The organism is Lignipirellula cremea (genome assembly GCF_056501455.1).
The window spans coordinates 5,229,241-5,286,911 of record NZ_CM151415.1; the positions used below are offsets into that span (position 1 = coordinate 5,229,241).

A 57,671-nucleotide genomic window follows, 5' to 3' on the forward strand; every position below is an offset into this window, starting at 1 on the left:
GGTCGAGGCGGGCCAGTCAGGCTGCGGCTCCGCATACCAGTTCGGGAAGAGCCCGAGCGCCAGGTCGGGCGAGTGCCACCATTCGTGCAGAAACCGGCGGACCGGCGCCAGGCCGAGTTCCGCGCGGAAGGCGTTGATCGGCTCGAGCGTCGGATCGACGAAGTAGCGATCCGCGATCCAAAGCTGCGCCCGCTTCCAGAAGCGAGGCACGCCGGGCGACATCCAGAGCGGCGGCGGCATCACGGGCGATCGGTAGACGCTCCGGAAGCAGCCTGGCTCCAGGTGAATCGTCGCCAGCGGAGCGCCCAGTTTTTCTCGCGCGATCCGGGCGCCGAACATGATCGACGGGGCCACCACCGCCGTCCGTCCCGGCTGGTACGCCGACTCGATCCATTCGTAGACCGATCGAACCTGACGCAGCGGCGTCGACTGGACGGCGACCTTCCACGATCGGGAGTGACTGCGCAGCGCCGGATCGTGACCCGCCTGGGCCATTTCCTCGAACGTCCCGATCTCGTGAAACGGCAGGCCGTGCGACTCGACCAGGCGGCGATGGACGGGGTTGCTGGCAAGCAGGACCTCGTGCCCCCGCCGGTGCAACTCGCAGCCGATCGCCAGGTACGGGTGCAAGTCCCCGGCAGAACCGAACGGCAGAAGCAGGAACCGCTGCGGCGCCGTCGTTTCAGAATGCGGCGAAGCGGAGGCGTTCATCGGAGCGAGCCAGGGTCGCGAAGCACGGAATTGGTCGGCAGCGGCGGAGACAGCATCGTAATCGTGCGGGGACTGCGAGCAATTCGCTACCGCCGCCGGACCCGCGCGACCGCAAAACGAGCGCCCCAGGCGCTGCCGTTAAACCAGCGTAGGTCGCAAATGCGGGATTCGGCATGCGGCACAGGTTTTGCTGTAAACGCGAGACAGCCGCCTCCCGTTCTTGCGGGGGATACCGTAGGAGCCGCGGCTGTACCCGTCGGAAAATTTATGTCCACCGCCAGCCGTCACGTCATTCGTCGTTCGGAACGTCCTAATCCGCAGGCGAAGTTTCAGGAACAGCTCAAGTCGCTTCCTCCCACGCTCGCCAGGATCTCGCCCGGAAAGCCCTATCCGCTGGGCGCTTACTGGGACGGCAAGGGAGCGAATTTCGCGCTTTATTCCGAGCACGCCGAGAAGGTCGAACTTTGCCTGTTCGACGGTCCCGAGGCGACCGAAGAAAGCGCCAGGATCCCGTTCGTCGAACAGACGGACCACGTCTGGCACGCCTACCTTCCCGGTCTGCTGCCGGGCCAGGTGTACGGCTACCGCGTGTACGGGCCGTACGATCCGGCGTCGGGAATGCGATTCAATTCGAATAAGGTGCTGCTCGACCCTTACGCCAAGGCGATCGCACGCCGACTGACGTGGGACGATTCGCTGTTCGGATACGACATCCACAGCGAAGAAGGTCCGCTTTCTTTCGACGAACGGGACAGCGCGGCCTTCGCGCCGCTCGCGCAGGTCGTCGATCCCTCGTTCAGTTGGGGAGACGATCAAGCGCCGAACGTCCCGATGCATCAGACGATCATCTACGAGATGCACGTCAAAGGCTTCACGAAGCTGATGCAGGACGTCCCCGAGGAGCTTCGCGGCACGTACGCGGGGCTCGGATCGGAGCCGGCGGTCAACTACCTGAAGAACCTCGGCATCACGGCAGTGGAGTTGATGCCGATCCACTACCACGTCAACGGCGACTTTCTGCTGAACAAGGGGCTGACGAACTACTGGGGCTACGACACACTCGGCTTCTTCGCGCCCGACCCCGGCTACTCGGCCAACCTTCGCGGTCTCGACCCGGTGCGGGAGTTCAAGATGATGGTCCGCGCGCTCCATGCGGCGGGGATCGAGGTCATCCTGGACGTGGTCTACAACCACACGGCGGAAGGGAACGAGCGAGGGCCGACGCTCTCCTTCCGGGGCATCGACAACAGCGGGTACTATCGCCTGGTGCCCGACTCGCCGCAGCACTACATGGACTTCACGGGCTGCGGCAACACGCTCGACATGACCAATCCCCGCGCGCTGCAGTTGCTGATGGACAGCCTGCGGTACTGGGTGACGGAGATGCACGTCGACGGGTTCCGCTTCGATCTGGCCAGCACGCTGGCGCGGGAACTGTTCGACGTCGATAAGCTGAGCGGCTTCTTCGACATCATCCACCAGGATCCGATCATCTCGCAGGTGAAGCTGATCGCCGAGCCTTGGGACGTCGGCCCGGGCGGTTATCAGGTCGGCAACTTTCCCGCCCAATGGTCGGAGTGGAACGGCAAGTACCGCGATTGCGTGAGGAAGTTCTGGAAGGGCGAGGGGGGGCACCTGCCGGAGTTCGCGACGCGGTTCTTCGGTTCCAGCGACATGTACCAATGGAACGGCAAGCATCCCCACGCGAGCATCAACTTCATCACCGCGCATGACGGCTTCACGCTGGCGGATCTCGTCTCGTACGAGCGGAAGCACAACGAAGCGAACGGCGAAGACAACCGCGACGGCAGCGACGACCCGACGAGCTGGAACTGCGGCGTCGAAGGCCCGACCGACGATGAGGAGATCAACGAACGCCGCCTGCGGATGCGCCGCAGCATGCTCGCGACGCTGCTGTTTTCGCAAGGCGTGCCGATGATCCTCTCCGGCGACGAGACGGGGAACACGCAGGGAGGCAACAACAATACCTACTGCCAGGACAACGAGATCAGTTGGCTGAACTGGGACCTCGGCGACGAGGATATCCGGCTCCTGCGATTCGTGCAGAAGGCGATCCAGATTCGCCGCGAGCAGCCCGTCTTCCAACGTCGGCGATTCTTCCATGAACGACCTCACGCGGGCGACCAGGCGCATGACGTCGTCTGGATCAACGTCGACGGCTCGGAGATGACGCAGGAGGCCTGGGACGCCGGCTACACGAAGTGCATCGGCGTCGCGCTCTTCGGCGACGACGTCGACGTCGACGAATGGGGCGAGCCGATTGACGGCGATACGATGCTGATCCTGGTCAACGCCGACTGGGGCGACCCGATCGAATTCATGTTGCCCGACCTGGTGGACGGCAAGCCGTGGGAGTTGCTGCTCGATTCGTCCGATCCGACGGCAGAAAAGACGGAGCACGCGCCCGGAACGCCGTATCCCATGCAGGCGTCGACGTTCGTGCTGTTCCGCCTGACCTGCGATGCCGACGTCGAAACGCTGCCCGATATCCCGCGCTGACCGGCGGCTGAATTCGGCGCTGACCGGGGGTCGCGAATCGCCGTCGCGGCGTCTCGCAGGCGACAGGAATTTGCGGCACGGATCGAAAGTCGCTGGCGTCTGCCGCAGTGCGCGGATTAATCTGTTTCCGTTCCGCGTCGCAAGGGCGTCGCGGAACGGCTCGAACAGATCTCGCTGACGGCAGTTTGCGGATGCAGCGGCTCGGATCGACGAACGGACGACTCGTACGCCTTGCTGCGCGAAGCGCAGCGGCGTTTCTGCTCTGCGTGCAACTCGCAAGCGCCGCGGGAGCGGAGCCTTCGTCGCTGGTCGAACTGCAATCCTTTTCGACCGTCGCGTCGCCGACAGTGGTCGGGCTCTCCGCGGACGGTTCGACGGCCTTCGGATCCTCGCGAGTCGATGGTCCGCCTGGCGTCAGCGTCGGCATCCGTCCGATTCGGTGGAACGCCTCCGGGGTCGGAACCGAGTTGGATGTTCGAGGCGACGACGCGGATCTGCCGAACGGAACTCCGCGTGCTGCGTCGACGGACGGAAGCGTCATCGTCGGGCTGTCGGATCGCTATGAATCAGGCGGCCATCTCGGTACGTCGCCGATGCGGTGGCTCGCCGAAGGAAGTTTCACGACGCTCGCGGAGTTCGAGCCGAATTCGCAGGGAAAGTTTCGCGCGGAGGCTCGTGACGTTTCCGCCGACGGATCGGTCCTCTGCGGCTTCGCATTCCGCTACGCGCTTTCTCCGCCTTACTCGCAAGTCGGACGCGACGCGATCCGCTGGAGCAGCGACGGCGGCGCGACGCAGCTTGCTCATCCCGGCGATCTGACAGGATCACGGGTCGCAGATGCCCTCACCGTTTCCGGCGAAGGTACGAAGATCGGCGGGTTCGCGCGGAAGTTCGTGGCGAACGTTTCGCATGGCGACCGTCCGGTCCTCTGGTCGGCGAACGGAGCGGTGACGGAGTTGCCCCTCGCCTCGGCGAGCATCGCGGCCAAGTCGGGAGAAGTCAGCGCGCTCTCGTTCGACGGTTCCCGGGCGTTCGGAACGCTCGATACGGACGACCGGGCGGATCAAGCCGCGAGCCCCGTGGCCGTCCTGTGGACTGCCGCCGGCGCTCCCATAGAAATCGGACCGCGTGCGGCGTTCAACGATTCGGCGCCCTATAGCGACGTGCTGGTCGGTTGCTCGGAAGATGGAACGCGTGCGATCGGCCATGCAAGCCTGGCGTCCCTCCGCCGCGGCTTCGTCTGGACCGCAGGGCAGGGGACCGTCGATCTCGGCACGCTCTACCCCGCGGGCCCCTGGTTCCACGGTTCCTCGACGCCCCGCGCCATCTCCGCCGACGGATCGACCGTCGTCGGAGTCTCTTCGCACGAAGGTAGCGAAGAAGCGTTCGTCTGGCGCAACGGTCAGATGCGGTCGCTGCTGGATCGGATTCAAGCCGCGGGCATCGATCTGGCCTCCGCGGGCTGGCAGTCGTTCGACGACGCGGTCGCCTGTTCCGCCGACGGCAGCATCATCGTGGGGATTGGAAAGAAGCTCGACAAACTCGTCGCGTTTCGGGTCAAGCTCAACGACGCTCCGACGGTCGCCCCGCCGACGCCGGTCGTCATCGAATGCACGGGCGGGCAAAACATCGTCGAACTCGCGGCGACGGCGAACGACGCGAACCCCGCCGATCGCCTGACGGTGACCTGGCGGGTCGACGGGACTGTTCTGAAAGAGACGTCGAACGTCGTGCCGGGGTCGACCGTGACGTTTCTGCACGACTATCCCGACGGACCGCACACCGTATCGGTCGAAGTCAGCGACAGCGTGCTGAAGACCTTGGCGAGCACGACCGTGACGGTCGTCGACACCACCGCTCCCAGCATCGTCGTGACGCCGGACGTCGTCGTTCCGACCGATCCCGGCAAAGACCATGCGACGGGCGTCGCGCTCGCGCCCCCCAGCGTCGCCGATCTCTGCGACGGAGATCCGCGTCTGACGAACGACGCGCCGCCCGTCTATCCGCTGGGTCCGACGATCGTCACCTGGAGGGCGGAAGACGACGACGGAAACGTCTCCCTCGCTACCCAGCGCGTGACGGTCCTCGATCAGGAGCAGCCGAAGATCGCGGGGTCGGGCAGCTTCACGGTTCGCTGCGATCGCGGACAGACGTTCGCCGCCGTGCTGCTTCCGCAGCCGCAGGCGACCGACAACGTTCCGCAGGGATTGAAGGTGACCTCGACGGCGCCGGCACGCTTCCCGATCGGGAGGTCGACCGCCACTTGGATCGCCACCGACGCGGCCGGCAATCAGGCGACGTGGTCGTCGCAGGTGACGGTCATCAATCGCCCGCCGGTCGCGAACGCCGGCAAGAACGTCACCATCACGACGAAGTCCGAACGGGGCGCCCGCGTGATGCTGAACGGCGGCAAGTCGTCCGACCCGGACGGTCACTCCCTGAAGTATCGCTGGTCGGCGCCGGGCGTTCGCTTCGCCGGACCGACGAAGGCGAAGACGGCGGCGACCTTTCCCGTCGGGTTAAAGGTCGTAAAACTGACGGTGACTGACGAAGCGGGCGCGAAGAAGGTCGACAGCGTTCGCGTCACGGTGAAGCTGAAGAACGCCAAGCGGCGTCCGCGCGGCGCAGCCTCGAACGCCGCGTTCGCTGACGCGGTCGGTCTCTCCGAGCGAGCTTCGTCGGAGGGAATTGGGCCCGACGCGAGCCGTGCCTCGGGTTATCTCCACGCGGCGGCGGCTTATCGTCTGGGGATCGAACTGGGCGAGCACGTCCAGTGGGACGAAGGCGAATCGCCCGATGCGGCCCTGCTTCGGTACGCGGAACGGCGCGAGCTTCAGCGCCGCCACGGCCAACTAGCCGCCCGGCGCTTTCTCGCTTCGTTCCTCGAGAGCGGCGACGAAGCGTCGCTCCTCGCCGGCCTGCACGCGCTCCGCGGCGTCGCTCACGCGTCGGACGATCTTCTCGAGCGCTGATCCTTCTGCGGCGCTGCGACACGATCCTCTCGCTACGGCTTCGTATCCAGCGGTACGCCGGCCGCTCGAAGTTGCGACGCGAAGCGCAGCACCCGGTGCCCCTGGATAATCACGACGATCGCCAGCGCGGCGAGGCACAGGTTGAACGAGATCACGTTGCCCAGGAGCCAGAGGTAGCTCAGGACGAGCCCCGCGACGACGGCTTCCTGTCGCTTCATCAGGGTTCCCACGCCGGCGAAGAGCCACAGCAGGCCGATCGCCAGAGCGAACAGCGTGAGGACCAGGGGAAAGCTGTCGAGCCGCGCCGGATCGATCTGGATCTGCCCCAGATGCATGGCGACGAGCGCCGCTCCCGCGACGCTGCCGAGCGTGCCGAACAGGATCCACAACACCCCCAGCGCCAGCGTCTGCTCGCGGAACTGTTTGAGGATCGGCAGGTACTCCCGATAGGGCGAGGCGGCGCTCTCGACCGATCCCGCGGCGGGCGGAGCGTAGGCTGCGAACGGGGAAGGGTTCTCCTGCGACACGACGACGCCTCCTAACGATCTAGGTAAGTAACGGTCGGAACGGCCCTGGAAGGAGAGTCTATTCGCCGGGCGTTCGTCGGGGGTCCGCGACGTCCCGGTCGCTCGAAGAATATCGGCGTCCGGGCGCGAAGCGGGTCCCGCGAAGCGGGCTCTTTAAGGATTTTGCGATCGGCCTCGTAACAACGTGCGGAAGTTCTCGCTGGGCGGGGTGTAAGAGAGACGCGAGACCGGCAGACTCGCGACCCTCTCTCAAAACACCCTCCTGCCGTCAGATTGAGGAGCTACCGCCATGTTGAAGAAGATGCTGTTCGCCCTGGTCCCGATGATGCTGATCGCCGTCACCGTTCGTGCGGAGGAGAACCTGCTCGCCGACATCTCGATCGGCGACGTCCAGGACGCCGCGATCGCGATCGAAGAGCCCGGTCTCGACGCGGACGTCGACGGCCTTCTCGCCAGCGCCGATTCGGCGAGCGGCGACGACGAAGCGGTCGAAGCCTGCTTCCGCAGCTTCGGATATCGCAGCTACGGGTACGGCGGCGGATACGGTTACGGCTACGGTCACGGTTACAACTGCTACCGCCCGTGCTACTCGCCCTGCTACTCCAGCTACTACGTCTGCCGCCCGGTGACGTACTACCACTACTGTGCTCCGGTCTACACGAATTACTGGGGCTGCTGGTGAGCCAGCGCCCGGCCTACTGACACGGAGGGCTGACGCCCTCCGCTCGCCGGGGACGAACGCTCTACGAAGACGACGACTGAAACTCTGGAACGCCCGCCGGTCGCAAGCCGGCGGGTTTTTTTACGCCGGGACCCGCCCTCCGACGGCGCGTCCTCGCTTCATCGCTTTACCCGTCCAACCGAACCGGAGATCGTTCCATGAAACCGCACGATACGAGAAGAGACAGATTCCTCGTGACGACGCTCGCGGCCTGCGCGGCATCGCTTTCGCTCGCTGGCGTCGCGATGGCCCAGGCGCCCGGCGCACCGCCTCAGGGAGCGCCAGCGCAGCAGATCGCGGCGCAGCAGGGCGTCGGCGAGGCTCCGCTTCAGACGACGCAGACCGTCACCGCTTCGTCCTCCATGCAGACGGTCGTCGAAGACGTCACGCCGGACGCGGGACTCGCGCTCGGCCAGATCGCGATCGGGCGAACCGCGGCGCCTCTCGCCGACGCCCGTCACGTGATCGACATGCTGATCGAACAGCGGATGTTCGGACACATGCCCGAGCCGCAGATGCCGGGCATCTTCGCCGGATTCGACGCGTTCGGGCGACCCCGCTTCGTGCAGCCGCAGATCGCGGACCTCGTCCCGGCAAGCATTCGCACCGTTCAGGAGGGGACGCCCGTCGCGGGGCCGATCTACGCCGTGACGGTCAGGAACTGCGGCGATCTACCGGCAGGCCGCTTCCGCGTATCGGTCGTCGCGGCGCTCGGTTCGGTCGAACCTTTCTCGCCTATGGCGGTCGTCGTCGTGCCGCAGCTCGCCGCGGGCGAGTCGGCGCGGGTCGACGTGCAGCTTCCGCTGTCGTCGATGGCGATGAGCGGAGCCGCCACGGTTCAGCCCTTCGACACGGTCATCGTCGCGATCGACGGCTTCGACGAGATGCCCGAGCGGAACGAGTTGAATAATCTGCTCGCCCTGCAACGATCGGCCATCGCGCCGCTGATCGCCGTGGTGACCGAGGAAATCGAATCGACGGAGACGACGATCGCCGAGGAAGCCCCCGTCGCGGCGCCCGGATCCCCTGCGCCGTCCGATTCGCCGGACGCGATTCCGCCGTCGATGAAGCCGACCGAAGCAGGACCGGGCGAGATCGAGACGCCGGCTCCTCCCGCCATCGACGACGGCGCCCTCGGAGAGCTCGACGCGCCCGCGGAGACCGACGAGATGCGTCAGCTCTTTCGCTGATCGCAGGAGATCGTTCCCTCTCGCCCCGCGACGCCGCGCTCCTCCCTCGAAGAGCGCGGCGTCGCACGTTCTGGTCAGGTCGATCAGGCGCCTGCCTCGTCAACTTCAGCGACCGAAGTTCCACTGCAGGCCGACGTCGAACACGTTGCGGTCGTACTGATTCGCCGCGATCGTCGACTGGTTCAGGTCGTAGGCGTATTCCGCCACGAACAGCACGTCGTCGCTCCAGAGGGGCTTGAGATAACGAACGCCGATCAGCAGTTCGTCGTCGCCGCGATAGGTTCCCGACGACGCATCGTAGTCGCGGCGATAGTACGTGACGTTCGTGCCGAGGAGGCCGCCTCGCGGCAGTTCGAACGAGACGCCGCCGACCAGTCGGTTTCCGCTGTACGTGAACTGCGACGAGTCGGCGATGTTCCGGTCGAAGAAGTACCCCGCCTCCCAGGTCATGCCGTCGACGAGCGACGACTGCCACCGTCGGGTCAGACCGATGGCGTAGTTATCGGAGTCCGCGTCGCCCGGCGTCGCGAAAAGGAAGCCAGGCAGAAACGTCGTGGCGGCATTGAGATAGTCGAAGTTGGCGTACCGCAGCGACAGCGTCGACGACGTCGTCTCCGAGTCCTGCACGGTCGCGGCCCAGCTCGCTCCGTACCGCTGCAGGAACGGGTCCTGGTCGGCGGAGACGTTGTCGTAATCGCCGCGAAGCGTCGTCGAGAAGGGCAGATCCCGCCAGGGCGTATGGCCCGTCTTCGTCGCGGCCAGATAACCCGCATGCTGCAGAATATCGAAGCGGGAGGACGACGGTTCGTAGTAGTGCGTGTAGATGCCGTCGTAGCCGCCGGTCAGGGTGAAATCCTCCAGCCGCATCAGGTCGTAGTTAATCTGCGCCGCGGCCAAATTCCCGAACGAGTTCGTGCGGTTCGTCGGTCCGCCGAAGACGTTCGCGGTGGGAACGACGCCCGGGAAATCGTCGTAGCGCTCCGTGATGCGAAGCGAGCCGTACAGCCGGCTGCGGCATTGGTCGCATTGACAGTCTTCGCATCCGATGCGGCTCGACTGGCGACCGATATCGATCGCCGAGTTGTCGATCGAGTTCCTCGACCGGGCGTATAGCTGCTGGATCTCCGCGTCGTTCGGCAGCGCCTGGGCGTAGGGATCGAGGAACGGCGCCGCCTCGTGCGGGCGGACGTTCAGCAGCAGGTTGCCGAGCGCGACGACCGCTTCGCGATGGTTCGGATCGATCGCCAGCAACCGGCGAAGAGCCGCTTCGCCCTGCGCGACGTCGCCCGCTCGAATCGCGACGACCGCGACGCGCTCGAGTTCGGCGGGATCTTCCGCTTGAGCGACCGACGGCGAGGACGGGTCGCGGGCCGGTCGGCGACCGGCGTCGTTATCCGCCTCGGTCGTCGGCGCGGGCGGGATCGGGGGAGCCAGTCGGACCTGCGCATTCGCGGTCTCAGGAACACTCGCGAGAGCGACCGCGATCGCCGAGACCAGCAGGCAAGACGGGGAGAGTAACGAGCGGTGCATAAAGCCGTTTCATCGCAAAGTGCGGAAGCGCCCCCCATCGTGACTATGCGCAAACTGCGCGGTCTGGGAGGATCTTTTCTGACCACGGGTTCATCGGTCCGTGAAAGAGGGTTGCGCCAGTCGCAACCACCGACTAGCAAAAGCCTTGGCGTGTACGTCCCCCCGCCAGTAGGAAGCGGCAAAGACTTTTTCATCTTTCCCAGCCTTCCTAAATTTCCGGCATGGTTGCTGCATTGAAGGCTGGGCATGAAGCCGGGATCTCCGGCGGGTCGCTGGAAAGGCGACTGGGTAAACGTTCCGCAAGTCGAGGAATCACTATGAGTCAATCGAAGTTCACGTTGCGTCTGGCAGCGGCTTCCGCGACGTTGATCGCGGCGCCGTACGCTATCGGACAAGAAGCCGTCCAAGCCGGGGCGGACGCTGCGGCGAACGCGGCCGGCCAGGTTCAGGCAGAAGCTGAAGCAGCGAGTCAACAAGCGCAGGCTGACGCTGCCGCCGCGGCTGACGTCGCCGCCGACGCCACGGTCTCGCCTCCGAACGCCGCGCCGGTCGTCGATCGGGCCGAGCGTCGCGTCGAACGTGCTGCTGAGCGCGCTTCCGATCGCGTCGAGAACGCCGCTGATGCGACTCAGGAAGTCGCGAACGCGACCCATCGCCGCGCCGAGGTTCTGCTGCGAGGCCCCGTACACGAAGCGTTCGCCCGTCCGAACGTCGGAGAGATCGTTCGCGGAGAGATCGCTCCGCAGCAGCCCCCCGCGACGGTGGAGGAAATCGCTCCTGCTGCCGAGGAAGGGATGCAGTGGATCGCGGGCTACTGGTCCTTCGACAAGTCGGTCTCCGACTTCGTCTGGGTGACCGGTACGCTCCGTCGCGCTCCGGCAGGAGCGGTCTGGGTCGCCAGCGAATGGCAGCAGACCGCCGATGGCTACGTTCGCACGCCGGGTTACTGGGAAGTCGCGGGCGAGGCCCAGGCCGCCGTCGATGCGCAGGCGAACGCTGCCGCCCAGACGGCCGCGACGATCGACGTTCCCGCCCGCAAGATCGAAACGCTGGAAGGCGTCATCGACGTGCCGGGCTACGTCGATCATCCCCTGTCGAAGCGCGGCGTTCTCTACGCTCCGATGCGGATCCTTGATGCGACCGAGCGTCGTGCCGAAGTCGTTCGCGATCGGGCTCAGAACGTCATCGAGAATCGCGCGAGCGCTGCCTCTTCCGCGATCGAGAACCGACAGGACGTGCTGAACGACCGCGTCGCGAACGTTCGTGACCGGGCGGATGCCGCAGTCGATTCGACCGTCGATCGGTCTGACGCCCGCCTGGATCGGGCGAGCGACCGGATCGAAAACGCTCGCGACCGGGTTCAGGATCGCGCCGAGAACGTCGCCGATTCGGCGAACCGCCGCGCGGATAACGTCCTCGACCGTGCCGCGAACGCTCAGGATCGTATCCAGGACCGCGCGGAGAACGTCGCCGACCGCGCTGAGATGCGTCTGGAGAACGCCGAAGATCGCGTTGCGAACGCTCGCGAAAACGTCGAAGGCGCCGCTCAGTCGACCGTCGACGCCACCTCCGATCGGGCTCAGGCATTGAAGGCTGACGGCCGCGAAGCGGTCGCCGACGTCCGGAACTCGGCCGATGCGACCGTTCGCGAAACTCGCGAAACCGTCGACAGCGCGAACGCCCAGGTCGAAGCCGCGGGCGAAGCTGCTGCCGAGGCGGAAGCGAACGTCACGGCTTCCTCGAACCAGATCGCTGCCGACGCTTCGTCTAGCGCCGTGACCATGGTCGACGGAGTTCTGACGATCCAGCCGACCGAACGCATCGCGACCGATAGCCTGATGCTGCACCTGTTCGCCGATCAGGCGACCGACGCTTTCTACTTCGGCGATTTCTACGGCGATGCGAGTCAGACGCTGAGCCTGGTGCACTGGTCGCAGACGCCGGCCTCGCCCGGGTCGTTGCTGGCCGAGCATGACGAACTTTACGGCAACCAGGACGGCAGCTTCATCGAGCGCCTGTCGGCGTGGGACAAGTACTTCGAAGCGAACGAACTCCAGCGTCCGGCCCACACGCTCGATGCGGCGAACGCTCGGCTTCAGAACGCCTCGGCGGCCAAGCTGCATCAGCTGAGCCACCTGTCCCATAGCGTCAGCGCAGAGGCGATGGGCGTGAGCGATCGGGTCTCGGGCGTCGCCGACCGGGCGATGAACGTCGACCCGGCGGTCAACGTCGACGCCAACCTCTCGGGCGACGTCTCGGCGGAAGTCTCTCCGAACGGCGCCAGCGCCGATACGCTGCAGAGCCTGAACGCCGACGTCCAGGCGGGTCGCGTCACCGGCTCGGTGCAGAGCGCCGCGGGTCTGAACGGCGCGGCTGCTCCGAACGTTCGCGTTCCGGTGAACAGCCCGCGCCTCCCGCGACCGAACGTTTCGGGTCCGAACGGGGCGCTTAACGGCGGCCTCAACGGAGCGGGCGGAATCGGCGGTCCCGGACTCGGCAACGTCGGCGGCGGCCTCGGCGGCGCGGTGGGCGGCGCGCTCGGCAAGTAACGCCGATCGGTTCTGATCCAGCGTCGAATCGGAAGAGGGGAGGGTCGCGCGGGCGGCTCTCCCCTTTCTCGTTGCGTTCGCGATGGAGCGCGTGATCGTTCGCCCCGTTCGCGGTCAGTGGGGTCGCGTCGGCATGCAGAACCGCTCCGGCCCCCGCCGCAGAAGTCCTTCCAGATCGAGCTTGCGGCGGTTCAGATCGTTGAAAGATCGCTCGACCTCCGGGTCGACGGGATCGGCGACCGAGGGACCGCCGTTCAGGAAGGCCGACAGAGCGGCCGGCCCGCCGAGACCCTCCCTGGCGACGTTCCGCCTGCGGGCCGATTCCGGAAAGCCGACATGCAGGAACGGCGTACCCGTTTCCAGTCGATGACAGCCCGAGCACGTGTTGAGGGCGAAGCGATGTCGCACCTCGCCGTCCACGCCGGGCGCCTGCCAGGGAATGTCCGCGAACCCGCTGTCGCCCAGCGGAAGGACGACCGGATCGCTGGCGTAGAAGGCGGTCAGGCCCTCGATATAGTCGTCGCCCACGAGACCGGCAGCCGCGTCCGCTTCGGCGATGGCCAGATTCGCGGCGAACGCTTCCGGACTCAGCCCAGGTCGCAGGTCGTAGAACGGTCCCGCGATCGAGGCGCCGGCCTGTAGCGGCGCCGGCAGGGTGAAGTCTCCGCTGAGGAGGGCCTGAGAGTTCGACTTGAGCAGGGCGCCCAATTCCTGAGTTTCGTTCAGCGAAAGAAAGTCCGGCGTCTCGGCGACCGCGACCGGCCGGGGCAGGCCGCTCTTCGGGTCGAGCCGGAACTCACGCAGTTCCCACGGACTTCCGAGCGCGATTTCGTTCGTCCGGATCTGGTTGATCGCGCTGCCGTTGGGGCGGTCGCCGCCGCGGCCCCGACCGGTGAAGCGCTGCGTCAGGCGGGCCAGTCGTCGGTCGTAATCGGGGGTTCCGGGCCGGTATTTACCGAGTTCGTGCCAGTCGTCGACCCACTGCATAAGCGCCGCCTGGTCCCTCGCCGGGAGCGAGTACTCGAGGATGATCGTCATCCCGCCCGGAGCGTCGCCCGCCAGAGGTTCGAGCGGTCGCCCCTGATCGTCGAGCACGCCGAAGACGAAGCGGCCTTCCCCCGCCTGAAAGACGTTTCCGTCGACGATCTGGCGGAGATCGATCCGGTTCACGATCGCCAGAAGCTTCACCGGCGCCTTCGCCAGGTCGAGCTTCGATCCGCCGCTTCGCTTTCTCCAGGGACCGAGCGCCCGTTCCCCGACGAGGGAACGGCGCGGCACGTCGTACCCGTTCACTCGGAGATCGAATCCGCTGGGGAAGAGGGACGCGGCGAATTCTGAAGGATCGGCGTCGCCGGCCATCTGCTCGATCAGATACTTGAACGACCAGACCGCGGCGTCGCCGTTACGAGGATCCGTATAGACGGGATGCTCGATGACCGCGAGGTCCGTGATCAACAGCTCGCGTTCGACGACCGGGGTCCGTCGACGGTCGTCGATCCGGGGATCGGGTTCTCGCGGCGCACGAACCGGGCGCGAAGTCGCAGGGGGCGTCGGCGACCGGGGCGGGACGGCGCTCGAACTATCCGGAAGCAGAACGATCCCCGGCAGAGCGAAGCAAACGAAGCGGCAGATCCAGGATGCATGACGCATCGCGACCTCCTGAAAGGGACGCCAGAGCGTCCGCGCGCAGAGCGACGCAGACGTGCGATTCCGGCGTCAGACGAGAGAAGAAGAAAAGCGTCCGACCGCCGCGGCGAAGCGGATCGATCGGGACGGGCGACAGAACTGCGTCTGGCCGCTACTACAACGCAGGAGAGGAGTCGCTTATTGCAGCCCTCGGACTCTTTTTCGAAGAGGAAGCTTCGACGAGCGGCTGTCGACGTGCGCTTCTCGAACGAACGAGATACACTGAACCGGTCGCGGAGCCGTCGCCGGGAACCTTCCCGCCAGTCGGACTGTCCAAGGCGACAAGCCGACGGTCCCCCACCTTCCGAAGCCGATCCGCCCTCAGCTCACCCCAATGATTCTGCTGATCGATAACTACGATTCGTTCACGTACAACCTGGTCCAGCGGATCGGCGAGATCGATCCGACGGTCGACCTGAAGGTGGTCCGGAACGATCAGATCACGACCGAGGAAATCGCGGCGCTGAATCCGTCGCACATCGTGATTTCGCCCGGTCCCTGCACCCCGACGGAAGCGGGCGTCTCGGTCGCGGTCGTGCAGACCTTCCAGGGGAAGATTCCGATCCTCGGCGTCTGCCTGGGACATCAGTCGATCGGCCAGGCGAACGGAGCGACGATCGTCAGAGCCAAGCGCCTGATGCACGGCAAGGTCGATCGCATCCACCACGACGGCAAAGGCCTCTTCGCCGGCCTGCCCAACCCGTTCATCGCGACGCGATACCACAGCCTGGTGATCCAGCCGTCGACGTTGCCCGACGATTTCGAGATCGGCGCCTGGACCTTCGACGACGACGGCGAGAAGGAGATCATGGGCGTCCGTCACAAGACGAACCGCGTCGAAGGCTTGCAGTTCCATCCGGAAAGCTTCCTGACCGAGTGCGGGACCGAACTGCTCAGGCGATTCCTCGACCTGCCCGAGGCGAGCGATTCCAGGGCGTCCGATTCCCCGGCAAGCGACGCGGCCCATGCTCTCCGTTGAAGAGGCTCTGGCCGCGGTTCTCGAACGGGCGCTTCCTCTTCCGCCCGCGCGCGTGCCGCTGGCGAAGTCGGTCGGCAGGCGACTGGCCGAGGACGTGAGGGCGCCCGAGCCGATCCCGCCGTTCGACAAGTCGCTGATGGACGGGTTCGCGTTGTCGCGTGCGGCGCTCGACGCCATCGCCGCGGCAGGCACGTTGCAGTTGCCCGTGACCGAACGGATCGTCGCCGGCGAGGTTCCCCGGTTCCCGGCAGGCGAACGATCGACCAGCCGCGTCATGACCGGCGCGCCGATCCCTGGCGGAACGAACGCCGTCGTGCCGGTCGAGGACGTTCAATTCGGGGAAGGGGACGAAGGCCCGTGGGCCGAGTTCGCCGCCGCGACCGCTCGCCCCGGTAAGCACGTCCTGCGACAGGGCGAGGTGATCGGGGCAGGGGAGGTCGTGCTGTCCGCGGGAGAGACGATCCGCGCGACGCACGTCGGCCTGCTCGCGGAACTGGGCTACGTTCAGCCCCTCGTGCATCGCGCTCCCCGGGTCGCCATCCTCTCGACCGGCGACGAACTGGTCGAACCGAACCAGATGCCCGGACCGGGACAGATCCGGAACTCCAACGGTTCGCTGCTGAAAGCTCTCGTCGAAAGCGCTGGCGCCGAAACCATCGACCTCGGCATCGCCCGCGATACTGAAGGCGAACTGAGAGAGAAGATCGCGAGAGGACTCGAAGCGGACTTGCTGATGCTCTCGGGCGGCGTCTCGGCAGGCGTTCTCGATCTCGTGCCGAAGACGCTGGCGTCGCTCGGCGTGCAGGAGGTCTTTCACAAGCTGAAGCTCAAGCCGGGCAAGCCCCTCTGGTTCGGCACGCGGGAGCGAACGCTCGTCTTCGGCTTCCCCGGCAACCCCGTCAGCACGCTGATCGGGTTCGTCCTGTTCGGCGCTCCGGCGCTGCGATCGTTGTCGGACGACCCGTCACCGGCGCCGCAGCCGTTCGAGGCGACGCTGACGAAGGCCCACCTGCAGCGCGGCGATCGACCGACTTATTGGCCGGGACGCCTGGTCGCGACTGACGGAGAAGGCTCCTCGGTCGAACCGCTTCCCTGGAAGGGCTCCGCGGATCAGACCGCCTACGCTCTCGCCGACTGCCTGATCGTCTTCCCGGCCGGCGATCGCGAATGGAACGAGGGAGAGATCCTTCCCTGCGTTAGACTCTGACTGAGGTTGACGGATTCGTCTGCGGCGCTGCGAGATCCCCTAAATGGAAGCCTCTGACGTTCTCTCGCGGCTCGAAGCGTTCGGCTCCGCGTCGTACCGCCGCATTCTTGCGAACCATGGCGCGAAGGAGCCGCTGTTCGGAGTGAAGATCTCCGAACTGAAGAAACTTCAGAAGGAGATCAAGCGGGACTACCAGCTCGCCCTCGATCTGTTCGAGTCGGGCAACTACGACGCTCAGTACCTCGCCGGGCTGATCGCAGACGACGCGAAGATGACGAAGCGCGATCTGAAGCACTGGCTCGCGAAAAGCAACTGCCTGGCGATCAGCGGCACGAGCGTCGCTTGGGTCGCAGCCGAGAGCCGCTACGGCGCCGAACTCGCGCGGGAGTGGATCGAATCCTCCGACGAAGCGACGGCTCATGCCGGCTGGACCGCGCTCGCGGCGCTCGTGTCGATCAAGCAGGACGCGGACCTCGATCTGCCCGACCTGAAGCGCCTGTTGAAACGAGTCGAGCGAACGATCCACGACCAGCCGAACATGGTCCGCTACGCCATGAACGGCTTCGTCATTTCGCTCGGGAGTTACGTCGCTTCGCTGACCGACGACGCGATTTCCGCCGGCGAGAAGATCGGTCGCGTCGAAGTGGACATGGGCCCGACCGCCTGCGAGGTTCCCCTGGCGGCAGACTACATCCGCAAGGTCCGGTCCCGCGGCACGATCGGCAAGAAACGGAAGTCGGCGAAGTGCTGACCGAGCCGTAGGCCAACTGAAGTTTAGCGCAACTTCCTCGCGAAGTTTTTGCGAACGACTCGGCCGATGTAAGAGTTGAGGCCCACCCCAGCGGTTGCAAGGCGTTGTAACTCTCGCACATCTGAGAGCCCGGGTCGGAACTCGTTGTAGAGGTAGGCTGACCCGTCGTTGAACTCTACGACAATCGACGTTCCTGAGATTTCAAAGGCAGTGACTCCCGAGTCACCACCCAAGTTCGCATAAAGTTCCATCAAATAACTCCGGCAACCGGTTATTCCCAATCCCCATCAGATTCGATGGAAAGAAGGGTTCATTGGGGATTTTACTAGGCTCTGTTTTGAAACGCCTCAATTCGTGCGAGGGATGGCGAGTCGCAGCAGTCTTCTGAGGAAGGCGAGTTTGATCATGCCGCCGAAGTTGACGGCCGTCTTGTCGAATCGCGAGAAGACCCGGCGGAACTCCTTCAGCCAGCCGATCAGCCGCTCGACGACGTTGCGGCGACGATAGGCTTCGCGGTCGAACTCGACCGGCCGCGCGTCGAGATCCTCGTTCTTCTTCGACGGCACGACCGGACGGATGCCCGTTTCGAGCAGACAGGCGTCGATCCAGTCGGCGCGGTAGCCCTTGTCGCCGGCGATCGCGACAGGCCAGGCGACCGGCGTCCCTTCGTCGTCGACCAGCCGCTCGTCGGCGCCGGCCAGCAAGTCCTCGAACGCCGTCGTCTCGTGAGCCTGTCCTGCCGTCAGGTGGAAGTGCAGCGGCAACCCGCGACCGTCGCAGAGAACGTGAATCTTCGTGGAGAACCCGCCGCGAGAGCGGCCTAACGCGTGGTCGCGAGGCTCGCGCGCGTCCGTTTTTTTCCGCCGCCCGCGGCGCAGCGATGAGCACGCACGATCGTCCCGTCGACGCACCAGAGGTCGAGCGCCAGGTTCCCGACGTCGACGTGAGCGGCCTGCAGACGTCGCACGATCTCGTCGAGCGTGCCGTCGGAGTTCCATTGGTTGAACAGTCCGTAGACCGTCTCCCACGGCCCGAAGTCCGATTCCGGCAGATCGCGCCAGCGACAGCCCGCCCGAGCGATCCACAGCATGCCGTCGAGCGCCTGCCGCCAGTTCGATCGCGGACGGCCCGTCTTCGCCGGCGGCGGAAAGACGTCCGCGAGCAGCTCCCATTCGTCGTCCGTCAAACGCTCGTCGACCATCGCCGCGCCCTCCTGGCCAGTCCACGTCCGTCGAAAGAACTATCTTGCGACGAGCGATCGGGATCAGGAAAGTGCAGTTCTCAAACAGAGCCTAAGTTCATGGCAGGAATTTCTCGGAGTCGGCTTTAGCAAGCCCCTCGGTACGCAAGCTAAACTGGAAGGGCTCTCCCCGAACCAGTCGCCGTATCGAACGCTCTCCCCGTTCGGCGCTCTCGGCTCGCCCGCGTTCCTGCCCGCTTCGTTTCGCATCCCGGGGAACCGCTGCGCATGTTCGTTTCGACTTCTCGCGTTCGCCCGATCGCGATCGCTGTTCTGTCGCTCGCGCTCGTCGCGACGTCGTCGTCCGCGCTGGCTGTCGATTACGCCACGGCGACCGACAAGTTCGCTCAGCTCGAGTCCGAACTTCCTTCGCCCAACGAGTACCGCACGGCCTCGGGCGCGCCCGGGCATGCCTATTGGCAGCAGCAGGCGAACTACGAGATCGACGTCGCCCTCGACGAGCTCAAGCGACGCCTGACAGGCCGGGAGACGATCACCTACTTCAATCGCTCGCCCGATACGCTCGGCTACCTCTGGATGCAGCTCGAGCAGAACATCTTCGAGCCGAATGCCGACGCGAACCTCACCGAGACCCGCTCGGAACTTAGTCGCCTGTCGTTCGACTCGTTCAAGTCGCTGCTGGCGAAGTCGGAATTCCCCGGCGGGTACAAGATCGGCTACGTCCGCGACGCCGACGGCAAGGATCTGCCCTTCTTCGTCAACAAGACGATGATGCGGATCGAGTTGCCCAAGCCCCTCGCACCGGGCGAATCGTTCGTCTTCAGCGTCGCGTGGGAGTACGCGATCAACGATGCGACCGTCCTGTGGGCGAGGACGGGTTACGAGCCGTTCGAGAAGGACGGCAACGACATCTACGAGATGGCCCACTGGTTCCCGCGAATGGCGGCCTATACCGACTACGCGGGGTGGCAGCACAAGCAGTTCCTCGGTCGCGGCGAGTTCACGCTCGAATTCGGCGACTACGTCGTGCGAATCACCGCGCCGAAGGATCACGTCGTCGCCGCGACGGGGACGCTGCTGAACGACGTCGACGTTCTCTCGGAGGAACAGCGAAAGCGTCTCGCCGAGGCGAAGACCGCGAAGAAGCCGGTCTTCGTCGTCACGCCGGACGAAGCGAAGGAGGCCGAGAAGACCAAGGCGACGGAAACGAAGACCTGGGTCTTCAAGGCGGACAACGTTCGCGACTTCGCCTGGGCCAGTTCGCGAAAGTTCATCTGGGACGCCGTCGGTCATAAGAGTCCGACGGGCCACGAGACGCTCTGCATGTCGTACTACCCCAAGGAGGCCGAGCCTCTCTGGAGCAAGTACTCGACCGCCTCGATCGCGCATACGATCGACGTCTATTCGAAGTTCACGTTCGACTATCCCTACCCAGTCGCGATCAGCGTCAACGGGCCGATCTACGGGATGGAATACCCGATGATCTGCTTCAACGGTCCGCGTCCCGAGGAGGACGGCACCTACAGCGACCGCACGAAGTACGGCCTGATCAGCGTCGTGATCCACGAGGTCGGGCACAACTGGTTCCCGATGATCGTCAACAGCGACGAGCGCCAGTGGTCCTGGATGGACGAGGGGCTCAACACGTTCCTGCAGTACCTCGCCGAGCAGGAATGGGAAGAGAAGTACCCCGGCGATCGAGGCGAGCCCAGGAAGATCGTGGGATACATGACCAGCTCCTCGCAGGAGCCGATCATGACCAACAGCGAATCGATCACGCAGTTCGGCGCGAACGCCTACGCCAAGCCGGCGACGGCGCTGAACGTCCTTCGCGAAACGGTGCTCGGCCGGGAGAACTTCGACCGGGCGTTCAAGGAATACTCGAACCGCTGGAAGTTCAAGCGACCGACGCCCGCGGACTTCTTCCGCACGATGGAGGACGCCTCGGGCACGGACCTCGACTGGTTCTTCCGCGGCTGGTTCTTCACGACCGAGCGATCCGATCTGGGTATCGTCGGCGTCGAACTGTTCCAGGTCGAGACGGGCGATCCGAAGACGAAGAAGGCCGAGGCGAAAGCGAAGGAAGAGGCGGTTCGCCCGTCGCTTTCCGAGCAGCGGAACGCGGAGTTGCCGAAGCTGGTCGACGCGCAGCCAGATCTGAAGGACTTTTACAACACGTTCGATCCGCACAAGGTTCTGCCGTCGGAGATGCGGCGGTACGAGGAGTACCTGAAAGGTCTGACGGAGGAAGAGCGGAAGCTCCTGTCGAACAAGTTCAACTTCTACGTGATCAAGCTGAAGAATGACGGCGGACTGCCGATGCCGGTCACGCTGGAACTCACTTACGAAGACGGCAAGACGGAGGAGTTGCAGATCCCGGCGGAGATCTGGCGACGCGACGCGAAACGCGTCGACAAGATGATCGTCGCGACGAAAAAGCTGACGCGGGTCGAGGTCGATCCCTACGGCGAAATCGCCGATACGGACGCCTCGGACAACGTCTATCCGCCCGAGATTCCGAAGAGCCGCTTCGAGCTGTTCAAGGAAGGGAAGGGCAAGAACGAAATGCAGAAGGCCGCCGACGAAGTAAAGGCGGAGGCGGAGTTCAAGAAGAAGGTCGAGGAAGAGAAAGCCAAGAAAGCCGCGGAAAAGGCCGAGGCGAAGGAAAAGGCGGCCGAGAAGTCGCCCCGGGACGAGAAGGAAGAGACGAGCGATCCGCCGGGGGACGAAAAGTGAGCGAAGTCGCTCGTCTGATCGCGTTCGCGGGACTCGTCAGCCTCGGCTTCTTCGCCGATTCTGCGTTCGCGCATCCGTTTCATTCCAGTCGCACGGAAGTGGAATGGAACGCGGAAGCGAAGACGATTCAGGCGGCGATCCGCGTCTGGCCGGCGGACCTGGAGGCCGAACTGTCGCAGGCGGCGGGCCGACCGTTCGATCTCGCTCGCAGCCCGGGCGTCGACGAAGCGCTGCTCGCACTGGTCGAGAAAGAGACGCTGCTCCGCGACGGCGAGACGACGCTCGACGGATGGAAGTGGGTCGGCAAAGAGATCGGCGACCGGGAGGCGTGGCTCTACGTCGAGTTGCCTCTCGCCGAAGAGCCGCAGAATCTCTCCGTCAGTCAGCGTCTGTTCCTGTTTCGCAACGACGACCAGGACAACGTCGTCGCGTTTCTCGACAGCGGCGCCGCGACGGAACGATCGTGCCGTCGCGATACGCCGTGGGCGACGAAGTAGCGGGACTGCGCGAAACAGTGGTCTCGAGCGCCACGGCTGGCTTGCCCAGCCGTGCGGGAAGCATCGACTGAGTCGCCGCGTTGTGCCATGCCCACATCTCCGAAGGGAGTGCGGGCATGCAGGCGAGGGCCGTCCGCCACGTCCATCGAATCGTGCTGCGTCCTACGCGATAGCCGCGTCAACTCCGCATGCCCACCCTGCTGACGCGAGGCGGGCATGGCATACCGGACGACGCGGCGAGCAGCGTCGCCCGTGCGTGCTTTCGCGAGCCTCGTTCACTCGCGGTAACTCACCCTCCCTTCGCCGAGGAGCGACGCGAGGCCTTCGAGGTCGCCGTAGCGAACCGCGAAGGGAAGGAAGTTCACGTCGCGGATCTCGGTGATAGTCGCGAAGCGTTCTTCCTTCGAGGGAAGCGAGACGCTGGCGAGCTTGTCGCGAACGAGGTACGCCGCAGGCAGCGCCCAGCAGGAGGCGCCTTCGCCGGCATGCAGTTCGATGCGGGCGTCGGATCCTGACTGAGCGGAGGCGAGCAGCGCGAGGCACGCGACGTCGTGTGCCCGTTCGACGACGAGCGGATAGTTGTAGCCGAGCGTGTAACCCGCGAACTCACGCGGATTGGCCACGACCGGCGCCTGCTCGATGCCCTGATGCAGGACATCGATCGCATAGATCGTGCAACCTTCTTCCAGCGCCCTGGCGACGGCGGGATCGAAGGCGCCCTCTGCCGTCCGCAGCGACGCGATGCCGCGGGGGTCGGTCCAGATCAACGCTCTGGACGTGTCCAGACCCGTCGGGTTCAACTTCGGAAGGAGTACCTGAACGGGCAGACGCTCGCCCAGCGACTTCTTCACCAGCGCGCCGGAGAGGACGCCGATTCCCTTCTCCACCGTCGGCTGGCCTGCCTCCATTTCGATGTCATCCGCCTCGGGCAGCTTCTTCCCGAGCAGCACGTTCCACCCCTGCTGACGAATCTCCGGGGTCAGCTCCTGGGCCAGACGATCCTCTTCGAGGGCCTTCAATAGGGCAACTTCGGATTCCGCTCCCGAGCCCGGCTTTCCAACTTCCTGCGTCCAGACCGTCGCATCCCACTTCGAAAGCGGAACGTAGTCGTCTTCGATGACGGGCGAGAGGGCGCCGAGCGCGAAGTGCTCGTTGAAGAAGTCCTCCATGAACATCCGCGAGAGGTTGTTGTAGTTGTGCGGAAAGGGGAAGTACTTGCCGCGGACGTTCTTCGGCGCGCCGTACAGGTCGTAGAGCTGTCGCAGTTCAGGCAGGCCCTTGGTCTCGATCTCCTTCGTCCAGTCGTCGGCGCCCGACATGCCGAGGGGCCGGGGCGCGGTCAGGGCGGCGAACTCGATGTTGCCCGTGTCGATGCGGAGGTAGCTCGCGTTCTCGCAGGTGCAGCCTCCCTGCATGGCGGTCGAGACCATCACCGCGGGGAAGGCCGCGTCGACTCGCGGATCGAGGGCGGCAAGGATCATCGTCTGCGTGCCGCCGCCGCTGGCGCCTGTGACGCCGATGCGATCGGGGTCGACGGTCGGAAGCGACAGCACGAAGTCGACCGCGCGGAGCGAATTGAACGTCTGCAGTCCCATCGGCGACCAGCCCCGCATTTCCGCCTGGGCGCTGAAGAAGCCGAAGTTCTCGGGGCCGGAAAGCTCGGGCCGCTGCGTCTTGAAGCCATGCACCAGATCCTGCGACAGCGGCGCGTCGTTATCGGCGTAGCCCAGCATGTCGTACAGGAACACAACGCAGCCCATCCGGGCGAGTTGCACGCAGCGCGCCTGCAGCGGATAGCGTCCCCCCTCCTCGAACCGTTCGGCGCCTGCCGCGATCTCGCGACGGACGCCTGCTTCGCCCGCGTCGTAGAAGCGTCCGTTCGACCAGTGACCGTGGGGGCACAGGATGGCGGGACGCTTGCCCGCGGCGTTCTTTCCGGCGACCGTTTCGTCGGGCAGGTAAAGACTGCCCGTCAGGTAGAGCCCGGGAAAGGTCTCCAACACGACGGCCTGGACCTGGTAGCCGTCGCGGTCGACGGTCTTCGTGATCTTCGGATCGAGCGGATGACGCGTCGGCTCGGGAAGCAGGCCGAGCGCCACCTTCATCTGCGTGCGCAGTTCCTCCGCCCTCGCTTCCCAGGCCTCCTTCGTCGGCGGCACGGTCATCGGGAAGTAACCGTCGAGATCCTTCAGCGGGGCGAGCCGGGCATCCTGCGGATCGGGAGCTCGCTCCTGGGCGGAGACCCAGGGAGCCGCAAGAGCAAGCAGCGCCAGCAGGGCGAAAGGAGAGGCGGCAAGTCGAAGCGCACGACGCGACATGGCGGGATCCTCGAGCGGAGGGAGCGACGCAGGCGGGGAGAAGAGAGCGTCGCGAGAGGGCCGGCGAGCGGTGCATCCGGCGACCGCGACTGTCGAAGTAGAAGAGATCGACCCCAGCCTCGTCAACAGTCCGGGCCCGCCCGGCTTTTGCGGCGGGGGAGGTCGATCATCCCCTTCTGTTTCACTTCGCGCGAATAGAATGACTGCTCGTGCGGCAGGATTCGCCGCCCGATCGACTCGGTTCGCCCTATCAGGATTTGCGAAGAGCCTCATGCAGTCGATCCGCGTCAAGGATGGCCCCGACGCTCTTCTGATCGAGCGCGACGAGAACGGCGTTCCCCGCATCTGGGCTCCCGACTGGGAGACCGGCTGGTGGGGACTGGGCTACATGCACGCGATCGATCGCGGCACGCAGATGTTCTTTTCGCGCAGCGTCGCCGCGGGGCGAGGCGCCGAGGAGATCGGCGCGAGCGACGAACTGCTCGAAACCGATCGCTTCTTCCGGCGGTGGAATCTCGCCGAAGGGATCGCGGAGGAGTGCGAGAAACTTCCCGCGTCGCTCGCCCGGCAACTGAACGCGTACTGCGACGGCGTCAATAAAGGTCTCGCGGCGAACGGCCGCACCTGGCCGGTCTGGGCGACTGGGTATCGACCTTCGCCGTGGGATCAGGCCGCGGCGCTGCTCGTCGGTCAGCTTCTCAGCTTCGGCGGGCTGGCCGTCTCGCAAATGGAGAGCGAACGGCTGCTGCTGGAACTCATTCAGGAGGATCGCGTCGATGACGAACGCCTGCGCGAGTTCTTCGCGCCGATGCTGGACGGGGTCGACCTGGCGCCGCTCCGCACGATCCGGATGGCGAGGAAGCTGTCCGACGAGGCGCTCGACCTGATCACGGATCTGCCGCGCCTCGCGGGAAGCAACGCCTGGGCGGTCGGTCCGCAGAAGAGCACGACGGGCTTTCCGATCCTCGCGTCCGATCCGCACCTGGAGATGAACCGACTTCCCGCGATCTGGTACGAGGCGTCGATGCAGTGCGGCGACGACTGGGTCGCCGGCGCCACGCTGCCCGGGTGCCCGCTCTTCTCGGTCGCGAGAACTCGGCGGCTCGCCTGGGGCGTCACCTACCTGAAGGGCGATACGGTCGACTTTTTCATGGAAGACTGTCGACCGGGCGGAGAGACCGGCTGGCAGTACCGCCGCGAAGAAGCGTGGCACGACTTTCGTCGGCGCGAAGAGCGGATCGAAATCAAGCACGGCAAGCCGAAGGATCTGATCGTCTACGAGAACGACCAGGGGATCCTGGAAACCGATCCGGACGAACCGGGCGTCTATCTCTCGATGGCCTGGACCGGCAAGGCGCCGGGGTTCTGGCAGGCGATCGGGACCTGGATGGAGCTTCCCAGAGCGACGACCGTCGATGCCGCGCGGGCGGTCGTGCGCGAGTGCCCGCAGCCTTCGCTCACCTTCGTGTTCGCCGATCGCGAAGGGTCCATCGGCGCGCAGTCTTGCGGTCGCTTTCCGATTCGAGCGCTAGGCGACACGGGCATGCTTCCCACGCCCGCGTGGGATCCTGCTCGTCACTGGAAAGGGATCGATCCCGCTTCGATGAACCCCGGCGTCACCGACCCCGAGTGCGGATTCGTCGCCTCGGCGAACGAAGCGGTCGACGATCCAGCGGGCCGGCTGCTCTGCACGCAGATCCTGCCGGAATATCGCAAGCGGCGGCTCGATCAGATCCTGTCTCGCGAGGCGACCTTCGATCTCGACGCGATGCAGGACCTGCAATACGACGTGGTCAGCGTCCAGGCAGAGGATCTGTTGCCCGTCTTGCTGGAGGCTCTCCCCGCAAGCGAGTTCAAGACCCGACTCGAAGCCTGGGATCGCCGGTACGCACCCGAGAGCCGGGAGGCGGCGCTGTTTCAGAACTTCTATCGTCACGTCGCGGTCGAGATCTTCGGCGACGACGAATCGGGACTCGGTCGGCGCCGGATGACGGCGCTGGCGTCGCGCATCGCGTTCTCGCAGATGGTCGCGACGGCCGTCGATCGGACGCTGCTCAAGCACGAGTCGTCCTGGTGGCGCGACCGGGACAAGGGAGAGTTGATCCGCGCGGCAGCCGAGCGGGCGGCGGCGGAGCCTGACCGGACGTGGGGCGAGATCAACTATTTTCAGTTCATCGACCGTTACTTCGGCGGTTTTTCGGTCGCCCAACTGCTGGGCACACGCAGTCCCCGGTACGGCATGCCGGGCTGTTTCGCGACCGTTTTCCAGGGACACGTGCTGCGCAATACGCATCGGGAATCGACCTTTGCGCCGTCGTACCACTTCGTCGCCGATCTCGGAACGAACGAAGCCCGGACCAATCTCCCGGGCGGTCCGTCGGAGAATCTGTTCTCCCGGCTCTACAAGAACGACGCCGAACGCTGGCTGACCGGAGAGTACAAGCGGCTGGCGCCCTTCGACGATCCTTGCCCCCTGATCTGGGAGTGACGCACGATGTCGGCAGGCGGCATCGCCAAGGAACGTCTCGGAGGGAAGCTCCGGGCGAACGCTACCTGTCGGACTCGTGCCGCGGCGGTTCGCTCGATACACTGAATCTCTTCGCTCCTTTTCGAACGACGCTCGTCCGTTCCTGGCGTCGTTCCGCCCGATCCGCGTTCGCCGAACTGCATGGCCCGCTACGTCGTCCGATTCGGCTCGATGCGTCAGATCGGCCTCTTCTCCGCGAAGGGGGCCGCCCGGGTCGCGCGCGGCAGCGAAGTCGTCGCCCAGACGCCGCGGGGCGTCGAACTGGGCCTGGTGCTGTGCGAAGCGGACGACCGCACCGCCGATAACCTGCGGAACCCCCATCGGGGGCATATCCTCCGCGAGGCGACGGTCGAGGATCGTCTGGAGTGGGATCGGCTGCGACTGGAAGAATCGGCCCGCTACGATCGCGTGCGGGAGATCCTTTCCGAGTCGAACCTGCCGATGAAGCTGGTCGACATCGAACAGATCCTCGGAGGGGAGATCCTGGTGATCTACTACCTCTCCGACGATCGGGTCGATTTCCGCAATCTGGTCAAAGCGCTGGCGGGGGAGTTTCGCACGCGGATCGAGATGCGGCAGATCGGCGTCCGGGACGAGGCGAAGCTGCTCGGGACGTACGGCGACTGCGGCAAACCGCTCTGCTGCAACACGCATCTACACGAGATGCCCCCCGTCTCGATGAAGATGGCGAAGCTGCAGAAGGCGACGCTCGATCCGACGAAAATCTCGGGTCGCTGCGGTCGACTGAAGTGCTGCCTGCGCTACGAATACGACACCTACGTCGAACTGAAGAAGTCGCTCCCGCCGATCGGCTCCGAAGTGTCGACCGAGCAGGTCGGCGTGGCGCGCGTCATCGGACACGAAATCGTCGCCGAACAGGCGCTGATCGAAACGACCGACCGGCGGCGGATGCTGCTCCACGTGAGCGAGATTCTCTCAGTCTCGCGTCCGCGGAAGAACGCCGAGCCGCCCGCTGACGACGACGCAGCGAGCGATCGACCGCAGTCCGACCGGACGAGCGGCGAACGCCCCCGCGCGGGACGCCCGAACGACGCTCACGGCCCTAAAGATCGTCCGCCGCGTCCGCCGCGAAAGGGCTCGCCGAACGTCGCTCCGTCTGTACCTGCCGCCGACGCCGCGACGGATCAACCTCCGGACGTGCCGCCTGATTCTCCTTCTGGCATACCGCACGATCGCGCTGCGGACGCTCCGAACGAAGACTGAATCCGCTCGGTTCCCCCGACGATCTCCCCCACCGGACTATGGATCTGATCGATCGCAAATTCGCCGCGCTGTTGCGACGCGACCGGCGTTACCCGGTCGAAGCGTATCAGTTCGTGCATGAGGCTTTGCAGTACGCGACGAAGCCCGCGAACGTCGTCAGCGTCGAGAAGTACGCCGCTTCCGACGAGGGCGAGGAGCGTCACGTGACCGGGCAGGAACTGTGCGAGGGGATTCGCCGGTACGCGATCGACCAGTACGGCCTGATGGCGAAGATCGTCCTCAACAACTGGGGCATCTACCAGACGGGCGACTTCGGCGAGATCGTCTACAACCTGATCGAGGTGAACCGAATGCGGAAATCGGAGTCCGATCGGCGCGAGCACTTCGACGACGTGTACGACTTCGAAGAGGCGTTCGTCCAGCGTTTTCGGATCAAGTCGTCGTAGGCGCACTTTACGTCGATGGCGGCCACGTGACGCACGGCTAAGACACGGAGGGCTGACGCCCTCCGCTCGCCTGGGACCCTAGAAACCGCTCGCGCTCAAGACCGCCGCCGGCATGCCTACCGCTTCCTCTCCGAAGCCCTCCGCCGACGAACCCGCTGGGGTGAAGTTGCGTCCGCCCCGTAGACGAATGGGACTGCTGGTCCTGATCGCGATCGTCTACGTGGTTTGGATGGCTTTCCTGCTCGGAATCGCCCTGTTCGGTTAACGTTCGGTGAATTATTTCGTTACGGGAGAGTTCTGGCGCGTAACCGACATTGCTTCGCAGCGCGCACGGCCTAGAATTTACTCGCATCCCTGTCGGAACTTCCGTTCCGGGAAGAGTGTTGATTACTTGTGACTGGCGCGTTCGTCGCTTGCTTGCGGCGATCGCTGAGGGGAATTGACAGCCCCGCCGGGACGGGTCCGTCTGTTTTCCTGTCTTCGCCTTCCGAAAAGGGACGGTCGGAATGCATGCTGTGAACGCAAAATTCAAAAAGGGCGACCTGGTCGTCTTTCGCAAGACCAAGCACGGGGTCCACCCGAGCGACCGCGCGATCGCGCTGAAGCCTGCCCAGAGCGGCGAGGCGTACTCGTACTGCATCGACAAGTACTGGGTCGTGGCCGAGGTTCCGGACGATCGATCGATCGTGGTCGAGACCCGCCGGGGCAAGCGCCACCAGATCGGGACCGATCAGCCCAACCTTCGCCGGGCGAGCCTGATCGAGCGGCTCTTCTACCGGGATCGCTTTCCTGAGCTGGACGAACGAAGCGGCCACCCGAGCCCGCAGACGTAAGCGTCCTGCGCGAGACTGCAAAGCGATCTGAGCGGGGGGCGAGAGCCCCCCGAGCTTTTGCGCTCGTCCAGAGATCCGGACTCGGAGGGCTCACGCCCTCCGCTCGGAACTCTTTCCGGGATCCTGCCGGCTCCCGTCGCTTACGCGACCTTCTTCCCCTTGAGCTGGTAGACGTACTTCAGGATTTCCGCGACCGCCGCGTAGCGTTCCTCGGGGATCGGGCGATCGACCGGGACGTCCTTGAAGAGCGCCTGCGCGAGGGGCTTGTTCTCGATAATGGGAACGCCGTTCTCCATCGCCAGCTTACGAATCTTCGCCGCCATGAAGCCCTTCCCCTTGGCGATCACCACGGGGGCCGGCATCGTCTCCCGGTCGTAGCGGAGCGCGATCGCCAGTTCGGTCGGGTTCGTGACGACGAAGTCCGCCCGCGGGATGGCCTCGCGAATCTTGCCGGCGGACATCTGGCGCTGCATGGCCTTCCGCGACGCCTTGACCTGCGGATCTCCCTCCTGCTCCTTCATCTCGTCCTTGAGTTCCTGGAAGGACATCTTGAGCTTCTGCTCGAGCGTCCACCACTGAAACCCGTAGTCGAACAGTCCCAGCAGCAGGAGCGCGCCCGCGATCGGCACGCAGGTCCAGAGCGCCGTCTCGGCGACGAACATCACGGCCTGCGGCAGCGTCAGGTTCGACAGCGTGACGAGCGCGCCGCGGGAACTCCAGAGGCTGGCGGCGCCGACCGTGCCGACGAAGCCGAACTTCAGCATGCCGAAGACGATCCGCATCACGTTGCGGACGGTGAACAGATCCTGCAGGCGCTTCAGCGGATCGAGCCGGGAAAGATCGAACCGGACCTGCGACGGCAGGAACACGAGTCCGGTCTGAGAGACGTTCACCGCGACGCCGACCGCCGCCAGCGCCAGCAGCAGGGGCAGTACGGCCAGCGCGGACCGCGCCCCGAGGGCGAGCATCTCTTCCGCGAAGCCGTCGGGATCGACTGACGTCCAGGCGTGCCCGCCCCACTTTTCGCGCCCATAGTCGGAGAGGAAGGCGAAGAGTCCGCCGGAGAAGAAATAAAACGCGGCGAGCGCTCCGAAGAGGGAGAGCGCCGAGCCGAGGTCCTGGCTGCGCGCGACCTGGCCGTCCTCCCGAGCCTTGCGTCTCCGCTGCTCGGTGGCGTCGAACTGCTTGTCGCCGTCGTCCTCGTCCGCCATATCCTTCGACCGCTAAGCGATCTTTCGTCAGTCGGTTCGTAGGTCAGGCATGTTAGGTTCGCCCGGCCCTTTACATGCCCACCCTGCCTTCGGCGATGTGGGCATGGCACACAGCCTGCCTTCGACCCGTCGATCAAGTTCGTGGCAGGCGGGGCGCCTGCCCTACAAGAGCTATCGTTCGCCCTGAAACAACGTCGAGCCCTCGGATGGTTCTTGCCCGAGCGCTGTGTGCTGCACGTAGACGAACATTCGCTCGACCTCTTCGGAGAAGGTCAGCGCGCCGGTGCCGAGCGACAGCCCCAGCGCTCCCAGGAGAATCATCGCGTTCACGTTCAATCCCAGCGAAGGGATGTTGAGTTGCTGCACGGTCCGGCTGACGAGCCCCAAGACCAGCGTGGCGATGAAGAGCGCCGCGCCGGTGGGCGCCGCGATGCGAAAGCCCAGGCTCAGGCTTTCGCCCGCCGCGACGGAGACGAGTTCCACCCAGCTCCACTCGAGCTTCGCTCCGCCGGGCGGCAGCCGCTCGAACGAATCGAGAACCGCGCGGAGGATCCAGCGATGGCCTCCGATGACGAGCAGCGTCGACAGGGCGAAGAGTTGCAGGAACTTGCCGTAGACGCTGGTCATGTCGTCGTCTTCGGCGTCGGCGACGTCGGTCTGCTGGATGCCGGAGATCTGATTGAGCGTCTGACCCGCGAGCTTCATCCCGCTGAGGGTCGCGGCGAAGACGACGCCGACGGCGGTGCCGACGAAGAGTTCCTTCGCCAGCGCAGGGATGAATTCGACCAGCGACGTGAATTCCGTCGGCGAGGCGTACTGCACGAAGCCCGACGTGAGGGCGGCGAACGCGATGCAAAGGAAGACACGGACCTGGCGCGGGATGCTCTGGCTCGAGAAGAAGGGAGCCGTCATGAAGATCCCGCTCAGCCGCGTCAAGACGCAGATGAACGTCGGCAGGAGCGTCGTGGTCGCCCGGTCGAGGCCGAGGTCGTCCATGCTGGTAACTCGTCGATTTTCGCCGTCGTGGCGAAAATCACGCTCGGCAGGTTCGAAACAAGTTTCTCACGCCTCGCAAAACAGCGGAAAACCCGCTGTTTTGACGCCGCATCCGTGCGGCGAACGCAGCCCGTTGAGCAGATCAACAGGCTGCTATCCTCCCAGCACGGTATGCGGGATGTTCTCGAAGAGCCCCCGCGTGTACTCCATCAGGCTTTGCAGCAGCCAGGGCATGGTGAACGCCAGCACGCCGAGCATGGCGACCATCTTGGGCACGAACGTGACCGTCTGATCGTTGATCTGCGTCAGCGCCTGCACGAAGCTCACGAACAGGCCGACCACGACGCCGGCGAGCAGCACCGGCAACGCCACGGTGAGGCTCTGAAACAGGGCTTCGCGACCGATATCGACGACTTCCGACGGACCCATGCCAGCCTCGGGCAGAGCTTTCGTAGGGCAGGCGTTCCGTCCGGCGGAACGCGATTGCCGCTCCCGGCGTTGCGGGAGCTTCGCCTTTCTACGAATACGGGGCGAAGCTGTGCAAGAGCATTCCGACCACCAGGTTCCACCCGTCGACGAGCACGAACAGCATGATCTTCAGCGGCAGCGACATCATGCTCGGCGGGAGCATCATCATGCCCATCGAGAGCGTCACGGACGCCACGACCATATCCAGGATCAGGAAGGGGAGATAAATCTGGAACCCGATCAGGAACGAGATCTTCAGTTCGCTGAGCATGAAGGCCGGGACCAGCACGTGCAGCGGCACGTCGTCGAACGTCTCCGGCTCAGGCGTGTCCTCGGGCAGGTACTCGTAGAACAGCCAGATGTCCTGACCGTTGCCGGCAGCTTCGATCTGACGGCTCATGAACCGGCGGATCGGACCTGTCCCGCGAGTCCAGGCCTCGTCGAGGGAAATCTCCTTCTGCGTGTAGGGCTTGACCGACTCCTGATAGACGTCGGTCCAGACCGGCATCATCAGCAGCACGGTCATGAAGATCGCGAGCGCCGTGACGACCTGGCTGGGAGGCAGTTGGTTCGTTCCGATCGCCTGCCGAAGCATGCCCAGCACGATCACGATCCGCACGAACGAAGTCGTCATCAGGAAGACGGCGGGCGCGAGGCTCAGCACCGTCAGCAGCAGGACGATCTGCAGCGATGACGAAAGACCTTCCTGGCTGGTCCAGCGTTCCGGACCTCCCATGATGAACTCGAGATCGCCGTTCGGCGCCTCGGATGGAGGTTCGACCTCGGCCAGGTACGACGGACTGTCCTGCGTCAGAACCTCTTCCAGTCGGACCGGTTCTACGCCGCCGTACGACGGTTCGAGTGGAATCGATCCGGGCGCCGACGAAGTTTGAGCGAACGCCTCCTGCGGAGCCGCGGCGAGCAGTAGGGCGCCGACAAAGAACGCGACGAACCAGGCGACCGAGCGAGTGACGATCTTACGCATGAGCGGCTCCTCGCGAACGATCGGCCGGCGCGGACGCGGCAGGACGGGGCGTACCGAGGATCTCGCGGAACGTCCGTCCCAGCGGATCGGGACGATGCCGCCGGCAGAGCGCGAGGATGCGCTCCGCTTCGCGAGGATCGTCGATCTCGGCGAGCGTCTCGCTGCCGCCGGTCGTCACGTTGATCAGCAGAATCTTGCTGCCGAAGCGGACGACGTGCAGCGCCTGCCGGGAAACGAACGGAACGGTGCCGAGCGGCTCGACGACTTCCGGGGGAAGGGCTCCCGAGCCGCGCTTCGCGCCCCGCTTTTGAAACCAGACGAAGATGAAGAAAGCGCCCAGCACGGCAGCCAGGCTTCCGAAGGTGGCAGCGTAGGGAAACTGACCCGTCGAGCTCTTGAGCGCTTCGCCCGGACCGGGCTTCGGCGGCAGGAGCCGTTTCGCTTCCGCGCCGTCGCCGGGAGCCGACGCGTCGCCTGCGGTTTCAGGCGCCGCTTCCTTGTCGAAGCCGACCGGAGCGACGAAGCCGCGGTCGAATTCCTGGTCGAAGCCGCGTGTGGGGGCGGATCGCTCGGCCGGGGGAAGCGGGGCGGGACGGCGCGTCGGGGGAAACTGAATCGACGGACCGCTCGGCGTCGGCGCGGACGCCGTGCGCGGAAAGTTCGGTTCGGGCGCTCGTCCGGTCGACGATCGCTCAGGAAACGAGGGCAGGGCAGCCGGCGCCGGTTGCGAATACGAGGCTCCCGCCTCGGGTCCCCGATAGACGGGCGCCAGTTGCCGCGGCGGAGCGCCGCCCAAGTCGCCTCCCGGCGACGGATAGGCGCCTGCATCGGGCCGGGGAACTTCCCGATAAGCGTCCGATGAAGGACCTGCGACCGAGCCTTCCGGCGGCATCCACGGTCCTGAATCGTCCTGGCCGCGAACGATCGCGACCGAGATCGCGAACGTCAACGCGATCGTCGCGCATCCCGCGAGGCGAACGTTCCGCGCGGCTGCCGAATTCTGAATCATGTCGCGAATCCTTTCGCGGTCGGTTTCGGCATCGACCGCCCGGCGGTCGCAAGCGCTTCGATGGACCGCTCGGCGGTCGCTGGGCAAGTCGCGACGGCTCCGCCGTCACGTCAGGGGTCTTTTTCAGGCGAGGTCGTCCGGCGAGATCAGATCGGCGATCCGGACGCAGAAGTTGTCGTTCAGCACCAGCACTTCGCCCTGCGCGATCAGGCGACCGTTCACGAACACGTCGACCGGGTCGCCGGCCAGCTTGTCGAGCGGAACGACGGCGCCCTTCTGCAGTTGCAGTACGTCCTCGAGCGACAGCGTCGTGCGCCCGAGTTCGATCCGAAGATCGAGTTCGACGTCGCGGAGCAGCTCGATCGTGGTCCGTTCGGTTGACGCCGGAGCGCCTTTGAATTCCTGGAAGGTGAAATTCCTCGCGCCGATTTCTCGCTCGACCGGGTCGCTGATCGAGGCGATCGCTTCCTCCGCCTTGCGAAGAAGCAGTTCGACGTCGTTGCCGACGGCTGGGTCGGATCGCCTCGACTTCGGCGCCGCAGCAGCGGCCACTTTGGTCGCGGAGGGGGGTTTCGAAGCGGCTGCCAGGAGCGCTTCGATCTCGTCCTGAGAGACGGCGCCGGGATCGGCAGCCGACGAAGCCCCGGACATCGACGCAGAGGCTCCGCCTGCGGAGGAGGCGCCGTCTCCGGAACTTGGGTCCGACTTTCGACGGGTTTGATTCAGTAGCGAGTCGATCTCGTCTTGCGAGACCGGCTCTTCGCCTTGGGACATCGGAATCCGTTCCTTCGTCCGTCGCTTCCGAAGAGGGCGGAAGCGTAACCCAGTCGCCTACCGGCGAAAAAGCTTAGCGCTCCATGAAGCGGAAGTCGCTGAACACGATCGAGCGCAGCAGGGGGTGACCCAGCGCTTCATTGGTTTTCTCCAAAATGCGCCTTTTGATCAACCCCAGCTCAGGATCGCGGAGGTCGGTCGCCTTGCTCTGGCGGATTTCGGTGATCACCAGGTCGCGAATGCGATGCTTGCGCCGGGCGAAGGTCTCCTGGAACTCATGCACGTGTTCTTCGCCGATCGTGGCGTACAGGTGGAAGTCCACCCGGACGGTCGAATTCGTCGCGGGATTCGCCATGTTGATGGTGAAGTTGTCGAGATCGACCTCGGTGATCGCGGCGCCGGGCGTGACGGCCGCAAGTTCATGCACCAGCGAATGATCCTTCGCCTTGGACGAGGCCTCGGCGATTTTCTCCTGGGCTTCCAGACGGATGTCGTCCGCCGACGGAATCAGCAGGAAGGCCATCGCGCATTCCGCTCCGATGACCGCGATGATGAAAAACCCGGCGATCAGCAGCCCGCCGATGGGACTGCGGCTTTTGGGAGCGACTGGGGCTTCAGCAACCGGCGCGGACATCGGCGATCGATCGGCGTGCGGAGGAAACGAACTGCGAGAACTAGCGTCTAAGAAGACCTAGCACGCAGGCGGCGCCTCGCAAAACGATCGCCCGCAAATTCGGACTTCGTCCCCCGAACGACGCTTCCCGTCGCGACGTCGGGCCGGTTTTTCCGGCAGAAACGCCTCGGCGCTTCGCACGTCCACGAAAAAAGCCCGGCGTTCGAGGCGAACGCCGGGCTTCGGGTGAAAGCGTGAAAGGACGAGTCCTCCGCTTATCGGCGGAGGTTCAGCAGTTCGTCGAAGAGCTGTTGGGCCGTCGTGATGACGCGGGCGTTTCCGCGGTACTGGGTCGATGCCAGCACCAGGTCGATCAGGTTCTTGCCGACGTCGGTGTTGGAGAGTTCCGTGGCGCCGGCGACGATCTTGCCGATGCCCTCGGTTCCCGGCTCGCCGCGAACGGGAAGACCGGAGTTCACGCCCGCGGCGAACATGTTCTGGCCGCGCTGCTCCAGCCCGGACGGATTGGCGAACCGGGCGAGCTGAATCTGCCCGAGGTCCCGCGTGACGCCTGACGAGAAGACGCCGCGAACGATGCCGTCTTCGCCGATGATGTAACTCGACAGGGTACCCGGAGGCGAACCGTCCTGACGCGACGCCGACAGCGACGGACGTTCCGCCGCGAGGCCGGTCATCGAACTGAAATCGAGTTGGAACTCCAGCGGCGACGCCGACGGAACGTTGCGACGGTCGATCGTGACGACGTCGTTCGTCGTCGAGACGAAGTTTCCTTCGCCGTCGAACGTGATCAGCCCGGTGCCGACGGAGATATCGCTGCCCGAGGTCGGATCGTTGTCGGGCGAATCGGCGTACCAGCGATACGTCGTCGCCGTGCCGGAGCGACCTTCCAGCGTCGCGGTCACGCGGACGCGGACCGGAATGCCGAGCGAGTCGTACGCGATGAAGTCCGTGACCGCGCTCTGGCCCTTCGCTTCCTGAATCTTGCCGAACGCGAGGTTGGGCGTCTCCAGCTCGCCCGTCGCGGTCGTCAACTGAAACGCGGAAAGTCCGATATCGATCCGGTTGTCGACGCCGACGTTCGAAGTGAAGCGGATCTTGCCGTTCACCAGGGACGTGCCTGGGGGAAGCGACCCCGCTTCGCCGACGATCCCGTTCTGGGAACTGATCAGCGGATGAGACGGATCGTCCAGCGTGTCCTGCAGGCCTGTCGCATCCTCGAAGAAGTCGATCAGGTCCTGCACGGTGCTGGCGGCCGTGATCTCGAAGTCCTTGCGATCGAGGGCGCGATCGCCTTTGCGCGCTCCGAAGGTGAGCGTGCCGAGTTCGAACATCGGATCGAAGTCGAGCCCGTCGCGACGCAGCACGTTCGTGAGCAGCGTGTTGGGCGAGATCTTCGGCCCGTCGAGATCGATCTGCTTGTTGCCCGAGAGCGCCAGATCGGAGATCTCGGCGTCGGTCCTGGTATCGACGAAGTCTTCTCCCGGGGCGACCTCGCCGACCAGGTAGTAGTCATTGGAATCCGTCGCCAGGTTGCGATAGATCCGGATCGAATCGTACGGCGGAAACGTGTCGCCGGGGCCCGGAATCGGCGGCGACGGAATGTCCGTCAGACGAGGGCGTCCGTTGACGACGTTGATCGGCCCGATCGCCGTTGAGGGGCGGGTCTCCTCTTCGCCGTTGCGATAGTAGGTGACGAGGTAGGTGTAGTTGCCGTTCAGCGACGTGTTGTCCAGCGGCGTCGTCGTCAGCGGGACCGAGTTGTCGTCGACGAACGTTCCGCCCATCGCGGTGTTGTCGAGCAGGTAGAAGTCGTTGCCGTTCGCCGACGTGCGGTAGACGTTGACCGAGGCGTAATTCGAGTCGCTCGGCAGGTTGACCAGCGCGACGACGTTGTCCGCCAGACCGTTGCTGATCGGCACGTTGACCGTGATGTTGTCGCTGGAGAGCGTCTCGTTACCGGCGGCGTCGACGTACGCCAGACGGTAGCGATAGGTGACGTTCTCCGGATGCGTGCCGGCGCCTTCCGTCTGGGCCGATCCGACGCCGCTGACCGGCGGAATCGCCGAGACCGTCAGATCGGTGGCGGAGGTATCGGGCCGCGGCGTCGCGGCGTTGCCGAGCGTCGCGCTTTCGATGACCTGCGCCGTGTCGGCCACGGCGCCGGAGGGAGTCAGCGTCCCTTCCATGTAGACGTTCTGCGTCGCCTGCGCGACTGCGGCGCCGCCCAGCGGAATCGTCACGGGCGACAGCGTCGTCCGCTGGATCTGGTACTGGTCGTCGACGCCGTATCCGAGCACCCGTTCGCCGGTCGAAGCGACGAGCTCGTTCTGCGAGTTGAGCTTGAACAGACCGTTACGCGTATAGAGGTTCTCGCCCGACGACGACTGCACGATGAAGAAGCCGTCGCCGGAGATCGCCAGGTCGGACGGACGCGAGCTGATCTCGATCGTGCCTTGCGTGAAGTCGGGCGCGATCTCGGAGACCTGCACCCCGAGTCCGATCTGACGCGGGTTCGTACCGCCGTTCGTGGCCGTAGGCTGCGAGCCGAGACTCTTGGTCTGAAGGAACTGCGTGGCGAAGACCGCCTCCGAGGCCTTGAAGCCGACCGTCTGGGCATTGGCCAGGTTATTGCCGACCACGTCGATCGTGGTTTCCGCCGCGATCATGCCCGTGAGCGACGTCGATAGCGCCGAAGCGAGTCCCATGCGATCCTCCCTGCCCCTGAACGAATCCCGCGAGCTTCTGCCGCGATCTGCGCGGAAGAAGGGCCGTCTCCGATTTCTTCGGTTCGACCGGCCCGACCGGTACAGCGAAACCGGTCCGATTCTTTCGGTCAGTCAAACCTTGCGGGCGAAGCGGCGTCGCGAATCGAATCGATGACCGCAGCGAGCTCGGTCCGCGTGTCACGGCTGGCTTGTTCAGCCGTGCAGGAAGCGGGAACCGTTCGCAGTGAGGCAGCGACGTTCGGTCGCGCTCGCGCGGAGTCCCGTTTCGGCGTCCCGAAGATCGCACGGCTGGACAAGACAGCCGTGGCACAGAGGGCGTTCTCGTCAGCGACGTCGCAGTTCCGAACGTCGACAGCCCGATTAGCGCGCGGGCAGAGTTAGCGAGGCCGAAGCAGGCCCTTCGAAGCGGCTCTTCCGCAGCGGGCCTTATTGCGGCAGGATCTGACGGACGTTCTCGAGCTGCGTCGACTTCGCGCCGACGTAGATGCGGATCGTCCGGTTGCCGGTGTCTTCGTCCTTCTCGACGACGACCTTGTCCACGGTGCCCGTGAAGTTCGTGGCGTCGTCGGCGAGCGCGTCGATCTTCTTGCCGATCAGGCCGCTCGCGGTGGCGAGGTTCTGACCTGTCAGCACGGCGTCGAGCGTGCCGGTCAGCGTGTCCGTCGCGGAGATCTCGCGCATCTGCGTGATCTGCTGCAGGAACTGCGAGTTGTCGGTCGGGTTCAGCGGATCCTGGTTGGACAGCTCCGTGATCATGAGCTGCAGGAAAGCGTCAAGGTCGACGTCCTTGAACGCGTTCGACGTCTTCTGAGCTGTCGACTGCGAGCCTGTCGTCGAGCTGGCGCCGTTGACCGTGGACATGCTGTTTCGATCTCCAGCGGATACGACCTGCTCGCCGATCCGCGAGATCGGCTAGATGATCACGTCGAGTCGGCGGGATCGATCGCCGGGCGTCGCCGTCGGCGGCGCAGACTCGCCCGCGCGTTCGTCTCCCCCCTTCTCATCGTCCCGCCGATCGCGACCTCTGGAGAAACTTTGCGGATTCTCCGGAAAGTCGCGGGCGTCTTGCTGCCTGCGATCATCCGGCGTCTCGACGTCGAACCGGCCCAGTCGGAAGTCCTGATCCGCGAGTCGCTCCTTCAGAGCGCCGGCATGTTCGAGCAGGGCCTGCTTCGCCTCGAGGGTTTCGGTCTCGATGCGGGCGCTCCACTCGCCGGTCTCGCTCTGTTCGAGCGTGAGTTGCATGGAACCGAGTTCCGACGGATGCAAACGCATCCGGATCGCCCCGTCTCCTTGCTCGGCCGTCTTGAACGCCCGTTCGACCCGATCGAAGAATCGGCTGAGATCGGCGCCGGCCATCGGTCGGCGATCGGTTTCGGCGGGACGCTCGATCGAACGGTGCAGCGATCCGGTCGCTTCGCGAATTCCCGCGGCGCCGATGGGGGAGGTCGCTCCCGCGGCATCGATCGCGGGCGTATCCGCCTTGTTCGTCGAAGTCGCGTTCTCGACGAGCACGGCCGAAGCGACGACGGCTGCGGAAGCGTCGGCCTGGGCGGACTGCGACGCGGCTTCGACGCCGGCGGCAGCGTCGGCCTTATCGCCGCGATCGGACTTGGGTCTGGCTCCGCGGTCGTCGGACTTGCCGTCGTCGGCGCCGTCCGCCGTCGCCGCGGCCTTCGCGACGAGTTCGGCGAGAGCGGCTTCGTCGACTCCGCCTTCGTTCATTCCCTTTTCAAGGGCGAAGCCCTCTTCCGAGTCGGATCCGTCGTCGAGCGTTCCGGCGCGGCGAAGCGGATCGAGGATCTCCGTTTCCGCGGGCACGGTCGTTCGCGGCGAGGCCTCCGAAGACGGATCGCCTGCGACGGCTTCCTTCTCCGAACCGTTCGCTTCAGCCGCAGCGATCAGTTCCTCCGCGAACGCGGTCGTCCCGCCCGAATTCTCGGCAGATCCGCCCGTGGACGGTTCGTTCGGTTGCGTGGATCCGCCCGCTTCCAGTTCCTGCTGAACGCTGCGTGCGTCCGCCAGGAGCGCTTCCAACTCGGCTTCTTCGGCGGATGCGGCGCCGGAAGATGCGGCTTCGGCGGGAGCCTGAGTCTGCTGCGTCGGAACGGCCTGAGCGACGCCGACGACGCTGGCTTCCTCGTCTTCGTCGCGTTCGGATTCGTCTTCCGCCCGCTCCGTCGAAGCAGCGTTCGGCACGGGGGTCGCGGCGTCTGACGAGGCTCGCGAGTCGGAAGAAGTCGAATTCGACGCTTCGGACCTGGACCGTTGCACGTCCGCAGCAGGCGGCGGTGCAGGTCCGTCTGGCGGCGCGATGCCTTCGTACTTCAGCAGTTCCGCGAAGGCCGCGGCGACGTCGTTTTCGGACTGAGAGATGAACTTGGTCGATTCCGACCGGCTCGCCCCATTGGAAAAGCCGGTCGATGAGACGCCGTTCATTACGTTCCTCGTAGCGACTCGCGGGTCTCGCGAATCAGCGATGTCAGCGGCTCCCCTTCACGCAGGGCGCGAAGAATGTCGTGGAGCGTCGCCGCATCTTCTTCGGACTTGAACTCTTCCAGAATCTTCTTTCGTTTGTCGAGGGGCATCGCCTTCAGCATCGTCACGACATCCCGCATCCCTTCCCCAGCTTGCCCCGTCAGATCGTCGTCCAGAATCCGCACGATCTGCTCACGCGCCAGCGCCGGCTTAATCGCTTCCAACGTCGCCTGGAGTTCGCTCAATGATGAGTCCTGAGCCGTCTGCTCGAGCTTCGCCAGTTCGGAATCGAACGACTGCTTGAGCACGTCGTACCGCTCCCGCTGGGTCCGAAGCTGCTGCTCCAGCGACTTCAGATCGCGGAGCGCCTTATCGACCACCATCTCGCGCAGATCGAGATCGCGGCTCTCCTGCGCCCGCAGCGCCAGCGCCTCCTGGTACGACGGCTGGGCATCCTCTTCGACCTCGGTCTGGGCCGCGTCGAACTCCATCTGCGGAAGGTCCACCCCCTGAAGCAGCGCCCACGTCTTGAGCGCCGTCTCCTGATCGATCCGCCCGCGCAGGATCAGCATCGCGACCAGCACGACGGTCGCCACCACCGTCGCGGTGCAGAAGTAGACGATCGCGTCGTGAAGCAGCCGCAGCAGGCTTTTCATGGTGGTCCTCCTCTAAGCCCGAAGCCAGGCCGCGTGACGCCGGGCGTCAGCCTTCGGCGAAGTCCTTGAATGCCTGCCGCGCCCGCCAGGTCTCTTCCGCCTGACGATCTTCCTCGGCGATCGTCTCGCGTCGCCATTCGTCACGTTTGCGTTCTTCCAGTTTTTCGAGCGCCCTGACCGCGGTTTCCGCCTCGCGATACTTTTGCAGACGCTTCGCAGTCTCGACCTGAATCTTCTCGAGGTTGCCGCGGACGCCGAACGCTTCGATCTTGACCTGTGCGATCCGCCGCTGGAGGGCGAGCAGCTTGTCCGGCTGCACGATCCCGGGCGTACTCGCGGCGAGGCTCGCTTCGCGACGTTCGACCAGTTCCTGTTCCAGTTCGGCCAGCCGGGCCTGCAGGATCTGCTCCGCCTGGACGGCCCGATTCCACTCCGCCATCAGGCGATCGCGGAGCGTGCGCCGGTAGGACAGCAGGCTATCGAGGCGAAACTGGAACTTCTTCATCGTCGTCGGCCGCCGATCTTTCCTTCAGGACGTGTTCACTTTCGACCGGTCGCCGAGGCGATCTTGCCCGCCAGTTCGATCAATCGCTGACGCGCGGTCGTCAGATCGGACCGCTCGAGCAGATCCTGCCGGAGATACTGCGTCCACTCCGGGCGAAGGGCGATCGCCGCGTCGAGCAGCGGCTGCGTCCCGCGCTGGTAGGCGCCGACCGCGATCAGGTCCTCCGCCTCTTGCAGCGCGGCGAGCATCCGCCGAAGCGTGACAGCGGCCAGACGATGCGTTTCGTCCGCCAGTTCGGGCATCAGTCGGCTGACGCTCTGCAGCACGTCGACCGCGGGATAGTGGCCGGAGTTCGCCAGCTTGCGAGTCAGCACGACGTGCCCGTCGAGCAGACCGCGGACCGTGTCGCTGATCGGCTCCTGCAGGTCGTCGCCCTCGACGAGCACCGTGTAAATCGCGGTGATGCTCCCCCGGTCGGAGTTGCCGGTGCGCTCGACCAGTCGCGGCAAGGTCGAGAAGACGCTGGGCGGATAACCGCGACTGGCGGGAGGCTCTCCCGCCGCCAGGCCGATTTCCCGCTGCGCGAAGGCGAATCGCGTGAGCGAGTCCATCATCAGCAGGACGTTCTGCCCCCGGTCGCGAAAGCTTTCGGCGATGGCGGTCGTGGTCTTGGCCGCCTTGGTCCGCATCAGCGCCGACTCGTCGCCTGTCGCCACGACCACCACAGAGCGGGCGAGCCCTTCGGGACCGAGTTCCTTCTCCAGGAAGTCGTTCACCTCGCGACCCCGTTCGCCGATCAGACCGATCACGTTGACGTCGGCCGTCGAATAACGGGCGATCATGCCGAGCATCGAGCTCTTGCCCACGCCCGAACCGGCGAAGACGCCGATGCGTTGTCCGCGTCCGCAAGTCAGCACGCCATCGAGCGCACGCACGCCGAGCGACAGGGACTGCGTCACGCGTTTTCGCGAGAGCGGATCGGGCGGTTCGCGATCGAGCGGGGCCCGATGCGGAAGCCAGGGCCGGGGGAGCGCGTCGATCGGGCGACCATGCGCGTTCACGACGCGCCCCAGCAGACCGTCGCCGACGGAGAGCGTCGAGGAAGTCCGCGTCATCCGGACCCGATTGCCGTGGCGGATTCCTTCCAGCGACTGAAACGGATAGACCAGCGTCGTTTCCTGCTGGAACCCGATCACCTCGCCGACGAGCGGCTGCGTCGTGCCGCGGTCGATCTCGACCGTGGCGCCGATCGGCGCGCGAAGGCCTCCGACGGCGATCGCGTTGCCGTCGGTCCGCGCGACGCTTCCGACCAGGCCGCTGGTGACGACCTTGCTCCAGCGATCGCGGTACTCTTCGACTTCAGGAAACTCGAAGGCAGGCATAGGTTTCAGGGTCAGAAAATGCTGGCGGCAGAGTCTTGTAGGGCAGGCGCCCCGCCTGCCGAGAAACCTGGTACACGCTGCATGGCAGGCGGGGCGCCTGCCCTACAGGGACGAAGGACCTGTCAGCCTTCGGCGACTTCTTCTTTCAATCGTCGGATCTGCGTTTCGATCGTGTTGTCGATCTCTCCGTAGCGGGTCCGGACGCGGCAACCGCCGACGCCGACATGCGGATCGGGGACGATCCGGGAGGAGCCGAGCGCGCCGATTTCCTTCGCGATCCGGCGGACGTCATCCCCCAGTCGTTCGAAATCCTGCGGATTGAGCGAGACCACGACGTCGTCGCAGCCCGAGGCGAGCTCGAGCGACTCGCGAATCCAGGCGAGGGCGATCTCCGGCTGCTGCGACAGTTCGCGGCGCACGATCCGCTCCGCCATCGCGGCGGCGAGGTCGGCCAGACGATCCTGCCAGTGAGCGATCCAGGACGCGCGCATCGAGACGAGCTCGTTGGCTGCCGACTCGAGAATCGGCCGGACGGCCGCGACTTCGGAATCGACGCGTACCTGCCGATCTTTCTTAAGCGTTTCGACCGCCTGCGCGTTGCCGGTCTGGATCGCTTCCTTGCGCAGTCGGTCGAGCTCGACTGACGCTTCCTGGCGGACCTTCTGGCGGGCTTCTTCCAGGATGGTCCTGGCCTTGGCGTGAACTTCGGCAAGGTACGCCTCGGTCCGACCCTGGATATCTTCCAGTTGGAACGACTGCGGCGAATGACCGGCGGGGATCGTGCCCCCGGCGTCGCGCTTGAGAATTCGGCTCATGGACAGCTTCGGATGCGGCGGCGCAGCGAGGAACGGGAATCGTTCGTCGCGGTGAATACAGCCTGCCTCGCTCCGAAAGCCAGAGCGATTTCCGACGCGAAGCGTAACGACGCTAGATCAGGTCGTCGTCGGCGAGCGATCCGGCCAGAACGAGAAGTTCCTGCTGCGCCCGTTCGATCTGGGCGAGGGAGAGCGGGAAAGCCTGCGACAGGCGATCCCGGAACGCCTTCGACTCGCCCTTCGGGAAGAGCGTCAGGAATCGTTCGGCGTCTTCGGGTTCGGCGCCCGCCATCGCGGTCAGCAGCCCCTTCGCCGAAGCCCGTTCGCATAGCAGCGCGAGCGAACTCGCCGGCAGCGTCCATAATCGCGAGAACTGACGCGAAAGCTCCTCCGGCGGCAGCGAATCGAACTCGCCGGGCGCAGGCTCACCGGCGCCGGACGTCTGTCGTCGCAGGGGCAGCACGTCGGGCGTTTCGTCGTCGTCGCCGACCGTTCCGATTTCGCGGCGAAGCGGGGAGGGCGCCTGCTCGGACTTCGTCACGCCGGGAAGCACGCCCGCTTCCGGCAATCCGGCAGCGTTCAGGATCTCGCGTAATCGATCGAGTCGCTTGGTCTTCTTCCGCATGCCCGCGAGCTTGTCGCGGAGGTGCGTCGCGATCTCCGCTTCCGCTTCGCGAGCGAGGTCCGCATCCGAATCGTCGAGCGCAGAGAATCGCTCCATCGCCGCAGCGCGAGCCGGATCGTCCATCTGCTGCAGCAGTCGACCTCCCCGCGCTGGCGACAGGTTCGCCAGCGCGACCGCGACGATCTGCTGGTTCTCGCCCTTCAGGCAGGAGGTCAGCTCATCGTCCGTCGCCTCTTCGAGAAAGCGAAAGGGCGAAGGCGGGCCGGCCGTCTCGCTGAGTTTTCGAGCCTGCGGAGAGATGGAGAGCTCGATCGCCGATTCGTCGACAGCGGCGCTCTCGCGCGCGGGCTTCGCCTGCGACTTGCCGGCCTCGCGTCGGAATTCATCGATGGCCGCGCGTCGTTCGCGCTCCGACAGTTCGCCCAGCTTGCGCGCGGCGGCGAGCGCTTCGCGCGCCTTGTCCGGGGGCAGCTTCGCGAGCAGGCGTTCCGCCGTCGCCCGGTCGACCGACGCCAGCAGCGCGGCGACCTTGCGGACGGAAGGTTTGATCTCTTGTGATTCGCCCATCGCTTACGCCGCTTCGCTGATCCAGGTCTTGAGGACGTTGACCGCGGCGTCTTCGTCGTCGCGCACCAGTCCGGCCAGTTCTTCCTTCAGGTCGGGCCCCGCATCGGCGAATCGGCGACGCTTCGCGGCCTCTTCGGCTTCCTGAGCGGCGATCGCTTCGGGCGATGCGGCAGCCTCCGGCGATCCTTCCGCCGCAGCGGCAGGAGTCGTCTGGCCGTCCGCCGGTCGTTGCTTCACGAACCGATTGAGCATCACCAGCGCGATCAGCGCCAGCAGGCCCAGACCGAGCTTCTGCCAGTTGGCGAGCGCCCAGTCCATCGCGAAGTCGGAGTAACCCGGAGTCAGTAGCGGCTCGCCCGGCAGATCCTGGTACGAGGTGACGGAGACGCGCGGATAAGGATCGACGCCCGGCGGAAGGGGCGGCAGCAGGTTGACGACGATCTCCTCGATCCGCTTTTTCAAGTCGTCGCGGATGACCTTGAGATCGGCTTCGGGAGCAGCTGCCGGAGCCGCCGCAGGGATTCCGGCAGCGGGCGCCGGCTGGGACTTCTGCCAGATGGCGACGTAGTAACTCTCCGGAACCAGGATCGACGAGGTCACTCGTTCGGGAATCAGCCCCGCCTTGACGACCTGCGTGAAGTCCCGGGACGCGATCGCCTCCTGTTCGGACGCCGACTTCGTCATCTGATCGTCGCGCTTCTTCGTCATCGGCTCGACGCGCGCGCCCTGGTTGCTGACGACGCCGTTCGGCACCGCCCCCGGTCTGCCGCCGTCGTCGAGCGTGGCGCTGGTCCGTTCTTCGTTCGATTCGCTGGAGCGGAGAGCGACGGTCTTGGGATCGATCTTCACGCTCGACTGCGAGCTCGACATCTGCGGATCGAGCGCCACGTTGACCCCCACGATCACGCCGGGAATCATCGAGAGCTGGGCCTCGATCTTCTCTTTCCAGTCTCGCTCGTACCGGGCCTTGTGAACCAGGTAGGGAGAGTCGAGCCCGTCCGGCGAACCGTCCGCCGACGCTCCGTTCCAGGAGACGCCGGTATTGATATCGCTGACCGTGACGTCGGCGACGTCGAGCCCCGTGACGGCTCCGCTGATCAGACGCCGAATGGCGCCGACCCGTTCGGAGGGGAGCCCGCGGCTGCCTAGCATCTGCACGGCGACCATCGCCCGCTTCTCGATCTTGGGCGGAAAGCCGATCGACCGCTCGTCGATCTGCACGGTCGCCGCGCGGACGTCCGGCATCTTCGACACGACCAGCGACAGTTCGCGCTGCCTTGCGATCTTGCGTTTGTAGTCGAGCGAGTCCTTCGACTCGAACAGGCCGCCCGAGGTCGCCGCCTCGTTCTGCGGATCGCCCATGTTGGTAGGCATCGCGTTCTCTTCGGCGAGCGCCGCGATGTAATCCGCCTTCTGATGCGCGGGAACCTGCATCCGCGCGCCGACGATCTGCGACTCGCCCAGTCCTGCCGTCGCGAAAGCGGCCTCCATCGCCAGGAGCTCGTCGACGGAAAACTCTCGCGCGCCGAACAGGTAATCGCCTTCGGCGGCCGTCTGCGTCCGGAACAGGAACGCCAGTCCGATGATCACCAGCGCGGCGAGCAGCGTAGAGAGAACCCGGACGCTCCAGCTCGAGGACTGGAGGAACTGCTTGAACTCCTCGAACTGTTCCTGCAGGGTCTTCATCGGGAGCTTGGGGAGCGTCGCGTCAGGGCCTGATCAAACTAAATCCGGACGTCCTTCAATTCCTGGTAGGCCGCGACGAGCTTGTTGCGAACCTGCATCAGCAGCTTCAGCGACAAGTCGGCCTTCTGCACGCTGGTCAGCACCTCGGCAGGCAGCACGTCGCCGCCCGTCATGAGGGTGTTCATCGCCTTCTCGGCGTCCTGCTGCATTCCGTTGACCTCCTGGATCGAGCCCATGAGGAAACTGCGGAACGCCTCGGCGGACGCCGGCTTCGCAGACGTCGCCGGAGAGGCGAAGCCGGAGGGAAGCGCGGGCGAAAGGGCGCCGATGGGAGTCATGGCAGCGTCAGTCGATTATGCGAGGCCTTACCCGGCGATCCGCAGGGTCTGGGCGGCCATGTTCTTCGAGATTTCGATCACCCCGACGTTCGCTTCGTACGCCCGCGTCGCTTCCAGGGCGTCGACGAATTCGGAGTTGAGGTCGATGTTCGGATACGCGACGTAGCCGTTCTCGTCGGCGAGCGGATGCTGCGGCTGGTACTTGTAGAGCGGGGGGACCGTCTCCTGCTTGACGGCCGCGACCTTCACGCCGACGGCGCCGTCGCGGGTGGCGATGCCCTCGTCGGTCTGGAACACGACGTACCGCGCCTCGTACGGCTTGACCCTGCCGGTCTCGTCCTTCAGCGAACTCATGTTCGCGATGTTGCCGGCGATCGCGTCGAGACGCGCCCGCTGCGCCACGAGGGCGCTCGCGCTGATATCGAGAGCGGTATGCATTCGATGCTCCTGGAGTCATCGAACGGGCGCTGCTTACACGTCGACCCGTTCGCTGATCGCGGTTTGTAGCAAAGCGAATTGCTTTCGGAGAAGGGCAATCGAAAGGCTGTGCAGCGACTGGTTCTTGGCGATCTGGAGAACCTGCGGTTCCAGACCGACGTCGCTGCCGTCGTGACGCAGGATGGCCTTCATCTTGTCGCGGACGCTGCGGATCGGATCGGCTTCGTCGCTGCCGTCGTAGGAAACGCCGGCGCTGGCGTCGCCCCGCTTCGAGGACTCGATGGCTTTGCCGAGCAGTTCCTGAAACCGCTCAGGCGACAGGTCGCGAACCTGATAACCCGGCGTATCGAGATTGGCGATGTTGCCCGCGAGCAGACGGTGACGCGCCTCCGCGAACCGGACCGTCTCCTGGAGCGCCGGGATCGTCGTTCCGGAGAACATCGAATCGAGATTCATCGGTCCCTCCTCCGGTTCGGGGCGGCGGTCGTCGCGGTCAGGCCGCGGGGGCGTAGGCGTCTCGCGAAACGGTCGCTTCGCCGCGGGGATTCAGGCCGTACCGTTTGATCTTGTCGGTCAGCGTTCGGACGCCGATGCCGAGCGCCTCCGCCGTTTTCGCCCGATGCCCGCCGTAGAGATCGAGCGTCGCGGCGATCATCGACCGCTCGACCTGTTCGAGCGACGAGCCGGGACGAAAGGCGAGCGCCGAAGGCTCCGCTTCCGCGACCAGAGCGGACGACGAAAGAGCCGCGGCTCGACCGCTATCGACGACCCGCGTCCGGGTCGGCAAGGACGAACTGCCGGAAAGCCAGGGGCGGATCAGATCGGGGGCGATCGTCTCGCCCGGACTCAGCACGGCGGCGCGAACGATGAGATTTTCCAGTTCCCGAACGTTGCCCGGCCAGTCGTAGCTCAGCGCCAGGTCGAGCGCCGCAGGACTGAGCGTTCGCCGCGACAGACCCGTTCGCTCCGCCGCGCGATCGAGAAAGAGTTCGGCCAGCGCCGGAACGTCTTCCATCCGATCGCGAAGGGGGGGAACGAACAGCGGCACGACCGCGAGGCGATAGTAGAGATCTTCCCGCAGACGGCCCTCGCCGATCGCCTGCCGGGCGTCGCGATTCGTCGCCGCGATCACGCGAACGTCCGCCTGAATCGGAACGCTCGATCCGACCCGTTCGAACGAGCGTTCCTGCAACACGCGGAGGAGCTTGGCCTGCAGGCCGATTTCCAGTTCCGTGATTTCGTCCAGGAAAATCGTCCCGCCCTGCGCGGCCTCGAAGCGTCCGATCCGACGGCTCTCAGCGTGGGTGAACGCGCCTTTCTCGTGGCCGAAGAGCTCACTTTCCATGAGCTGCGGCGACAGGGCAGGGCAGTTCACGCCGACGATCGGTCCTGTTGCGCGACCGCTCGCCGCATGCAACGCCCGGGCGACCAGTTCCTTGCCGACGCCCGACTCGCCCTGGATCAGGACCGTCGCCTCGGTAGCCGCCACGCGATGAATCTCTTCCCTCAACCGCTTCGCCGCCGGACTGTCGCCCAGGAGCATCGCCGACTGGGAGCGAGGCTCTTCGCGAGACGCCGCAGCGCTCGCTGAAGCCGCCAGAGCCTGGCCCGCTCGCAGAGCCCGTTCGACCGTCCGCTCCAGTCGCTCGACGTCGAACGGCTTCTCCAGGTAGTCGAAGGCGCCGAGTCGCATCGCCTCGACGGCGGTCGGAATCGACGCGTAGCCGGTCAGCATCACGATCGGGGTTCTGACGCCGAGTTCCTTCAGCCGCCCCACGAGGGCCAGACCGTCCATGCCCGGCATGTTGAGGTCCGACAGGATCACGTCGAACGAGCGCCCGGCGACGCGGGCGAGCGCCTCGGCAGCGCCCGACACGGCGACGACTTCGCCGGCGAACGAACGCAGGGCGTCGGCGATCGATTCCCGAGCGTGGGCCAGATCGTCGACCACCAGGATCGAAGCGCCGCGGGGTTCTAACGAAGGATTCACGTGCCGGCCCCGTCGAACGTCGAAATACAGATCGAGAAAACCGCTCCGCCGCCTGCCGCTTCGCGATAGGTCGCGGTTCCGCCGTGCGCTTCGGCGATCTTGCGCACAAGCGCGAGGCCCAGGCCCGTCCCGTGCGATCGGGTCGTGAAGAAGGGCTGGAACAGCCGCTCCCGTTCTCCCGTGGGTACGCCCGGTCCGTCGTCGCGGATCTCGAGGAGCAGGCGCTCATCATCGCGACGGACGGTCCAGCCGATCGTCCCGCCGCTGGGCAGTGCGTCGACGGCATTAAGCGCGAGGTTCACGACCGCACGACGAAGCAGATCGGCATCGAACGATGCGTCGAAATCCTCGACATGCTGAACGTCGACCGCGATGCCGTGCGAACCGAACTGCTCGGCCAGCGGTTCGAGCGTCTCTTCCAGCCAGCGGCGAACGTTCGTCGAACGGGGACGGATCTCCAGTTCGCGACTCCAGGCGAGCAGGTCGCGAACGATTCCGTCGACCTGTTTCATCCCGCCCGTCAGCTTCGCCAGAAGCACGAGGCTGTCCGGGTCGTGCGCTAGCCGTCGTTCGAGCAACCCGGAGTAGAGGGTCGTCGGCACCAGGCCGTTACGCACCTCATGAGCGATGTGGCAGGCCATCTGCCCCAGTTCGGCCAGCTGACGCTTGCGCTCCAGATCGCGGCGCTTGTCGGCCAGCTCCTCGCGGAGTCGACGGACCTCTTCCTTCAGCGCGGTCTGCGTCGTCTGCAACCGCGCGACGGCGCTCTCCCAGACGCCGAGTAGTTCGTTCCACGACGGATCCGCCGCTTCGCCGTAGGCAGAAGAAGGGTCGCGTTCTAGATGCGGCTGCGAAACGAACGATTCGCGGGGCAATGCCATTTCGGATGCTGGCGCGGACATGCTCATCCCTCCGTCGACAGATCGAGGGAGCCTCGGCGGGCGGTCTTGCCCGCGTAACCGCGTCGGGCGACGTCGACGCCCTGGCCCATTTGAAGCTGCGTTCCGACGTCCTCCTTCAGGACCGTCAGCAACCGCTCGCACTCCGTTTCGATCAACAGCGTTTCCGCGAGCAACGGCTGGCTCAGCTCCGCCATCCGTCGAGTTCGCGATCGCAGTTCGTCGCTCCGCCAGACGCGGGAGTCGGGATCGTCGTCGCGATAAGCGTTCAACGCCCGCTCGATCGCGAGCAACTGGTCGACGAAGGGCTGTTTCGCCGTGAGAGCTTCGACGACGCCGACGAGCGAACCTTCCTGCGCCAGTTCAAGTTGACGCCGCGCGAGCTTGACCAGCTCGTCGAGCGTGCCCAGCCGCTGAGCCATCAGGTCGGCGAGCAGATCGGTGAAGGCGAAGTCCGCGTCCATGCGGCTCCCGTCGTGGGCGGATTCGAATTCGTGAGATCGCTCGGCTCAAGGGGCCGATCTAAAACTGTCCCAGCAGATCGAGCATGCTTACCCACTCCGCACGAGTACCGCGTGTGGTTTTGGCGAAGTCCGTATCTTCCGGCATCCGTGCCAGAAGGTCCTTCGCCTGCGCGATCTTTCCCCGGGCTTCATCCAGGCGTCCCATCTCGCGATAGCACCGTGCCATCTGGGCCAGCGCTTCGAGAGCTTCCGGCTGATTGTGGTATTGATTGCTGGCCGAGGCGTAGGCGTCGATCGCCTGCTGATAACGTCCCAGGTCGTAAAGAACGTCCGCTTTAGCGAAGGTGACGTTCCGAAGCAACGTCGATTCGTCCCGGCGAAGCGACCCGTCGTCCTTCTTTCCGACCAGATCGCGATAGATCCCCTCGTACCAGGGCAGGGCGCCCGAGAGGCGATCCTTCATCTTCTGGATCATCGCGGCGCGCGTGATTTCGATGTCGGTCTTCTCGATCTCCGCACGGGGCGCCTCAGCGAGCGTTCGCCACGCGACGGCGAGCGCGTACCGCACCTCCAGGTTCCGGTCGTCCTCCGGAAACCGCACCGCGGCCTCTTCGTACGTGCGGATCGCCTGCATCAGGGCCTCCTCGGCCTCGGCGGCGAGTCGCTGGCGAAGCAGCAGATCCTCGGGCTTCTTCGAATCGACGAACTCGCCCGCCTTCGCCTGCAGGGCGAGCCCCTTACGGTACTGCACGTCGCCGAACTGAAACAACGCGTCGCGCCAGTCCCGGCTGTCCGGCGTCAATTCGGATTCGTACAGGTTCGATTCGAGCCGGGTCGCCGCGGAGTCGAGATCGCCCAGTTCCAGATAGGCCATCGCCGCCCAATAGCGTGCCGCGTAGACCGTCGGGTGGCTCGGGAAGTCGGCTTCGATCCGCTTGAGGTAGGACAGGGCTTCTTCCTCGTGGCCCAGCGCGAGCAGCGACCGCCCGAGCCCGAGCGTCGCGTCGGGTTCCATGGTTCGCGGTGCGTACTCCAGGCAGGCGAAGTACTGCCGCACGGCGTCGCGGAACGAATTGCCGCGGAAGTAGGCGTCGCCCGCGTCGAGCCGGTCCTGCACGTATTCCGCTTCGGCGAAGCGAGCCTCGGCCAGCATCGCGAAAGCTTCTCCCGCGCGACGGAGTTTCTCCCGTCCCTCCTCCAGGCGAAGCTGTTCCTCGCCCGGGGGAGCCTGCTCCGCGCTCGCGAGCAGCCGCTGGCCCCAGTCACGCAGGATCTCCGCCTGAATCTCCAAGGCGTCGCCCTGGTCGAAGACGGGATGCAGAATCGCCGACAATTCCGCAGCGTGGGCCCACTGTTCCCGTTCGCGGAACGATTCGATCGCCTGGCCCAGTTCCTGCTTCAGGTCGTCGAACGTGACCCACGGATTCGCGAACTGCGTCGGTTCGCCCACCAGGCCGACCGCACGGCGATACGTTTCGATCATCGAGTCGTCCTGGCCCGACTGACCCAGCATGCGGGCCGCTTCCAGCGTCGCAGGGAGCGACTCGGCCGTACCGAGTTCGGCGATCCGTTCGAAGAGCCGCCACGCGGCCTGCTCGTCGCCTGCCATCCGCTGGGCGACCGCGATCAGGTAGAGGCGTTCGCTGACGTCGCGGAAGTCCGGAAGGTCGCCTTCCACGATCGCCACGAGTTGAGCGCCCGCTTCCTCCGCGATGCGCCGGGCTTCGCTCTCGCCTTCCGGGCCCTTCTTCGCGAGCGCCTTCGCCCTGACGATCAGGGCCCGACATTCCGCCAGGCGAAGCTCTGCCGGAGACAACAGATCGGGCGGCAGGGAACGGAGGTAAGTCTCCATCCCGGCGTAATCCTCCCGGGCCATCAGCGCATCGAGTTGAGTTCTGACCGCCTGACGGGCCCACTTGGGTCCCAACGCGACCAGACGCTCGACCGGCACGGTGGATAGAAGATCGAACGCCTCCTGTGGACGGCGCGGCGTATCGTTGAGCAACGAATCGGCGAGCAGCAGTTTCAGTTCGCCTTCGCGCGGAGTTTCGCGTTGCAAAGCCGCACGAATCGCGCGGATGGCCTCTTCGCGACGTCCCGCCGACTTGAGCGAGTAGGCGAGCCAGTACTCGCCCTCCTCGACTTCGCCTTCGGGAAACTGGCTCGCCGACGCCTGTTCCAGATAGTTGGCAGCGATCGAGTAGAGCAATTTGCGCTGCCGGGGAATCGTCGCCAGTTCGGCCTCCCGCACGCTGACGATGCCGAGCACGTAGCTGGGAACGCCGAGCGACTCGAATTCCAGCTTCTCGTCGCGCAGCAGCGACTCGGCCAGAAGTTGGGCTTCGCGATCGCGTCCGTCATGCAGGGCGTCTAGCGTCTCCTGAACGACGTTGCGCTGGATGTCGTCCGTGGCAGGGCGGCTATAGACGTAGAGCGCCCCGAACGCAGCCGCTGCGAGCAGCGACAACGACCCCAGCGCCAGATAGGGCATGGGTATACGAAGACGGAGCGACAGACCCATATCAGGTCGCGGTCAGGCGGATACGGCGGACGGATTCTTGCAGGGGAGGAGTTACCTTCCCCCGCAAACCTACGTCAAGCCGGATCCCGCGCGTCGCGCCCGTCGAGAGCTCGCTGCGAACGATCGCCAGAGGATCAGGACGGCTCTTCCGGCTGAATCTTCAGGATCACGCACTCGCCGCCCCGGCCGACGGTTTCGTAGGCCGCCGCCTTGCGAAGCTGGAGCCCCTTGAGCAATCCGTAGTGCCGCGCCTCGCCGCGTTCGTCCGGCCACTTCGGACCCTTGAAGGCCAGGACGCGCCCGATCGAGCCCCACCTGCCGTCGAGCCAGCGAAGCAGCTTGGCGAGCGAGCCGACTCCGCGGCAGGTGACGACATCGAACGGCTTTCGATCGATGACCGCTTCTCCCCGCTCCGCGTGAATGACGAGGTCGGCGCCACACGCCTTCTTCAGGTCTTCGAGAATCGCCGCCTTCTTGCCGATCGACTCGGCCAGTTCGACCTTCAGGTCGGGCCGGAGCAACGCGAGCGGCATTCCCGGAACGCCGCCGCCGCTACCGACGTCGAGCACGCGCTCCCCCGGTTCGAGAAGCTCGGAGAGCTGCGTAACGTCCCTTAAGTCTTTTCCGACAAAATCATCCCAATCGAGATGGCGGGTCAGGTTGACTTTTTCGTTCCAGGCCCACAATGCGTTCGCGTAGGCGAAAAGCGCTTCGCGGGCAAGATCCGGAACGGCGACGCCGTGCCTGGCGAGGGCTGCGTCGAAGGCGGCTAGATCGTTTTCGTTCGTGATGACTCGCAGGCTCCGGAATAACCTTGTTCCACGGGGTCCTCGATTCTATCCCGGAACGGGCCGCGACGGTCGCGGGACGCGAAAACCGCCGCCTGAGCGGTCCGATCGCCCGGTCGACGAATCGACGCTTATCGCTCTAAATCGTCGGGGATGATTGACATCGATTCTTCCGGGGATAAATTACCCGTACTCTTTGACTGAACGACCGAAGCTACCCAATCGCTAAATTCTACGTTGATTCCCGCAACTCGGGTTCTCTGTGCTACTTCTGGAGGTCGGCTCGTGGTGAAGTTTTTCGTTTCCCTCAGCGTCGCGGCGATGTGTATCGTCTCGAGCGCTCAAGCTGGACATGGTCTGTTCGGCCTGCATTGCCATCATGGACGGCATTACGGTCACGCCTGCGCCGCGCCCTGCGGCGATGCGTGTGCTGACGCCTGTGCCGGCGGCGACGCGTGCGGCGCTGGTTGCGGCGAAGCTGCTCCCTGCGAAACGCAGTACGTCGAAAAGACGGTCATGGTGCCGGAATACGTCACCGAGACCCGCACGATCACCTGCACCGAGTACCAGATGCAGGACCAGACCCGCGAGGTCACCGTCCAGAAGCGCGTTCCCGTCACCGAGGAAAAGACCCGCACGTACACCGTGATGGTCCCGACCACCCAGACCAAGACGGTGGAATACACCGAAATGGTCCCGGTCACGGAAAACGTCGAGCAGACCTACACCGTCTGCAAGCCGGTCTGGAAGGAAGTTCCCTACACCTGCCAGGTGAAGGTTCCCGTCTGGAAGGACGTGACCAAGGAATACACGGTCATGGTTCCCTCGGTCGAAACCCGCACGGGAACGAAGAAGGTCTGCCAGACCGTCCCCGTCACCACGATGAAGACCGTCACCAAGGACCTGGGCAGTTACCAGACGATCATGGAAGAAGTTCCGTGCTCGGCTCCGGCTCCCTGCGCTCCCGCCGGCGGCCTGTTCGGCGGTCACAAGCGCTGCGGCCTGCTGGCCCGCCTGTGCGCCCACAAGCACAGCTGCGGCTGTGCTGACCCGTGTGCGGATCCCTGTGCCGATCCTTGCGGCGCCCCGGCCTGCGGCGGTTGCGAAACCGGTTGCTCGGCTTGCGAAGCGGCTCCGGCCATGACCACGGTCTGCAAGAAGGTCTGGGTCCCGAACGTCGTGACCGAAGAGGTCCCCTGCACGACCTACCAGTCGAGCTGGGTCGAACAGGAATACACCTACAACGTCACCGTCTGCAAGCCGGAAACCAAGACCTGCACGGTCAAGGTTTGCGAGTGGGCGACCGAAGAGAAGACCTACACCAAGAAGGTCTGCGAAATGGTCCAGGAGACCATGACGAAGACCGTTGCGGTGACCAAGTGCGTCCCGACGACCAAGACCCGCGAAGTCACGTACACCGAGTGCGTGCCGACCGAAAAGACCGAAACCTACACCTGCACCCGCTATGAGTGCGTTCCGGAAACCAAGACCGTGACCGTCAAGGTCTGCGTCCCGGTTCAGGTCGAAAAGGAAGTCCAGGTCCAGGTCTGCAAGATGGTCGAGAAGACCGTCAGCGTCCCCGTCTCGACCGGCTCCGCCTGCGGCGGCAGCTCGGCTTGCGGCGGCTGCACCTCGGGTTGCTCGTCCTGCGGCGGCTGAGTTAGTCTCGGCTGCGGGGTCAACGCAAGCGGCCTCCAAGACTTAAACCGAAAGCCGGTCTCGATCCTTCGAGGCCGGCTTTTTTCGTGCGCGGTTGCTTTCCCAGTAAGGTCGCCGATCTGTGGAAGCGGCGTCAGTTCGAATCGTTCGATGTCAGCGCCAGCCGTGAATCGGTGGATTGTGTATTGAGGGCCCGTTTCTCCATCCGCCGGCGCTCAGCGTAGACGTTGATCGAACGGTAACCCGCCCAGCGGATGAAGATTTCGCGGGCGATGGGCACGACGAGGAACACGAGAAAGGGCGTCCAACCATCCGGAGGAGGGTGGTCGCTGAAGTAGTACGTAAAGGCGACGAAAACGAGGGGAGCGATGCTGCCTAAGGCGGCTAAGACGAAGAACGCCAGTCTCCAGCCGGAAAGGCGACGCCAACCGCGAACGCCCCAGCGCCATGTCTGCGTCATGAAGCTCAGCGCCGACGCCAGAATGACGCCGCCTATGAGCAACCGAACAGGAGCGAGGTCCAGCCCGACATCTTCGATCGTCAGCATTTGCGGTCGAAGCGCGAATGGCGCCATCGTCGCGAGAAGCATCCCCGTTGCGATCAACGTCGGAATGAATCGCCGGCGAGATCGATCAGGCAGGATTCGCCTAGCCGGAACGTCTCGACTACCGCTCGCGAACAGAACGGCGTTCACCGACAAGCAAATCGCGCCCCAGGCGGCGAGGCCGAGGACGAACGTCCCGACTTCCCTCAATGGGACCCAGAGTCCGCCTCCAAGAACGTGGTGCAGCGTGGGCGTGCAAGCGATAACCGCCATCGAAAGCGCGCATACCGGAATTCGCCCCGACGCCTTGCCCGCTCCTGTCCAGAGCGTTCGACCCAGATAGACGACCGTCTCGATAGCGACGAGATGGTTCACCAACGCGAACGTCGTATCTCTCGTCCACCAGATCCCGGCAGCGCCGACGACGATGCTCGCGCCGTACGGAACGAGCCCCGCCAGAATCGTCCATTCAGGCGAAAGACGCGGCGGATGCGGCAGCCTTAGGCTTCGCGGCGCCGGTCCCATGGCCATCGGCGCCGCATACGGATCGATGAAGCTTGCGTCGAACCTCGTCGGTTCGGGATGGTCGGCAAGTTCATCGCGAAATTCACGAAAGTCGCTCACGTCTCCGCGACGCCGATCGCCAACTCAACCAACTTTCGATCCGCCGTCGCCGCGTCAGGAGACGCTGCTTCCGGCAACACCTCGATCGCCACGTTCTTGAACGCGGGCGTCTTCGACTTCGGGTCGACCGTGCGGGGAACGAGGACGTTGGCCTCGGGATAGTACATCAGCGCGGCGCCCGCTTTGATCTGCTCGTAGGGGCGCACGAGGATCCGCCGCATCTCGCCGATCGAACTGCGCACCGTCACGCGATCGTTTTCCGCCAGTCCCAGTCGTGCGCAGTCGTCGGGATGAAGCAGGATGATGTCCCGCCGATCCTGATTGCGGTACAGGTCGTAATCCTCGTAGACGACCGTGTTGAACTGCCCCTCGCTGCGGACCGTCATCAGCCGCAGATGCCCGGGCGGCAGGTCGTCGCCGCGAAGCGGATGGACGAAAAGGTTCGCCTTCCCGGTCGGCGTCGGGAACTCCGTCTTGTGGAAGGTCCGACCCGGAATCTGGAACTCCTTCTTCGTCTCCGGAAGCGTTTCCAGGCTCTCGTAGCCCGGCACCACCTTGGCGATCGCGCGTTGAATTTCCGCGGCGCAGCGCATCGCTTTCCAGTCGATGGGCGTCGCGTCCGCCAGCACGGCGTCCGCCAGCCGGCTGATAACTTCGATCTCGCTGAGCGGCCCGGCGATGCGCTGCGGCCCCCCTTCGCTGACGCGGACGAAGTTGAACATCGACTCCTGCGTAGTCGGCTCGGGCTCTTCGTCGCGAGCGAG

The 57,671-nt window shown here is 65.2% G+C and carries 49 protein-coding genes (2 of these 49 only partly in view); 16 read left to right on the plus strand and 33 right to left on the minus strand.

Annotated features, from left to right (window positions below):
- Nucleotides 1-711 carry the 5' portion of a glycosyltransferase gene (locus SH602x_RS20400; RefSeq protein WP_479474055.1) on the minus strand. It extends 645 nt beyond the left edge of the window, so only the first 711 of its 1,356 coding nucleotides appear in the window; the start codon lies at nucleotides 709-711; its stop codon lies beyond the left edge, outside the window.
- A 267-nt stretch (nucleotides 712-978) separates the two neighbouring features.
- Between SH602x_RS20400 and glgX the strand changes: the two genes are divergently transcribed.
- Both glgX and SH602x_RS20410 read left to right on the plus strand, forming a co-directional pair.
- Complete coding sequence (glgX, locus tag SH602x_RS20405; RefSeq protein WP_479474056.1) at nucleotides 979-3,231, plus strand: glycogen debranching protein GlgX; 2,253 nt, start codon at nucleotides 979-981, stop codon at nucleotides 3,229-3,231.
- A 266-nt stretch (nucleotides 3,232-3,497) separates the two neighbouring features.
- The gene (locus tag SH602x_RS20410; protein ID WP_479474057.1) at nucleotides 3,498-6,203 is read left to right on the plus strand and encodes an HYR domain-containing protein; all 2,706 of its coding nucleotides are present in this window, start codon (nucleotides 3,498-3,500) and stop codon (nucleotides 6,201-6,203) included.
- A 32-nt stretch (nucleotides 6,204-6,235) separates the two neighbouring features.
- Here SH602x_RS20410 and SH602x_RS20415 read toward each other — a convergent pair whose 3' ends face one another.
- Nucleotides 6,236-6,730, minus strand: a complete 495-nt coding sequence (locus tag SH602x_RS20415; RefSeq protein WP_479474058.1) for a hypothetical protein — start codon at nucleotides 6,728-6,730, stop codon at nucleotides 6,236-6,238.
- A gap of 289 nt (nucleotides 6,731-7,019) precedes the next feature.
- Here SH602x_RS20415 and SH602x_RS20420 point away from each other — a divergent pair, with 289 nt between their 5' ends.
- Entirely contained in the window at nucleotides 7,020-7,412 is a 393-nt protein-coding gene (locus SH602x_RS20420) for a hypothetical protein (RefSeq protein WP_479474059.1), read from the plus strand.
- A 233-nt stretch (nucleotides 7,413-7,645) separates the two neighbouring features.
- The gene (locus tag SH602x_RS20425; protein WP_479474060.1) at nucleotides 7,646-8,641 is read left to right on the plus strand and encodes a CARDB domain-containing protein; all 996 of its coding nucleotides are present in this window, start codon (nucleotides 7,646-7,648) and stop codon (nucleotides 8,639-8,641) included.
- 105 nt (nucleotides 8,642-8,746) lie between these two features.
- On the opposite strand, the gene SH602x_RS20430 is transcribed toward SH602x_RS20425, so the two are convergent.
- Nucleotides 8,747-10,171, minus strand: coding sequence for a tetratricopeptide repeat protein (locus SH602x_RS20430; protein WP_479474061.1), 1,425 nt, complete (start codon nucleotides 10,169-10,171; stop codon nucleotides 8,747-8,749).
- Nucleotides 10,172-10,488: 317 nt separating this feature from the next.
- Here SH602x_RS20430 and SH602x_RS20435 point away from each other — a divergent pair, with 317 nt between their 5' ends.
- Nucleotides 10,489-12,720 carry a hypothetical protein gene (locus tag SH602x_RS20435; protein WP_479474062.1) on the plus strand — a complete coding sequence of 744 codons (2,232 nt, stop codon included), beginning with the start codon at nucleotides 10,489-10,491 and terminating at the stop codon, nucleotides 12,718-12,720.
- A gap of 114 nt (nucleotides 12,721-12,834) precedes the next feature.
- Here SH602x_RS20435 and SH602x_RS20440 read toward each other — a convergent pair whose 3' ends face one another.
- Nucleotides 12,835-14,370, minus strand: a complete 1,536-nt coding sequence (locus SH602x_RS20440; protein ID WP_479474063.1) for a hypothetical protein — start codon at nucleotides 14,368-14,370, stop codon at nucleotides 12,835-12,837.
- Between the two features lie 370 nt (nucleotides 14,371-14,740).
- Between SH602x_RS20440 and SH602x_RS20445 the strand changes: the two genes are divergently transcribed.
- From SH602x_RS20445 to SH602x_RS20455, 3 genes are read left to right on the plus strand one after another with little or no spacing between them, the layout of a single operon-like run.
- On the plus strand, nucleotides 14,741-15,385 hold the full coding sequence (locus tag SH602x_RS20445) for an anthranilate synthase component II (protein WP_479474064.1): 645 nt from the start codon (nucleotides 14,741-14,743) through the stop codon (nucleotides 15,383-15,385).
- Nucleotides 15,372-16,592 carry a molybdopterin molybdotransferase MoeA gene (locus SH602x_RS20450; protein WP_479474065.1) on the plus strand — a complete coding sequence of 407 codons (1,221 nt, stop codon included), beginning with the start codon at nucleotides 15,372-15,374 and terminating at the stop codon, nucleotides 16,590-16,592. Before SH602x_RS20445 ends, SH602x_RS20450 begins: the two co-directional genes overlap by 14 nt.
- 43 nt (nucleotides 16,593-16,635) lie before the next feature.
- Nucleotides 16,636-17,343, plus strand: coding sequence for a DNA alkylation repair protein (locus tag SH602x_RS20455; protein WP_479474066.1), 708 nt, complete (start codon nucleotides 16,636-16,638; stop codon nucleotides 17,341-17,343).
- 347 nt (nucleotides 17,344-17,690) lie between these two features.
- Here SH602x_RS20455 and SH602x_RS20460 read toward each other — a convergent pair whose 3' ends face one another.
- The gene (locus tag SH602x_RS20460; RefSeq protein ID WP_479472975.1) at nucleotides 17,691-18,254 is read right to left on the minus strand and encodes an IS5 family transposase; all 564 of its coding nucleotides are present in this window, start codon (nucleotides 18,252-18,254) and stop codon (nucleotides 17,691-17,693) included.
- Nucleotides 18,164-18,544 (minus strand): IS5 family transposase, encoded by a 381-nt coding sequence (locus tag SH602x_RS20465; protein WP_479472974.1) that lies wholly within the window; start codon nucleotides 18,542-18,544, stop codon nucleotides 18,164-18,166. Before SH602x_RS20465 ends, SH602x_RS20460 begins: the two co-directional genes overlap by 91 nt.
- Nucleotides 18,545-18,811: 267 nt before the next feature.
- Between SH602x_RS20465 and SH602x_RS20470 the strand changes: the two genes are divergently transcribed.
- Entirely contained in the window at nucleotides 18,812-21,280 is a 2,469-nt protein-coding gene (locus SH602x_RS20470; protein WP_479474067.1) for a M1 family metallopeptidase, read from the plus strand.
- Nucleotides 21,277-21,777: a DUF6702 family protein gene (locus tag SH602x_RS20475; RefSeq protein ID WP_479474068.1), complete on the plus strand. Its 501-nt coding sequence runs from the start codon at nucleotides 21,277-21,279 to the stop codon at nucleotides 21,775-21,777. Before SH602x_RS20470 ends, SH602x_RS20475 begins: the two co-directional genes overlap by 4 nt.
- Before the next feature lie 275 nt (nucleotides 21,778-22,052).
- On the opposite strand, the gene SH602x_RS20480 is transcribed toward SH602x_RS20475, so the two are convergent.
- Nucleotides 22,053-24,095 carry an acetylxylan esterase gene (locus SH602x_RS20480; RefSeq protein ID WP_479474069.1) on the minus strand — a complete coding sequence of 681 codons (2,043 nt, stop codon included), beginning with the start codon at nucleotides 24,093-24,095 and terminating at the stop codon, nucleotides 22,053-22,055.
- A 271-nt stretch (nucleotides 24,096-24,366) separates the two neighbouring features.
- Between SH602x_RS20480 and SH602x_RS20485 the strand changes: the two genes are divergently transcribed.
- The 5 genes from SH602x_RS20485 to SH602x_RS20505 all read left to right on the plus strand — a co-directional run bounded on the left by SH602x_RS20485 (nucleotide 24,367) and on the right by SH602x_RS20505 (nucleotide 29,125).
- Nucleotides 24,367-26,583: a penicillin acylase family protein gene (locus SH602x_RS20485; protein ID WP_479474070.1), complete on the plus strand. Its 2,217-nt coding sequence runs from the start codon at nucleotides 24,367-24,369 to the stop codon at nucleotides 26,581-26,583.
- A gap of 180 nt (nucleotides 26,584-26,763) precedes the next feature.
- A complete protein-coding gene (locus SH602x_RS20490) occupies nucleotides 26,764-27,846 on the plus strand; it encodes a PSP1 domain-containing protein (RefSeq protein WP_479474071.1) in 1,083 nt (360 codons plus the stop codon).
- Between the two features lie 38 nt (nucleotides 27,847-27,884).
- On the plus strand, nucleotides 27,885-28,292 hold the full coding sequence (locus SH602x_RS20495; RefSeq protein WP_479474072.1) for a Minf_1886 family protein: 408 nt from the start codon (nucleotides 27,885-27,887) through the stop codon (nucleotides 28,290-28,292).
- A gap of 112 nt (nucleotides 28,293-28,404) precedes the next feature.
- Nucleotides 28,405-28,557, plus strand: coding sequence for a hypothetical protein (locus tag SH602x_RS20500; RefSeq protein ID WP_479474073.1), 153 nt, complete (start codon nucleotides 28,405-28,407; stop codon nucleotides 28,555-28,557).
- Between the two features lie 250 nt (nucleotides 28,558-28,807).
- Nucleotides 28,808-29,125, plus strand: coding sequence for a hypothetical protein (locus SH602x_RS20505; protein WP_479471240.1), 318 nt, complete (start codon nucleotides 28,808-28,810; stop codon nucleotides 29,123-29,125).
- Between the two features lie 140 nt (nucleotides 29,126-29,265).
- Here the strand turns inward: SH602x_RS20505 and SH602x_RS20510 are convergent, their stop codons facing one another.
- From SH602x_RS20510 to rsmG, 24 genes are all read right to left on the minus strand, one after another.
- On the minus strand, nucleotides 29,266-30,336 hold the full coding sequence (locus SH602x_RS20510; RefSeq protein ID WP_479474074.1) for an EscU/YscU/HrcU family type III secretion system export apparatus switch protein: 1,071 nt from the start codon (nucleotides 30,334-30,336) through the stop codon (nucleotides 29,266-29,268).
- Between the two features lie 171 nt (nucleotides 30,337-30,507).
- The gene (locus tag SH602x_RS20515; RefSeq protein WP_479474075.1) at nucleotides 30,508-31,332 is read right to left on the minus strand and encodes a flagellar biosynthetic protein FliR; all 825 of its coding nucleotides are present in this window, start codon (nucleotides 31,330-31,332) and stop codon (nucleotides 30,508-30,510) included.
- A 153-nt stretch (nucleotides 31,333-31,485) separates the two neighbouring features.
- On the minus strand, nucleotides 31,486-31,761 hold the full coding sequence (gene fliQ / locus SH602x_RS20520; RefSeq protein WP_479471237.1) for a flagellar biosynthesis protein FliQ: 276 nt from the start codon (nucleotides 31,759-31,761) through the stop codon (nucleotides 31,486-31,488).
- 88 nt (nucleotides 31,762-31,849) lie between these two features.
- On the minus strand, nucleotides 31,850-32,785 hold the full coding sequence (gene fliP / locus SH602x_RS20525) for a flagellar type III secretion system pore protein FliP (protein ID WP_479471236.1): 936 nt from the start codon (nucleotides 32,783-32,785) through the stop codon (nucleotides 31,850-31,852).
- Nucleotides 32,778-33,794 (minus strand): FliO/MopB family protein, encoded by a 1,017-nt coding sequence (locus tag SH602x_RS20530; protein ID WP_479474076.1) that lies wholly within the window; start codon nucleotides 33,792-33,794, stop codon nucleotides 32,778-32,780. Before SH602x_RS20530 ends, fliP begins: the two co-directional genes overlap by 8 nt.
- Before the next feature lie 123 nt (nucleotides 33,795-33,917).
- Nucleotides 33,918-34,445, minus strand: coding sequence for a flagellar motor switch protein FliN (gene fliN, locus SH602x_RS20535; RefSeq protein WP_479474077.1), 528 nt, complete (start codon nucleotides 34,443-34,445; stop codon nucleotides 33,918-33,920).
- 196 nt (nucleotides 34,446-34,641) lie between these two features.
- Nucleotides 34,642-35,202, minus strand: a complete 561-nt coding sequence (locus tag SH602x_RS20540) for a flagellar basal body-associated FliL family protein (RefSeq protein WP_479474078.1) — start codon at nucleotides 35,200-35,202, stop codon at nucleotides 34,642-34,644.
- 254 nt (nucleotides 35,203-35,456) lie between these two features.
- Nucleotides 35,457-37,907, minus strand: a complete 2,451-nt coding sequence (locus tag SH602x_RS20545; protein WP_479474079.1) for a flagellar hook-basal body complex protein — start codon at nucleotides 37,905-37,907, stop codon at nucleotides 35,457-35,459.
- A 447-nt stretch (nucleotides 37,908-38,354) separates the two neighbouring features.
- A complete protein-coding gene (locus SH602x_RS20550; RefSeq protein WP_479474080.1) occupies nucleotides 38,355-38,789 on the minus strand; it encodes a flagellar hook assembly protein FlgD in 435 nt (144 codons plus the stop codon).
- Nucleotides 38,790-38,840: 51 nt separating this feature from the next.
- Nucleotides 38,841-40,367, minus strand: coding sequence for a flagellar hook-length control protein FliK (locus tag SH602x_RS20555; RefSeq protein ID WP_479474081.1), 1,527 nt, complete (start codon nucleotides 40,365-40,367; stop codon nucleotides 38,841-38,843).
- Complete coding sequence (locus tag SH602x_RS20560; protein WP_479471229.1) at nucleotides 40,367-41,062, minus strand: hypothetical protein; 696 nt, start codon at nucleotides 41,060-41,062, stop codon at nucleotides 40,367-40,369. Before SH602x_RS20560 ends, SH602x_RS20555 begins: the two co-directional genes overlap by 1 nt.
- Before the next feature lie 46 nt (nucleotides 41,063-41,108).
- Nucleotides 41,109-41,567: a flagellar export protein FliJ gene (locus SH602x_RS20565; protein ID WP_479471228.1), complete on the minus strand. Its 459-nt coding sequence runs from the start codon at nucleotides 41,565-41,567 to the stop codon at nucleotides 41,109-41,111.
- A gap of 35 nt (nucleotides 41,568-41,602) precedes the next feature.
- Nucleotides 41,603-42,949 carry a FliI/YscN family ATPase gene (locus SH602x_RS20570; protein WP_479474082.1) on the minus strand — a complete coding sequence of 449 codons (1,347 nt, stop codon included), beginning with the start codon at nucleotides 42,947-42,949 and terminating at the stop codon, nucleotides 41,603-41,605.
- A 122-nt stretch (nucleotides 42,950-43,071) separates the two neighbouring features.
- Nucleotides 43,072-43,764 (minus strand): FliH/SctL family protein, encoded by a 693-nt coding sequence (locus SH602x_RS20575; protein ID WP_479471226.1) that lies wholly within the window; start codon nucleotides 43,762-43,764, stop codon nucleotides 43,072-43,074.
- Between the two features lie 112 nt (nucleotides 43,765-43,876).
- A complete protein-coding gene (locus SH602x_RS20580; protein WP_479474083.1) occupies nucleotides 43,877-44,956 on the minus strand; it encodes a FliG C-terminal domain-containing protein in 1,080 nt (359 codons plus the stop codon).
- 3 nt (nucleotides 44,957-44,959) lie between these two features.
- Complete coding sequence (locus SH602x_RS20585; protein WP_479471224.1) at nucleotides 44,960-46,642, minus strand: hypothetical protein; 1,683 nt, start codon at nucleotides 46,640-46,642, stop codon at nucleotides 44,960-44,962.
- Between the two features lie 38 nt (nucleotides 46,643-46,680).
- Nucleotides 46,681-46,980: a flagellar hook-basal body complex protein FliE gene (gene fliE, locus SH602x_RS20590; protein ID WP_479471223.1), complete on the minus strand. Its 300-nt coding sequence runs from the start codon at nucleotides 46,978-46,980 to the stop codon at nucleotides 46,681-46,683.
- Nucleotides 46,981-47,007: 27 nt separating this feature from the next.
- Entirely contained in the window at nucleotides 47,008-47,418 is a 411-nt protein-coding gene (gene flgC, locus SH602x_RS20595) for a flagellar basal body rod protein FlgC (protein ID WP_479471222.1), read from the minus strand.
- Nucleotides 47,419-47,451: 33 nt separating this feature from the next.
- The gene (locus tag SH602x_RS20600; RefSeq protein WP_479471221.1) at nucleotides 47,452-47,874 is read right to left on the minus strand and encodes a flagellar basal body rod protein FlgB; all 423 of its coding nucleotides are present in this window, start codon (nucleotides 47,872-47,874) and stop codon (nucleotides 47,452-47,454) included.
- 37 nt (nucleotides 47,875-47,911) lie between these two features.
- A complete protein-coding gene (locus SH602x_RS20605; protein WP_479474084.1) occupies nucleotides 47,912-49,408 on the minus strand; it encodes a sigma-54-dependent transcriptional regulator in 1,497 nt (498 codons plus the stop codon).
- Complete coding sequence (locus SH602x_RS20610) at nucleotides 49,405-50,289, minus strand: sensor histidine kinase (RefSeq protein ID WP_479474085.1); 885 nt, start codon at nucleotides 50,287-50,289, stop codon at nucleotides 49,405-49,407. Before SH602x_RS20610 ends, SH602x_RS20605 begins: the two co-directional genes overlap by 4 nt.
- A 23-nt stretch (nucleotides 50,290-50,312) precedes the next feature.
- On the minus strand, nucleotides 50,313-50,771 hold the full coding sequence (locus SH602x_RS20615; RefSeq protein ID WP_479474086.1) for a hypothetical protein: 459 nt from the start codon (nucleotides 50,769-50,771) through the stop codon (nucleotides 50,313-50,315).
- Between the two features lie 58 nt (nucleotides 50,772-50,829).
- Nucleotides 50,830-53,292, minus strand: a complete 2,463-nt coding sequence (locus SH602x_RS20620; protein ID WP_479474087.1) for a tetratricopeptide repeat protein — start codon at nucleotides 53,290-53,292, stop codon at nucleotides 50,830-50,832.
- 134 nt (nucleotides 53,293-53,426) lie between these two features.
- A complete protein-coding gene (gene rsmG / locus SH602x_RS20625) occupies nucleotides 53,427-54,092 on the minus strand; it encodes a 16S rRNA (guanine(527)-N(7))-methyltransferase RsmG (RefSeq protein ID WP_479477125.1) in 666 nt (221 codons plus the stop codon).
- Nucleotides 54,093-54,401: 309 nt separating this feature from the next.
- Between rsmG and SH602x_RS20630 the strand changes: the two genes are divergently transcribed.
- On the plus strand, nucleotides 54,402-55,739 hold the full coding sequence (locus SH602x_RS20630) for a hypothetical protein (protein ID WP_479474088.1): 1,338 nt from the start codon (nucleotides 54,402-54,404) through the stop codon (nucleotides 55,737-55,739).
- Nucleotides 55,740-55,872: 133 nt separating this feature from the next.
- Here the strand turns inward: SH602x_RS20630 and SH602x_RS20635 are convergent, their stop codons facing one another.
- On the minus strand, nucleotides 55,873-56,328 hold the full coding sequence (locus SH602x_RS20635; RefSeq protein WP_479474089.1) for a hypothetical protein: 456 nt from the start codon (nucleotides 56,326-56,328) through the stop codon (nucleotides 55,873-55,875).
- A 575-nt stretch (nucleotides 56,329-56,903) separates the two neighbouring features.
- Nucleotides 56,904-57,671: the final stretch of an FdhF/YdeP family oxidoreductase gene (locus SH602x_RS20640; protein ID WP_479474090.1), read on the minus strand. 1,485 nt of this gene lie beyond the right edge of the window; only the last 768 of its 2,253 coding nucleotides appear in the window; its start codon lies beyond the right edge, outside the window; the stop codon is at nucleotides 56,904-56,906.

Bases quoted from the DNA above. Each gene is read 5' to 3' on its own strand.
- SH602x_RS20560 (WP_479471229.1), bottom strand. From the start codon at position 41,062: ATGAAAAGCCTGCTGCGGCTGCTTCACGACGCGATCGTCTACTTCTGC.
- SH602x_RS20450 (WP_479474065.1), top strand. From the start codon at position 15,372: ATGCTCTCCGTTGAAGAGGCTCTGGCCGCGGTTCTCGAACGGGCGCTT.
- SH602x_RS20455 (WP_479474066.1), top strand. From the start codon at position 16,636: ATGGAAGCCTCTGACGTTCTCTCGCGGCTCGAAGCGTTCGGCTCCGCG.
- SH602x_RS20430 (WP_479474061.1), bottom strand. From the start codon at position 10,171: ATGCACCGCTCGTTACTCTCCCCGTCTTGCCTGCTGGTCTCGGCGATC.
- SH602x_RS20510 (WP_479474074.1), bottom strand. From the start codon at position 30,336: ATGGCGGACGAGGACGACGGCGACAAGCAGTTCGACGCCACCGAGCAG.
- SH602x_RS20495 (WP_479474072.1), top strand. From the start codon at position 27,885: ATGGATCTGATCGATCGCAAATTCGCCGCGCTGTTGCGACGCGACCGG.
- SH602x_RS20635 (WP_479474089.1), bottom strand. From the start codon at position 56,328: ATGCTTCTCGCGACGATGGCGCCATTCGCGCTTCGACCGCAAATGCTG.
- SH602x_RS20435 (WP_479474062.1), top strand. From the start codon at position 10,489: ATGAGTCAATCGAAGTTCACGTTGCGTCTGGCAGCGGCTTCCGCGACG.
- fliQ (WP_479471237.1), bottom strand. From the start codon at position 31,761: ATGGGTCCGTCGGAAGTCGTCGATATCGGTCGCGAAGCCCTGTTTCAG.
- SH602x_RS20440 (WP_479474063.1), bottom strand. From the start codon at position 14,370: ATGCGTCATGCATCCTGGATCTGCCGCTTCGTTTGCTTCGCTCTGCCG.
- SH602x_RS20530 (WP_479474076.1), bottom strand. From the start codon at position 33,794: ATGATTCAGAATTCGGCAGCCGCGCGGAACGTTCGCCTCGCGGGATGC.
- SH602x_RS20420 (WP_479474059.1), top strand. From the start codon at position 7,020: ATGTTGAAGAAGATGCTGTTCGCCCTGGTCCCGATGATGCTGATCGCC.
- SH602x_RS20585 (WP_479471224.1), bottom strand. From the start codon at position 46,642: ATGAAGACCCTGCAGGAACAGTTCGAGGAGTTCAAGCAGTTCCTCCAG.
- SH602x_RS20620 (WP_479474087.1), bottom strand. From the start codon at position 53,292: ATGGGTCTGTCGCTCCGTCTTCGTATACCCATGCCCTATCTGGCGCTG.
- SH602x_RS20610 (WP_479474085.1), bottom strand. From the start codon at position 50,289: ATGGCATTGCCCCGCGAATCGTTCGTTTCGCAGCCGCATCTAGAACGC.
- fliP (WP_479471236.1), bottom strand. From the start codon at position 32,785: ATGCGTAAGATCGTCACTCGCTCGGTCGCCTGGTTCGTCGCGTTCTTT.
- SH602x_RS20485 (WP_479474070.1), top strand. From the start codon at position 24,367: ATGCAGTCGATCCGCGTCAAGGATGGCCCCGACGCTCTTCTGATCGAG.
- SH602x_RS20555 (WP_479474081.1), bottom strand. From the start codon at position 40,367: ATGAACGGCGTCTCATCGACCGGCTTTTCCAATGGGGCGAGCCGGTCG.
- fliE (WP_479471223.1), bottom strand. From the start codon at position 46,980: ATGACTCCCATCGGCGCCCTTTCGCCCGCGCTTCCCTCCGGCTTCGCC.
- SH602x_RS20565 (WP_479471228.1), bottom strand. From the start codon at position 41,567: ATGAAGAAGTTCCAGTTTCGCCTCGATAGCCTGCTGTCCTACCGGCGC.
- SH602x_RS20545 (WP_479474079.1), bottom strand. From the start codon at position 37,907: ATGGGACTCGCTTCGGCGCTATCGACGTCGCTCACGGGCATGATCGCG.
- SH602x_RS20490 (WP_479474071.1), top strand. From the start codon at position 26,764: ATGGCCCGCTACGTCGTCCGATTCGGCTCGATGCGTCAGATCGGCCTC.
- SH602x_RS20570 (WP_479474082.1), bottom strand. From the start codon at position 42,949: ATGCCTGCCTTCGAGTTTCCTGAAGTCGAAGAGTACCGCGATCGCTGG.
- SH602x_RS20470 (WP_479474067.1), top strand. From the start codon at position 18,812: ATGTTCGTTTCGACTTCTCGCGTTCGCCCGATCGCGATCGCTGTTCTG.
- fliN (WP_479474077.1), bottom strand. From the start codon at position 34,445: ATGTCCGGGGCTTCGTCGGCTGCCGATCCCGGCGCCGTCTCTCAGGAC.
- SH602x_RS20600 (WP_479471221.1), bottom strand. From the start codon at position 47,874: ATGAATCTCGATTCGATGTTCTCCGGAACGACGATCCCGGCGCTCCAG.
- flgC (WP_479471222.1), bottom strand. From the start codon at position 47,418: ATGCATACCGCTCTCGATATCAGCGCGAGCGCCCTCGTGGCGCAGCGG.
- SH602x_RS20480 (WP_479474069.1), bottom strand. From the start codon at position 24,095: ATGTCGCGTCGTGCGCTTCGACTTGCCGCCTCTCCTTTCGCCCTGCTG.
- SH602x_RS20540 (WP_479474078.1), bottom strand. From the start codon at position 35,202: ATGTCCGCGCCGGTTGCTGAAGCCCCAGTCGCTCCCAAAAGCCGCAGT.
- SH602x_RS20550 (WP_479474080.1), bottom strand. From the start codon at position 38,789: ATGTCCACGGTCAACGGCGCCAGCTCGACGACAGGCTCGCAGTCGACA.
- SH602x_RS20515 (WP_479474075.1), bottom strand. From the start codon at position 31,332: ATGGACGACCTCGGCCTCGACCGGGCGACCACGACGCTCCTGCCGACG.
- SH602x_RS20575 (WP_479471226.1), bottom strand. From the start codon at position 43,764: ATGAGCCGAATTCTCAAGCGCGACGCCGGGGGCACGATCCCCGCCGGT.
- SH602x_RS20500 (WP_479474073.1), top strand. From the start codon at position 28,405: ATGCCTACCGCTTCCTCTCCGAAGCCCTCCGCCGACGAACCCGCTGGG.
- SH602x_RS20580 (WP_479474083.1), bottom strand. From the start codon at position 44,956: ATGGGCGAATCACAAGAGATCAAACCTTCCGTCCGCAAGGTCGCCGCG.
- SH602x_RS20630 (WP_479474088.1), top strand. From the start codon at position 54,402: ATGTGTATCGTCTCGAGCGCTCAAGCTGGACATGGTCTGTTCGGCCTG.
- SH602x_RS20615 (WP_479474086.1), bottom strand. From the start codon at position 50,771: ATGGACGCGGACTTCGCCTTCACCGATCTGCTCGCCGACCTGATGGCT.
- SH602x_RS20445 (WP_479474064.1), top strand. From the start codon at position 14,741: ATGATTCTGCTGATCGATAACTACGATTCGTTCACGTACAACCTGGTC.
- glgX (WP_479474056.1), top strand. From the start codon at position 979: ATGTCCACCGCCAGCCGTCACGTCATTCGTCGTTCGGAACGTCCTAAT.
- SH602x_RS20465 (WP_479472974.1), bottom strand. From the start codon at position 18,544: ATGGTCGACGAGCGTTTGACGGACGACGAATGGGAGCTGCTCGCGGAC.